Source organism: Pseudomonas resinovorans NBRC 106553, from assembly GCF_000412695.1.
GTDB lineage: Bacteria > Pseudomonadota > Gammaproteobacteria > Pseudomonadales > Pseudomonadaceae > Metapseudomonas > Metapseudomonas resinovorans_A.
The window spans coordinates 1530349-1586486 of record NC_021499.1 but is presented as its reverse complement, the minus strand read 5'-3'; the positions used below and the strand labels follow the sequence as shown (position 1 = coordinate 1586486).

At 66.4% G+C, this 56138-nt stretch carries 52 protein-coding genes (1 of these 52 running past the window's edge); 27 read left to right on the top strand and 25 right to left on the bottom strand.

What is annotated here, in order from left to right:
* Window positions 1-200: 200 nt before the first annotated feature.
* From PCA10_RS07325 to PCA10_RS07295, 7 genes are all read right to left on the bottom strand, one after another.
* Window positions 201-941, bottom strand: a complete 741-nt coding sequence (locus PCA10_RS07325; RefSeq protein ID WP_016491412.1) for an SDR family NAD(P)-dependent oxidoreductase — start codon at window positions 939-941, stop codon at window positions 201-203.
* Window positions 942-951: 10 nt separating this feature from the next.
* Complete coding sequence (locus PCA10_RS07320) at window positions 952-1428, bottom strand: aromatic-ring-hydroxylating dioxygenase subunit beta (RefSeq protein WP_016491411.1); 477 nt, start codon at window positions 1426-1428, stop codon at window positions 952-954.
* A gap of 83 nt (window positions 1429-1511) precedes the next feature.
* The gene (locus PCA10_RS07315) at window positions 1512-2786 is read right to left on the bottom strand and encodes an aromatic ring-hydroxylating oxygenase subunit alpha (RefSeq protein ID WP_016491410.1); all 1275 of its coding nucleotides are present in this window, start codon (window positions 2784-2786) and stop codon (window positions 1512-1514) included.
* A 43-nt stretch (window positions 2787-2829) separates the two neighbouring features.
* On the bottom strand, window positions 2830-3348 hold the full coding sequence (locus PCA10_RS07310) for a nuclear transport factor 2 family protein (protein ID WP_016491409.1): 519 nt from the start codon (window positions 3346-3348) through the stop codon (window positions 2830-2832).
* Between the two features lie 5 nt (window positions 3349-3353).
* Window positions 3354-3716, bottom strand: coding sequence for a hypothetical protein (locus PCA10_RS07305; RefSeq protein ID WP_016491408.1), 363 nt, complete (start codon window positions 3714-3716; stop codon window positions 3354-3356).
* A 28-nt stretch (window positions 3717-3744) separates the two neighbouring features.
* On the bottom strand, window positions 3745-4917 hold the full coding sequence (locus tag PCA10_RS07300) for an acyl-CoA dehydrogenase family protein (RefSeq protein WP_016491407.1): 1173 nt from the start codon (window positions 4915-4917) through the stop codon (window positions 3745-3747).
* A gap of 25 nt (window positions 4918-4942) precedes the next feature.
* Window positions 4943-6055, bottom strand: a complete 1113-nt coding sequence (locus PCA10_RS07295) for an amidase (RefSeq protein WP_041770561.1) — start codon at window positions 6053-6055, stop codon at window positions 4943-4945.
* Window positions 6056-6790: 735 nt separating this feature from the next.
* Here PCA10_RS07295 and PCA10_RS07290 point away from each other — a divergent pair.
* The 6 genes from PCA10_RS07290 to PCA10_RS07265 all read left to right on the top strand — a co-directional run bounded on the left by PCA10_RS07290 (window position 6791) and on the right by PCA10_RS07265 (window position 13904).
* Window positions 6791-7942, top strand: a complete 1152-nt coding sequence (locus PCA10_RS07290; protein WP_016491405.1) for an ABC transporter substrate-binding protein — start codon at window positions 6791-6793, stop codon at window positions 7940-7942.
* Window positions 7943-8082: 140 nt separating this feature from the next.
* Window positions 8083-9120, top strand: coding sequence for a branched-chain amino acid ABC transporter permease (locus tag PCA10_RS07285; RefSeq protein ID WP_016491404.1), 1038 nt, complete (start codon window positions 8083-8085; stop codon window positions 9118-9120).
* Entirely contained in the window at window positions 9117-10916 is a 1800-nt protein-coding gene (locus PCA10_RS07280) for a branched-chain amino acid ABC transporter ATP-binding protein/permease (protein WP_016491403.1), read from the top strand. Before PCA10_RS07285 ends, PCA10_RS07280 begins: the two co-directional genes overlap by 4 nt.
* Window positions 10916-11707: an ABC transporter ATP-binding protein gene (locus PCA10_RS07275; RefSeq protein ID WP_016491402.1), complete on the top strand. Its 792-nt coding sequence runs from the start codon at window positions 10916-10918 to the stop codon at window positions 11705-11707. Before PCA10_RS07280 ends, PCA10_RS07275 begins: the two co-directional genes overlap by 1 nt.
* Before the next feature lie 46 nt (window positions 11708-11753).
* Window positions 11754-13295 carry a methyl-accepting chemotaxis protein gene (locus tag PCA10_RS07270; RefSeq protein WP_016491401.1) on the top strand — a complete coding sequence of 514 codons (1542 nt, stop codon included), beginning with the start codon at window positions 11754-11756 and terminating at the stop codon, window positions 13293-13295.
* Window positions 13296-13427: 132 nt separating this feature from the next.
* Entirely contained in the window at window positions 13428-13904 is a 477-nt protein-coding gene (locus PCA10_RS07265; RefSeq protein ID WP_016491400.1) for a MarR family winged helix-turn-helix transcriptional regulator, read from the top strand.
* A 130-nt stretch (window positions 13905-14034) separates the two neighbouring features.
* Here the strand turns inward: PCA10_RS07265 and PCA10_RS07260 are convergent, their stop codons facing one another.
* From PCA10_RS07260 to zwf, 4 genes are all read right to left on the bottom strand, one after another.
* A complete protein-coding gene (locus tag PCA10_RS07260; RefSeq protein WP_016491399.1) occupies window positions 14035-15660 on the bottom strand; it encodes an NADP-dependent glyceraldehyde-3-phosphate dehydrogenase in 1626 nt (541 codons plus the stop codon).
* Window positions 15661-16009: 349 nt separating this feature from the next.
* Window positions 16010-16699 carry a bifunctional 4-hydroxy-2-oxoglutarate aldolase/2-dehydro-3-deoxy-phosphogluconate aldolase gene (locus tag PCA10_RS07255; protein WP_016491398.1) on the bottom strand — a complete coding sequence of 230 codons (690 nt, stop codon included), beginning with the start codon at window positions 16697-16699 and terminating at the stop codon, window positions 16010-16012.
* A 16-nt stretch (window positions 16700-16715) separates the two neighbouring features.
* Window positions 16716-17429 (bottom strand): 6-phosphogluconolactonase, encoded by a 714-nt coding sequence (pgl, locus tag PCA10_RS07250; RefSeq protein ID WP_016491397.1) that lies wholly within the window; start codon window positions 17427-17429, stop codon window positions 16716-16718.
* Window positions 17416-18888: a glucose-6-phosphate dehydrogenase gene (zwf, locus tag PCA10_RS07245; protein ID WP_016491396.1), complete on the bottom strand. Its 1473-nt coding sequence runs from the start codon at window positions 18886-18888 to the stop codon at window positions 17416-17418. Before zwf ends, pgl begins: the two co-directional genes overlap by 14 nt.
* Window positions 18889-19061: 173 nt before the next feature.
* Here zwf and PCA10_RS07240 point away from each other — a divergent pair, with 173 nt between their 5' ends.
* Complete coding sequence (locus PCA10_RS07240) at window positions 19062-19931, top strand: MurR/RpiR family transcriptional regulator (protein ID WP_016491395.1); 870 nt, start codon at window positions 19062-19064, stop codon at window positions 19929-19931.
* A gap of 165 nt (window positions 19932-20096) precedes the next feature.
* Here the strand turns inward: PCA10_RS07240 and PCA10_RS07235 are convergent, their stop codons facing one another.
* Together PCA10_RS07235 and edd are read right to left on the bottom strand one after the other, a co-directional pair.
* Window positions 20097-21683 carry an alpha/beta hydrolase gene (locus tag PCA10_RS07235; RefSeq protein WP_016491394.1) on the bottom strand — a complete coding sequence of 529 codons (1587 nt, stop codon included), beginning with the start codon at window positions 21681-21683 and terminating at the stop codon, window positions 20097-20099.
* Window positions 21684-21899: 216 nt separating this feature from the next.
* Window positions 21900-23726, bottom strand: a complete 1827-nt coding sequence (gene edd / locus PCA10_RS07230) for a phosphogluconate dehydratase (RefSeq protein WP_016491393.1) — start codon at window positions 23724-23726, stop codon at window positions 21900-21902.
* A 331-nt stretch (window positions 23727-24057) separates the two neighbouring features.
* On the opposite strand from edd, the gene PCA10_RS31090 reads away from it, so the two are divergent.
* Together PCA10_RS31090 and PCA10_RS07225 are read left to right on the top strand one after the other, a co-directional pair.
* Window positions 24058-24189: a hypothetical protein gene (locus tag PCA10_RS31090; protein ID WP_016491392.1), complete on the top strand. Its 132-nt coding sequence runs from the start codon at window positions 24058-24060 to the stop codon at window positions 24187-24189.
* Window positions 24190-24247: 58 nt separating this feature from the next.
* On the top strand, window positions 24248-24673 hold the full coding sequence (locus PCA10_RS07225) for an organic hydroperoxide resistance protein (protein WP_016491391.1): 426 nt from the start codon (window positions 24248-24250) through the stop codon (window positions 24671-24673).
* A gap of 549 nt (window positions 24674-25222) precedes the next feature.
* Here the strand turns inward: PCA10_RS07225 and PCA10_RS07220 are convergent.
* The 3 genes from PCA10_RS07220 to PCA10_RS07210 form a co-directional block, all read right to left on the bottom strand.
* Window positions 25223-26713 carry an MltF family protein gene (locus tag PCA10_RS07220; protein ID WP_016491390.1) on the bottom strand — a complete coding sequence of 497 codons (1491 nt, stop codon included), beginning with the start codon at window positions 26711-26713 and terminating at the stop codon, window positions 25223-25225.
* Between the two features lie 31 nt (window positions 26714-26744).
* Window positions 26745-27569, bottom strand: coding sequence for a polyphosphate kinase 2 (ppk2, locus tag PCA10_RS07215; RefSeq protein WP_016491389.1), 825 nt, complete (start codon window positions 27567-27569; stop codon window positions 26745-26747).
* Between the two features lie 134 nt (window positions 27570-27703).
* Window positions 27704-29101 carry a purine-cytosine permease family protein gene (locus PCA10_RS07210; RefSeq protein WP_016491388.1) on the bottom strand — a complete coding sequence of 466 codons (1398 nt, stop codon included), beginning with the start codon at window positions 29099-29101 and terminating at the stop codon, window positions 27704-27706.
* 347 nt (window positions 29102-29448) lie between these two features.
* Here PCA10_RS07210 and PCA10_RS07205 point away from each other — a divergent pair, with 347 nt between their 5' ends.
* The 5 genes from PCA10_RS07205 (at window position 29449) to PCA10_RS07190 (ending at window position 34132) form a co-directional block, all read left to right on the top strand.
* A complete protein-coding gene (locus tag PCA10_RS07205) occupies window positions 29449-29934 on the top strand; it encodes a flavin reductase family protein (protein ID WP_016491387.1) in 486 nt (161 codons plus the stop codon).
* A gap of 766 nt (window positions 29935-30700) precedes the next feature.
* A complete protein-coding gene (locus tag PCA10_RS07200; protein WP_016491386.1) occupies window positions 30701-31744 on the top strand; it encodes an LLM class flavin-dependent oxidoreductase in 1044 nt (347 codons plus the stop codon).
* A gap of 82 nt (window positions 31745-31826) precedes the next feature.
* Window positions 31827-31967, top strand: coding sequence for a hypothetical protein (locus PCA10_RS30715; protein ID WP_016491385.1), 141 nt, complete (start codon window positions 31827-31829; stop codon window positions 31965-31967).
* 120 nt (window positions 31968-32087) lie between these two features.
* The gene (locus tag PCA10_RS07195; protein ID WP_016491384.1) at window positions 32088-32774 is read left to right on the top strand and encodes a cysteine hydrolase family protein; all 687 of its coding nucleotides are present in this window, start codon (window positions 32088-32090) and stop codon (window positions 32772-32774) included.
* Window positions 32775-32779: 5 nt separating this feature from the next.
* Window positions 32780-34132, top strand: coding sequence for a purine-cytosine permease family protein (locus PCA10_RS07190; protein WP_016491383.1), 1353 nt, complete (start codon window positions 32780-32782; stop codon window positions 34130-34132).
* 393 nt (window positions 34133-34525) lie between these two features.
* Here the strand turns inward: PCA10_RS07190 and PCA10_RS30900 are convergent, their stop codons facing one another.
* The gene (locus tag PCA10_RS30900) at window positions 34526-34738 is read right to left on the bottom strand and encodes a hypothetical protein (protein ID WP_231866621.1); all 213 of its coding nucleotides are present in this window, start codon (window positions 34736-34738) and stop codon (window positions 34526-34528) included.
* Between the two features lie 25 nt (window positions 34739-34763).
* On the opposite strand from PCA10_RS30900, the gene PCA10_RS30895 reads away from it, so the two are divergent.
* Window positions 34764-34904 carry a BRO-N domain-containing protein gene (locus PCA10_RS30895; RefSeq protein WP_231866619.1) on the top strand — a complete coding sequence of 47 codons (141 nt, stop codon included), beginning with the start codon at window positions 34764-34766 and terminating at the stop codon, window positions 34902-34904.
* 161 nt (window positions 34905-35065) lie between these two features.
* Here the strand turns inward: PCA10_RS30895 and PCA10_RS07180 are convergent, their stop codons facing one another.
* Window positions 35066-35731, bottom strand: a complete 666-nt coding sequence (locus PCA10_RS07180) for a LuxR C-terminal-related transcriptional regulator (RefSeq protein ID WP_016491380.1) — start codon at window positions 35729-35731, stop codon at window positions 35066-35068.
* A gap of 167 nt (window positions 35732-35898) precedes the next feature.
* On the opposite strand from PCA10_RS07180, the gene PCA10_RS07175 reads away from it, so the two are divergent.
* The 11 genes from PCA10_RS07175 to PCA10_RS07125 all read left to right on the top strand — a co-directional run bounded on the left by PCA10_RS07175 (window position 35899) and on the right by PCA10_RS07125 (window position 48147).
* Window positions 35899-36426, top strand: a complete 528-nt coding sequence (locus PCA10_RS07175) for a dimethylamine monooxygenase subunit DmmA family protein (RefSeq protein ID WP_016491379.1) — start codon at window positions 35899-35901, stop codon at window positions 36424-36426.
* A complete protein-coding gene (locus tag PCA10_RS07170) occupies window positions 36423-37352 on the top strand; it encodes a PDR/VanB family oxidoreductase (protein WP_016491378.1) in 930 nt (309 codons plus the stop codon). Before PCA10_RS07175 ends, PCA10_RS07170 begins: the two co-directional genes overlap by 4 nt.
* A 15-nt stretch (window positions 37353-37367) precedes the next feature.
* Window positions 37368-38387 carry a heme-dependent oxidative N-demethylase family protein gene (locus PCA10_RS07165; RefSeq protein ID WP_016491377.1) on the top strand — a complete coding sequence of 340 codons (1020 nt, stop codon included), beginning with the start codon at window positions 37368-37370 and terminating at the stop codon, window positions 38385-38387.
* A gap of 32 nt (window positions 38388-38419) precedes the next feature.
* The gene (locus PCA10_RS07160; protein ID WP_016491376.1) at window positions 38420-39550 is read left to right on the top strand and encodes an aminomethyltransferase family protein; all 1131 of its coding nucleotides are present in this window, start codon (window positions 38420-38422) and stop codon (window positions 39548-39550) included.
* Between the two features lie 35 nt (window positions 39551-39585).
* Window positions 39586-40440, top strand: a complete 855-nt coding sequence (gene purU, locus PCA10_RS07155; RefSeq protein WP_016491375.1) for a formyltetrahydrofolate deformylase — start codon at window positions 39586-39588, stop codon at window positions 40438-40440.
* A complete protein-coding gene (gene folD / locus PCA10_RS07150; protein ID WP_016491374.1) occupies window positions 40437-41348 on the top strand; it encodes a bifunctional methylenetetrahydrofolate dehydrogenase/methenyltetrahydrofolate cyclohydrolase FolD in 912 nt (303 codons plus the stop codon). The genes purU and folD overlap by 4 nt, the downstream gene beginning before the upstream one ends.
* On the top strand, window positions 41345-42715 hold the full coding sequence (locus tag PCA10_RS07145) for an NAD(P)-binding domain-containing protein (RefSeq protein WP_016491373.1): 1371 nt from the start codon (window positions 41345-41347) through the stop codon (window positions 42713-42715). Before folD ends, PCA10_RS07145 begins: the two co-directional genes overlap by 4 nt.
* Window positions 42716-42832: 117 nt before the next feature.
* The gene (locus PCA10_RS07140) at window positions 42833-45175 is read left to right on the top strand and encodes a DUF1989 domain-containing protein (RefSeq protein ID WP_016491372.1); all 2343 of its coding nucleotides are present in this window, start codon (window positions 42833-42835) and stop codon (window positions 45173-45175) included.
* Window positions 45176-45236: 61 nt separating this feature from the next.
* The gene (locus PCA10_RS31230; RefSeq protein WP_016491371.1) at window positions 45237-46223 is read left to right on the top strand and encodes a methyl-accepting chemotaxis protein; all 987 of its coding nucleotides are present in this window, start codon (window positions 45237-45239) and stop codon (window positions 46221-46223) included.
* A 351-nt stretch (window positions 46224-46574) separates the two neighbouring features.
* Window positions 46575-47951 carry an ammonium transporter gene (locus PCA10_RS07130; protein ID WP_016491370.1) on the top strand — a complete coding sequence of 459 codons (1377 nt, stop codon included), beginning with the start codon at window positions 46575-46577 and terminating at the stop codon, window positions 47949-47951.
* A gap of 16 nt (window positions 47952-47967) precedes the next feature.
* Entirely contained in the window at window positions 47968-48147 is a 180-nt protein-coding gene (locus tag PCA10_RS07125) for a hypothetical protein (RefSeq protein ID WP_016491369.1), read from the top strand.
* 163 nt (window positions 48148-48310) lie between these two features.
* Here the strand turns inward: PCA10_RS07125 and PCA10_RS07120 are convergent, their stop codons facing one another.
* From PCA10_RS07120 to glnT, 7 genes are all read right to left on the bottom strand, one after another.
* Window positions 48311-48652 carry a DMT family transporter gene (locus PCA10_RS07120; protein ID WP_016491368.1) on the bottom strand — a complete coding sequence of 114 codons (342 nt, stop codon included), beginning with the start codon at window positions 48650-48652 and terminating at the stop codon, window positions 48311-48313.
* A gap of 102 nt (window positions 48653-48754) precedes the next feature.
* Window positions 48755-49093 carry a P-II family nitrogen regulator gene (locus tag PCA10_RS07115; protein WP_016491367.1) on the bottom strand — a complete coding sequence of 113 codons (339 nt, stop codon included), beginning with the start codon at window positions 49091-49093 and terminating at the stop codon, window positions 48755-48757.
* 11 nt (window positions 49094-49104) lie between these two features.
* Window positions 49105-50424, bottom strand: a complete 1320-nt coding sequence (locus PCA10_RS07110; protein ID WP_016491366.1) for an ammonium transporter — start codon at window positions 50422-50424, stop codon at window positions 49105-49107.
* 583 nt (window positions 50425-51007) lie between these two features.
* Window positions 51008-52330 carry an FMN-binding glutamate synthase family protein gene (locus tag PCA10_RS07105; protein WP_016491365.1) on the bottom strand — a complete coding sequence of 441 codons (1323 nt, stop codon included), beginning with the start codon at window positions 52328-52330 and terminating at the stop codon, window positions 51008-51010.
* 29 nt (window positions 52331-52359) lie between these two features.
* Entirely contained in the window at window positions 52360-53034 is a 675-nt protein-coding gene (locus PCA10_RS07100; RefSeq protein WP_016491364.1) for a GltB/FmdC/FwdC-like GXGXG domain-containing protein, read from the bottom strand.
* Between the two features lie 160 nt (window positions 53035-53194).
* Window positions 53195-54094, bottom strand: coding sequence for a class II glutamine amidotransferase (locus tag PCA10_RS07095; protein WP_016491363.1), 900 nt, complete (start codon window positions 54092-54094; stop codon window positions 53195-53197).
* Window positions 54095-54123: 29 nt separating this feature from the next.
* Complete coding sequence (gene glnT, locus PCA10_RS07090) at window positions 54124-55458, bottom strand: type III glutamate--ammonia ligase (protein WP_016491362.1); 1335 nt, start codon at window positions 55456-55458, stop codon at window positions 54124-54126.
* Window positions 55459-55810: 352 nt separating this feature from the next.
* On the opposite strand from glnT, the gene PCA10_RS07085 reads away from it, so the two are divergent.
* On the top strand, window positions 55811-56138 hold the 5' portion of the coding sequence (locus PCA10_RS07085) for a helix-turn-helix domain-containing protein (RefSeq protein WP_016491361.1). Its footprint extends 266 nt past the window's final position; 328 of the gene's 594 nt are visible here — the first part of the coding sequence; the start codon lies at window positions 55811-55813; its stop codon lies off the right edge, out of view.

Here is a 56138-nt window from a genome sequence, read left to right as displayed (position 1 = left end):
GGTGCTGATTGTTCTCGATCGTTGTTACTTGCCGCACTGCACGCACGACATCATTTGGAATCGTCTGATTCAGGGGCTAGCGAGCTAGGTCGAAGCGTGGCGAAAGGGTCTGAGAAAGCGGAATTTACGACTGTAAATGAGCATTTCGAAGGCACTTTCAACGCTGCTTCCCCGACGCGCAGCTGACCCTGGACAGACGATCAGCGCATGAACAGCCCACCGTTCACATCCCAGGTCGCCCCGGTGGTGAAGTAGGCTTCCGGGCGCGCCAGCTGCACCACCAGGTCGCCGAGGAAATCGGCGTCACCCAGGCGCTTGACCGGGATGTTGGCGAGCAGGCCTTCCATGCGCTCCGGCGGAACCGCCGCGCGTACCGCCGGGGATTCGATGGGCCCCGGGGCGATGGCGTTGACGGTGACGCCGCCAGATGCCAGCTCCTTGGCGAATATCTTGGTCAGGGTGACGATGGCGCCCTTGGACGCGGCATAGTGCGCGCCGGTGGCGGTGCCGCCGTTCTGCCCGGCGAGCGACGCCATGTTGACGATGCGCCCGTAGCCGGCCGCCGCCATGTGCGCGCCGAACACCTGGCAGCCGACGAAGACGCTGCGGGTGTTGAGACTGAGGACGCGGTCGAACTCTTCCGGGCTGATCTGCATGACCGGCGTGGTCATGGTCATGGCGGCGTTGTTCACCGCCACGTGCAGGGCGCCGAAGCGTTCCACCACGGCGGCCAGCGCGGCCTCGAAGTCGGCCTTGCTGTCCACGTCCAGTTTCAGCGCCAGGCTGCGCTGGCCACTCGGGTCGAGCCGGTCGGCGGCGGCCTGGGCACGTTCCAGCGAAAGGTCGGTGATGGCCACGGCGTAGCCGGCGGCGAACAACCGGCTGGCGATGGCCAGGCCCAGCCCCTGGGCTGCGCCGGTAACCAGTGCAACTTGGCTCATGGCGCGCCCCTTACAGGATGTAGCCGATACCGGCGAGGGTATCGGTGGAGTTGATGAGCTGGATCAGCTTGCGCTGGATCTTGAAGCACTCGCCTTCGCGCTTGAGCTGGAAGGTGATGTCGGCGGTGTAGTGCTTGAGCACGTCCTTGCGGAATTCCCGCAGGTTCTGCGCGCAGCGCACGGTCACCACGCCGTCTTCCTCGCCCAGCACGCGGAAGCGCGACAGGGCGCGCACGGTGCGGGCACGCGGGCTGGTGGAGATGGACTCGCCGCCGATCAGGCGCTGCACCCGCAGCTTGCGCATGTGGTGGTCGTCGTAGGCGTAGTTCAGGGTGTTCTCGAAATCGGTCTCGTTGGGGTCGATGGGGATGATGTAGGTCCCCTTCTCGGCCCAGAGGGCGAGCCAGGCGTCGAAGTCGCCGTGGTCGAGCATGTCCGCTTCCTGCCAGATGAAGGCGCTGACGTGGTTGAGCAATTCAAGGTTCATGGCTGGTCTCTTTCAGATTCTGCTTAGCGTGGCCGCGTCGCCCTTGCCGTTGGGGAAAGGGCGCGCGCGGCGCCGGATCGGGCTCAGGCCGACATCATCTTTTTCCACTGCTGATAGGCCGCGCGCATGCCGGTCTCGGCGCTCACGTCGCTGATCAGCCCGTCCTCGCTCTCTTTCTCACCGGGCAGGCCACGGTTGAGCATGATCCAGAGGTCGGTGCCCGCCTGGGCGCCCTTCTGTACGCGCTCCCAGGCCTCGGAATCGTCCGGGGTGCCGAAGCCCATGGGGCCCTGGAAGTGTTCGTGCAGACGCAGGCGGTAGCGGTTGGCCACGGCCGGGCCGCCGTCCATGGTGATCACGGCGTGGTGGATCTCGGTCTCGTTCACCGAGACCGGCTGCAGCACGCGGAAGAAGGCCATGGAGCAAGCGACGTTGGGGAACAGGTTGAGGTTGAAGCCCGAGCCGCCGACGGCGCGGACGATGCGGCGCACCTGCTCTTCCTCGATGCCTTCGGCGCGCAGCTCATCGGCCAGGGCCTCGAAGCGCTCGGGGATCGGCAGGTCGAGATTGGCTTCCAGGTCCACCAGGTCGGGGATCATCACCATCACGCTGTGGCCGTTGCCCAGATCCTCGACGTAGCCCGGGCCCTTCACGAAGTCGAAGAGTTCCAGGGTCTGCTCGTCCACCGAGGACAGGAAGGACTTGTGCACCAGCGGGAAGTGGTAGGCGTCGGTGGTGTTTTCCAGCTGGATCTTCCAGTTGCCGGGGAAGCGGAAGCGGTGCTCGCCGGAAACCTTCACGCCGTAGCCGGCGCCCTGCTTCATGAACAGGTCGATCCACTTCTTGGCCGGGCCGAGGAAGTCCACCAGGGGCTCGATGTCGTCCTTGAAGGTGGCGAAGATCATGCCGTTGTACTGCTCGACACGCAGGCTCACCAGGGGCAGTTCGCCCTTGTCCAGGCAGTCGGCGTAGCTTTCCGGGTGCGGCACGCCGCGCAGGCTGCCGTCCAGGGCGTAGCTCCAGCCGTGGTAGGGGCAGACGAAGCTGTTAGTCTTGCCCTTCTTGTGCTCGCAGACGGTGGCGCCACGGTGGCGGCAGCGGTTGAGCAGCACGTGCACGTCCTTCTTGCGGTCGCGTACGACGATCACCGGCTGCTTGCCGATGTAGGTGCTCTTGTAGCTGCCGTTATCGGGAATCTCGCTGGCGTGGGCCACCCAGATCCAGGTGCTGTAGAAGACCTTTTCCAGCTCTTCGTCGAAGAGGCGGGCGTCGGTGTAGAGGGAGGTGTGCACGCGGTCGTGCAGCACCAGGTCGGCCGGCGAGCTGGCCAGGTTCACGGTTTCGATCAGGTTGGTCACGGTCACTCCTCGTCGACGCAATACGCCGACTCACAGAAATAGGTCATTCGCCGCTCTTGCCCGGCACCGGCAGGTGCGCGGAATCGTTCCAGGCATCCACCGGGCGGCTGAACAGGTTCTCGGTCTGGAAATGCGCCATGCGCCAGGCGCCCTCCTCCTCACGGAACTTCACCGTCAGGCGCGCCGCGTTGAGGTGCGAGGCGCCGCTGGCGAAGGTGGAGGTCTGCAACATCACCCAGCTGCCGGAAGCCTGCGCACCTTCGACGCGGATCAGCTCCGAGCAGAGGAAGTGCACGTTCAGGGCGAAGTGCGCCGGCTCCACCATGTAGGTGGCGAACATCGCGCGGATGGCGTCGCGACCCTGGTAGCCGCCGAAGCTCTTGGCGTACTTGGCGCCCTTGCCTTCCCAGACGGCGTCGTTGGTGAACAGGCCAGCCAGCTCATCGAGCGGGGTGCGCGCGTCGAGGGCGTCGCACAGCTCCATGTAGCGGTTCATGCAGGCACGCACCGCGTGTTCGCTTTCCAGTTGGCGCAGGCGCGCTTCGAGGGCTTGGGTCGACATGGCGGTCACGCGCGCTGGATGATCAGTTCGCGGCCGGTACGGGCCTCGACCTTGCAGTAGCGCCACAGCTTGTAGGTGCCCTCGCCCACCGGGGTGGTGCGGAACAGGTTGCAGGCGGCGTGGACGGTCTCGATGTCCGGCACGTCGGCCAGCAGGTAGGTGGTCCAGGGGTAGCCGGTAGATGGGCCGACCATGCTCTGGTCGTCGTCCATATTGCCGAACACTTCCACGCCGGGCAGGTCGTGGATGCCGTTCCACATGGCGCTGAAGGCGGCCCAGACCTGCAGTTGCTCTTCGCGCGGGGCGTCGAAGAAGTTCTGGTTGATCCCCATGCAGAAGAGGACGCGCAGGGCTTTTTTCTCACTCATAACAGTCACCGATCAGTCAGTCGAAAATTCACAGGTAGCCGGGCAGCGGCTTGTTGCCGAAGAAGATCGCGCCGGCGTTCTGGTAGGTCATGTCGCCCATGAAGGCGTGCTGGGTGATCACCAGGGTGTCGTTGACGAAGCGCGACAGCGGGTTGTCCCGGTACACGCCGGTCATGCCCGAGAGCATCTGCGCACTGCGCGCCACTTCGGCGGACACGCGGGTGGCGTGGGTGGAGGACAGGCGCAGCAGGTTGGTCTGCTCGACGCTCACCGGGTTGCCGGCGACCACGCTGGCCCAGGCGCTTTCCATGGCTTCGTAGAACCAGGCGCGGGCGGCGCGCAGTTCGGCTTCGGCCTTGGCCATCTGCATCTGCGCCAGCGGGCGGTCGGACAGTGCCGGAGCGCCGGTGACCGAGAAGCGGCCGGTGGCCATGCCGCAGAGGTAGTCCAGGGCGGCGCGGGCAACGCCCAGGCCAACCACCGAGAGCACCTGGGTGGCGAAAGACAGCGAGGGGTAGCGGAACATCGGCTCGTCGAGGTTGGACGGACCGCCACGGACGAAGGTCCACTCCTCGGGCACCACCACGCCTTCGATCACCACGTCATGGCTGCCGGTGCCGATCAGGCCGACCACATCCCAGGTCTCCTCGATCTTCACCTTTTCGCGCGGCATCACCGCCAGACGCGGCAGGCCCACGGTGTCGCCATTCTTCGGGCTGATGCCGACGCCGATCAGGTTGGCGCCCATGCAGCCGCTGGAGAACTTCCAGCGGCCGTTCACTTCCAGGCCGCCGTCGACGAAGGCGGCCGGTTGCGGCGGGAAGATGCCGCCGGCGAAGACCACGTCCGGGCCGTTGGCGTAGACCTTCTTCAGGGTCTCCAGGGGCAGCGCCGCCAGGTACACCGGGTTCATGCCGAAGCTGGCGACCCAGCCGGCCGAACCGTCGGCGGCGGAGATGTCCTCCACCATCTGGCAGAACTCCATGGGCGAACGCTGGTCGCCGCCGAAGCGAGTAGGCACCAGGGCACGGTAGACGCCGAGCTCCTTGAAGCGCTCGATCACGTCCTGGGAAATGTATTTCTGCCGGTCGAATTCCTCGCTCCGGGCACGCTCGCGGATGTCGGCGAGCAACGCCTGGAATCCTTCACTCGCGGTAATCGGGGCGGGGCTCTGGTAATCCAGTTCGCTTAGCGAAGACATAAGGCTCTCCTGGTGGGCTTCTTGTTTATTGTTCGAGGCGTCGCACGAGCTCACGGGCGACTGCCAGCAGCAGTTCGTCCGCGCCCTTGGCGGCAACGAGTTGCAGGCCCACCGGCAGCTTCGAGGCACCCTCGAAAGGAATGCTCAGCGCAGGGTGACCAGTGAGGTTGAACGGCCGCACGAAGGCGGTCATGCCGATGGCCGCGCGGGTATCGGCGGCGTCCGCCACCAGGGCCGGGTAATCCGGCATGGTCGGCAGGGCGAGGATCGGGCAGCGCGCCAGGGCGGCATCCACTTCGGCGGTGAAGGCGGCGCGGATGGTTTCGGCATCGCGCAGGGCGGCGTCGGTGGTGTTGCCGGCGGCCTGCAGGCGGGAAGCGATATCCGCACCCAGCAGGCCGGTAGCCACCAGGTGGCCGCAGGCATTCCAGGTTTCCCTGTTGATCACGGAGAGGCCGGCATCGTAGGCGGCCTGCATGCCGGGCAGCGGCGCGTCCTGCAGCTCGAAGTCGGAGGCTTCCAGTACGGCTTCCAGGGTGGCGAGCACTTCCGGGTTGGCCTGCACCGGCACGACGCCGATGCGCACGCCGCTGACGGTGGGCAGCGTATCGAAGGACGGGTCGATGGCGGCCATGGCTTCGATCAGCAGGTCGACGCTGGCGGCGAAGGGGCCTACGCAATCCAGGGAAGTTTCGGCGGGCATCACGCCGGCACGGCTGACGCGGCCGAAAGTGGGCTTCATGCCGAACACGCCGCAGCAGCAGGCGGGGACCCGAACCGAGCCACCGGTGTCGGTGCCCAGGGCAAAGTCGCAGAGGTCGGCGGCCACGGCGGCGGCCGAGCCACTGGAGGAACCACCAGGTACGCGGCCGGGGTAGCGCGGGTTTTCCGCGGTGCCGGTCCAGGCATTGAGGCCGGTGGTGCCGAAGGCCAGCTCATGCAGGCTGGTCTTGCCGGTGATACGGCAGCCGGCGTCCAGCAGGGCCTGGACCACGTCGGCATGGCGCGAGGCGTCGGGCGCATCGATCAGCGCACGGCTGGAAGCCCGGGTGGGATGGCCGGCGATATCGATGGTGTCCTTCACCATCACCGTCCTGCCTGAGCCACCCAGCTCGAGCTTCTCGACCACTATCGTCATCTGCATTACCCATTGGCGTTCTTGTTGGTGCTCGACAGCCCTTGCCGGGGTGTCGAATGCGTAAATCCAGAATCGGAAGAATTACGTGAAATGTCAATTGAATTATCACTGGAAAAATAGTGTGTAGATTCGGTGCACTTTCACGTAATTCAGCACCAGTAACGTGCAGAACGGTAACAGCCACAAAATCACAACGGCTTCCAAAACAAGCTATAAAGTTGTTATTTTTCAGTAAGCTACAATTCCGATAAGAATTGTTTTCATTTGACCGAGCGGAAACACCGGCAAATTCACAGCTTTCCAGCTGTGCGTTTATCGAACGCAATATTTGCAATTTATTGCGATTTTTTAGACGCAAAAACAGGGCTTTTTTATCGCAAAAATCATGACTTTTCTGACTGAATATCAGCTCCGGCAAAACCCTGGGAGGCCGATCAGCGCTGGGATGAAAGGTATTTGCGCAAGGGCTCGCCGGGGGCGTCGGCAGCTGCCGCGGGGAGGCTGGAAAGGTTCAGACGAACGGGGCCCCTGCGGCACCGCACCGGCATGGAGCAGGTTTTTCTGGCACGGGAGCTGCAATTTCGCTCCCCGCCGAGCGGGATACCCGCCGGTAGCGCCTCAAGGCGCCAGAACAACAAAAAGGCGGCAAGCCATCCGCGCGCAGGTCTCCCCTGGAGCCCGGCGCGCCCTGCGGATCATTGCCTCTCCAGTAGCCTTGCAACCCCGGAGTACGTCATGCACTTCAAACAAGCCGTGTCCACCCTGCTGCTCAGCGCCATCTGCCTGTCCTCCGCCCAGGCGGACGTGAAGGTCGGCGTCATCACCTCGTCCACCGGCCCCCTGGCCCTGGTCGGGCTGCCCCAGAAAAACTCCACCCCCCTGCTGCCCACCCAGGCCGGCGACCAGAAGGTGACCTACATTCCCCTGGATGACGGCAGCGACCCCACCGCCACCGTGAAAGCGCTGAAGAAGCTGATCAGCGAGGAGAACGTCGACGCCATCATCGGCCCGAGCGGTTCGCCCAACGCCATGGGCGTGATCCAGTTCGTCGCCGAGGCCGGCGTGCCGCTGCTGGCGCCGGTGGGCACCGCCGCCGTGGTGCTGCCGATGAACGAGCAGAAGAAGTGGGTGTTCAAGACCACCCAGAACGACGACCTGATCGCCAAGGCCCTGGTGGGTGACATGACCGCGCGCGGCGTGAAGACCCTGGGCTTCATCGGCACCGCCGATCCCTATGGCGAGAACTGGTCCAAGGTGATCGGCGCCATGGCCGCCGAGCACGGCATCAAGCTGGTGGCCAACGAGCGCTTCCAGCGCCAGGACACCTCGGTGACCGGGCAGAGCCTGAAAGTGCTCTCCGTACGCCCCGACGCCGTGCTGGTGGCGGCACCCGGCAGCGCCGCGGTGCTGCCGCAGACCACCCTGTTCGACCAGGGCTATCGCGGCCAGATGTACCAGACCCACGGCGCCGCCCTGCCGGACTTCCTCAAGCTCGGCGGCAAGAAGGTGGAAGGCACCATCCTCGCCGCCAGCCTGATGCTGGTGCTCGACCAGATGCCCGACAGCCATCCCTCCAAGCAACTCGCCGGCGAGTACGTGGCCGCCTACGAGAAGCTCAACGGCAGCAAGCCGGCCACCTTCGGTGCCAACACCTTCGACGCCGGCCTGCTGCTGCAGAAAGCCATCCCGCTGGCCGCCGCCAAGGCCGCGCCGGGGACTCCGGAGTTCCGCGCAGCCCTGCGCGACGCGCTGGAAGCGAGCCATGAAGTGCCCGCCACCCAGGGCGTCTACAACATGACCCCGGACGACCACAGCGGCTTCGACGAGCGCGGCCGCGAGCTGATCCAGGTGAAGAACGGCACCTGGACCCTGCTGGGCAGCAATTGATCGCAGGGGCTGTTTGTAGGGTGGACGACGCTCTCTTCGTCCACCTTGCGGCGCCCCGGTCAGGCACCAAAGGTGGATGGGTAAAGCGTCATCCACCCTACGCGTGCGGCACCTCCCTACTGCAATAAAGAGTTCCCACCATGAATCTCCAGATAGCCCTGCTGCTCGGCCAGGACGGCATCACCAACGGCGCGATCTACGCGCTGCTGGCGCTTTCGCTCCTGCTGGTCTTCACCGTCACGCGGATCCTGCTGATCCCCCAGGGCGAGTTCGTCACCTACGGCGCGCTGACAATGGCCAGCCTGCAGGCCGGCCAGCCCACCGCGCTGGTCTGGTTGCTGCTCGGCCTGACCCTGGCCGACTGCGCCATGGACCTGTACGACGCCACCCGCTCCAGCCGTGGCTTCCGTTTCCAGAAACGGATAGTCCCCAAGCTCGCCTACGCCCTGCTCCTGCTCGGCCTGCTGCGCAGCCTGCCCCTGGCCGAATTGCCCATGGCCGTGCAAGCGCTGCTCACCCTGGCCCTGGTGGTGCCGCTGGGCCCGCAGCTCTACCGCCTGGTGTTCCAGCCCCTGGCCTCGGCCAGTTCGCTGGTGCTGCTGATCGTCTCCATCGCCGTGCACGTGGCCATGGTGGGCATCGGCCTCTTGATGTTCGGACCGGAAGGTGCCCGCACCGCGCCCTTCTCCGAGGCCGGCCTGACCTTGGGCCCGGTGACCTTCAACGCCCAGACCCTGTGGGTGATAGCCGTGTCCCTGGCGCTGATCGTCGGCCTGTTCCTGTTCTTCGAACGCAGCCTCTACGGCAAGGCCCTGCGCGCCACCGCGGTGAACCGCCTGGGCGCGCGGCTGATGGGCATCTCGCCGACCCTGGCGGGCAAGGCCACCTTCGCCCTGGCCACCTTCATCGGTGCGCTGTCGGGCATCCTCATCGCCCCCATCACCACCCTGTACTTCGACTCGGGCTTCGTCATCAGCCTCAAGGGCTTCGTCGGCGCCATCATCGGCGGCCTGGTGAGCTACCCGGTGGCCGCCCTGGGCGCCCTGGGCGTTGGCCTGATCGAGGCCTTCTCGATGTTCTGGGCCAGTACCTACAAGGAGATCATCGTCTTCACCCTGATCATCCCCTTCCTGCTCTGGCGCTCCCTCACCAGCCGTCACGTGGAGGACGATGAATGAAACCGCGCTACCTGATCCTCTCCCTGGTGGCCGTGCTCGGCATCGCGCCCATGGTGCTGCCGCCCTACTACGTCACCCTCCTGAACTACATCGGGCTCTACACCCTGGTGGTCCTCGGCCTGGTGCTGCTCACCGGGGTCGGCGGCATGACCAGCTTCGGCCAGGCGGCGTTCGTTGGCCTGGGCGCCTACACCAGCGCCTACCTCACCACGGTGCAGGACCTGCCGGGCTGGCTGGCCTGGGCCAGCGCCTCGCCCTGGCTGACCCTGCTGGTGGGGCTGGTGCTCACCGGCGCGGTGGCCCTGCTGCTGGGGGCCATGACCCTCAAGCTCTCCGGCCACTACCTGCCACTGGGGACCATCGCCTGGGGCCTGTCGCTGTACTACCTGTTCGGTACCCTGGAATCCCTCGGCGGCCATACCGGCGTCAGCGGCCTGCCCTCCATCTCGCTGCTCGGCTGGGAGATGAACAAGGGCGAGGAGATCTACTACCTGATCTGGGCCGTGCTGCTGTGCGCCATGCTGATCACCCAGAACCTCCTGGACTCCCGCGAAGGCCGGGCCATCCGCGCACTCAAGGGCGGCCAGCTGATGGCCGAATCCATGGGGGTGAACACTTTCCGCTCCAAGCTGGTGATCTTCCTCATCTCCGCCCTGTTCGCCGCCGTTTCCGGTTGGCTCTACGCCCACACCCAGCGCTTCGTGAACCCCACGCCCTTCGGCCTGCACATGGGCATCGACTACCTGTTCATGGCGCTGATCGGCGGCGTGGCCAGCGTCTGGGGCGCACTGCTGGGCGCCGGCATGCTGACCATGCTCAAGCAGTGGCTGCAGGACCTCCTGCCGCAACTCTTCGGCACCACCGGCAACTACGAGGTGATCGTCTTCGGCCTGATCATCATCCTGCTCATGCAACGCGCACCGGGCGGCCTCTGGCCCCTGCTGCTGCGCCTGGTGCCGGACGCCTGGAAGCCGCGCAAGGCCGCCAAGGCGCTGGCGAGCGCCACCGAACTGCCGCGCCGCGAACTGCCGACCGCCGGCGAGGTGCTGCTGGAAGCGCGTAATGTCACCCGTCGTTTCGGCGGCCTGGTGGCCAACAACGACATGAACCTGGAAGTGCGCGCCGGCGAGATCCTCGCGCTGATCGGCCCCAATGGCGCCGGCAAGAGCACCCTGTTCAACCAGCTCTCGGGCGTGGACACCCCCACCTCGGGCGACGTGCTGTTCCGTGGCCAGCGGATCAACGGCATGCCCTCCCGCGAGATCGCCCGCATGGGCATGAGCCGCACCTTCCAGCATGTGAAGCTGCTGGCGGAGATGAGCGTGCTGGAGAACGTCGCCATCGGCGCCCACCTGCGCGGCAACAAGGGCGTGCTGTCCGCCGCCCTGCGCCTGGACCGCGCCGAGGAAGCCGAGCTGCTCGCCGAAGCGCGCTACCAGCTGGAACGCGTGGGCCTGGGTGACTACCTCGATGCCGAAGCCGGCAGCCTGGCCCTGGGTCAGCAGCGCATCCTCGAGATCGCCCGCGCCCTGTGCGCCAACCCCTGCCTGCTGCTGCTCGACGAGCCCGCCGCCGGCCTGCGCCACAAGGAGAAGGAAGCCTTGGGGCTCCTCCTCAGCCGCCTGCGCAGCGAAGGCATGGCGATCCTCCTGGTGGAGCACGACATGGACTTCGTCATGGGCCTGGTGGACCGCGTGGTGGTGATGGAATTCGGCCAGCGCATCGCCCACGGGCTGCCGGCCGAGGTGCAGAAGGACCCGGCGGTGCTGGAAGCCTATCTCGGAGGAGCCGAGTGATGAACATGCCGATTCAAGACCTGAAGCAACCCGAAAACCTCGTCGCCAACCCGGTGCTGGAGGTCAGCGACCTATCCGTCGCCTACGGAAAGGTGGAAGCCCTCTCCAGCGCCAACCTGCGGGTAGGCCAGGGGCAGATCGTCACCGTGATCGGGCCCAACGGCGCCGGCAAGACCACCCTGCTCTCGGCCATCATGGGGGTGCTCGGCTCCCGTGGCCGGGTGGCCTTCGACGGCAGCCTGGAAGCGGTGCCCGAAGTGGAGGTGATGGTGTCCCGCGGCCTGGGCCTGGTGCCGGAGAAGCGCGAGCTGTTCGGCAGCATGACGGTCGCCGACAACCTGCTGCTGGGCGCCTTCCAGCGCCATCGCAGCGGCAAGCGCGACCACGCCGCCACCCTCAAGGAGGTCTATGAGCTGTTCCCGCGCCTGTGGGAACGCCGCGACCAGTTGGCCGCCACCCTCTCCGGCGGCGAGCGGCAGATGCTCGCCGTGGGCCGCGCGCTGATGGCCAAGCCCAAGCTGCTGATGCTCGACGAACCGAGCCTGGGCCTGGCGCCGCTGATCACCCGGGAGATCTTCCGCATCATCAGCACCCTGCGCCAGCAGGGGGTGTCCATCCTGCTGGTGGAGCAGAACGCCCGCGCCGCCCTGCGCGTGGCCGACTACGCCTACGTGCTGGAGACCGGCCAGATCGCCATGCAGGGCCCCGCCGCCCAGCTGGCCGACGACCCGCGCGTGATCGAGGCCTACCTGGGCCTGGCCAGCAAGCACCAGGAGATGCTCGCCGGCTGAGCCCTCGGCCCGGCCGCGAGGCCGGGCCCCATCCATGGAGGACCCCATGAACGCACAGGCCTTCGCTGAGCCACCGATTTCCCGCCTCGACCCGGAAGGCCGGGTACTGCATTGCAACGACGCCTACCTGGAGCTGTGCGGCTACCCGCGCGAGGCGCTGTTGAACCAACCATTCCAGCAGATCAACCACCCCGGCATGCCGGCGCGGGTGATCGAGCGCATGTGGCAGACCCTGCGTGCCGGCGTGCCCTGGAACGGCCCGCTGATGGGCCGCCACGTCGAAGGCGGCGTGTTCTGGAGCGACCTCTACGTGGTGCCGCTGTTCGACAACGGCCAACTGGTGGCCCTGGGCACCGTCTACCACCCCATGGGGCGCGAGGCCTGCCTGCGCGCCGAGGCCCTCTACGCACGCCTGCGCCAGGGCAAGCCCGCCGAGTCACTGGCGGCGCGCGCACTGCGCCTGTCCGGCGAGTACAGCCTCGCCGCCCTCGCCGCCCTGCTGCTGGCCGGCGCCACCCTGGCCGGGCAACTGGATGCCAGCCTTGGCCTGGCCCTGCTCGGCGGCCTGGGCGCCATCGGCCTGCAGGCCGTCCACGCACGGCGACGCGGCGTGAGCGCCGGCCTGGCGAGTTATCCACAGGTGTACAGCGACCCCTTGCTGGCGCCGGCCTACAGCCGGCGGGGTGGTGCCGACGCCCTGCTGGACATGGCCATGGGCAACCTGCAATTGCGCCTGCGCACGGTGATGGCGCGCATCCATATCAACGGCGACATCCTGCGTCACCGCGCCGGGGAATCCTCCGCGCTGGTGGCCAGCGAGGCCGGCCAGCTGGAACGCCAGCTGGAGGAAACCGAGCAGTCGGCGGCGGCCGTGCAGCAGATGAGCTGCACCATCCAGGAGTTGTCGCGCAACCTGCAGGACAGCGCCCAGGCCACCCAGGCGGTGGACCAGTTGGCGCGGGACGGCGATCGCCTCGCCGGCCAGAGCCAGGCCTCGATGCAGACCCTGCGCGGCTCGGTGGAGGACATAGGCGCGGCGGTCGGCCAGCTCGCCGAGTCCATCGAGTCCATCAGCGGCATCGCCGAGGTGATCCAGAGCATCGCCGAGCAGACCAACCTGCTGGCGCTGAACGCGGCCATCGAAGCGGCGCGCGCCGGCGAGTCCGGCCGGGGCTTCGCGGTGGTGGCCGACGAGGTGCGCACCCTGGCCTCGCGTACCCGCGATTCCACCGGGCAGATCCAGCAGTCCATCGAACGCCTGCGCAACGGCAGCGCCCAGGCCCTGGCCACCGCCCAGCGCGGCGAGCAGGCCGCGCGGCAATCGAGCGCGGATGTCGAGCAGGTACGCGAGGCCCTGCGGCGCATCAGCGGCGAAGTGGGCCAGGTCAGCGGCATGAGCCTGCAGATGGCCACCGCCATCGAAGAACAGGGCCAGGTGGCCGAGGAGATCAGCCGGCAGATCGAACGCATCGCCGGCCTCGCCGAACAGAGCGCCGGCCAGGCCCAGCGCAGTACCCAGATCGGCCAGGAGTTGCACCAGCTGGCGCACTCCCAGCTGGACCTGGCCCAGCGCTTCCTGCACGGCTGAGCGACACCGGTTGCCCCATGGGGTGGCCGGTGAATGCTGACCCGGATCAAGACGGGCCCAGATGGCTGTCGACAGCGTCCGCGCAACCCCCTATAACTCTCCCCCTGTCAGCATGAACCTTGCCCCACTCGCATGAGCACCCCGAAAAAGCGCCTCAACCGCTACAACCCCGCCAGCGACGACTTCAAGAAGGAGGAATTCCCCTTCTACTGGATCGCCCGCGTCTATGGCCGCTACAACATGGCCATGGAAAAGACCCTGAAGAAGATCGACCTGGACATCCCGCGCTGGCGAATCCTGTTCATCCTCAAGGAGAACGGCCAGTCGAGCATCTCGGAGATCTCCGAGCACGCCATCGCCAAGCTTTCCACCGTCACCAAGATCGTCTACCGCATGAAGGACGACGGCCTGGTGGACACCGCCCCCTGCGCCAACGACGGCCGCGTCACCCAGGTGACCATCACCGACAAGGGCCGGCACATGGTGGAAGAGATCCAGGTGAACACCGCGCACATCTTCACCAACAGCTTCCAGGGCCTCAGCGAGGCACAGATCGCCAAGCTCAACGGCACCCTGGAAAAGATCTACGCCAACCTGCCGGAAGACTGATCGCCCGGCAGGTCCTGCACAAAAGCCATTTGTAGGATGGGTAGAGCGGAGCGAAACCCATCGATGGCCGAGCACCGCGGTTGATGGGTTTCGCAGGCTCTACCCATCCTACAGACGCGCCAGATCCCCCTCAGAAAATGTAATCCGTAGTCAGGAAATTCGATGCGCGGGCGCGGATGATCTCGCTCACCAGCGCCTTGTTTCGCTCATCGAACTTCGTGGCCACCAGCGTCCGGATCGAGAACACCCGCAGCGCGTCATGCACCGAGAGGGTCCCCTCAGCGGAGTTCTTGCGCCCATTGAAGGGGAAGGTGTCCGGGCCGCGCTGGCACTGGGCGTTGATGTTGATGCGCCCCACCTGGTTGGCGAAGGCATCCACCAGGCGACCCACTTGCGCCGGATCATTCCCGAACAGGCTGAGCTGCTGGCCGTAGTCCGAGTGCAGCACGTAGTCGATCACCTCCTCCAGCTCGCGGTAGGGCACCACCGGGATCAGCGGGCCGAACTGTTCCTCCTGGTAGAGGCGCATGTCCGGGGTCACCGGGCTCAGCACCGCCGGGTAGAAGAAGCTCCGGCGGTGGCAGCCGCCGCCTGGGTTGACCACCCTGGCGCCCTTGGCCACGGCGTCCTCCAGCAGTCCGCTGAGGTAGGCCACCTTGCCCGGCTCGGGCAGCGGGGTCAGGGCTACGCCCTCAAGCCAGGGCATGCCCGGCTTGAGGGCGGCCAGCTTCGCGCAGAACCTGTCGAGGAAGGGCTCGAGCACGTCCTGGTGGACGAAGAGGATCTTCAGCGCGGTGCAACGCTGGCCGTTGAACGACAGCGCGCCGGTGATGGCCTCGCTCACCGCGTTGTCCAGGTCCACCTGGGGCAGGACGATGCCGGGGTTCTTCGCGTCCAGGCCGAGGGCCGCGCGCAGGCGGTGGGGCCGTGGGTGCAGCTTCTTCAGGTCGGCGGCGCCGGAGTGGGTGCCGATGAAGGCGAACACGTCCACCTTGCCGCTGGCCATGATGGCGCTGACGGTTTCCCGGCCTCGGCCGTAGATGATGTTGATGACGCCCGGCGGGAAGCTGTCGCGGAAGGCCTCCAGCAGCGGACGGATCAGCAGCACGCCGAACTTGGCCGGCTTGAACACCACGGTGTTGCCCATGATCAGCGCCGGGATCAGGGTGGTGAAGGTCTCGTTCAGCGGGTAGTTGTAGGGCCCCATGCACAGGGCCACGCCCAGGGGCACGCGGCGGATCTGGCCGAGGGTGCCCTGCTCCAGCTCGAAGCGGCTGGAGCGGCGGTCCAGCTCCTTGAGCGCCTCGATGGTGTCGACGATGTAGTCGCAGGTGCGGTCGAACTCCTTCTCGGAATCCTTGAGGTTCTTGCCGATCTCCCACATCAGCAAGCGCACCACCGCCTCGCGCTGCTCGCGCATGCGGGTGAGGAACTTCTCCACATGACTGATGCGCTCGGCGACCCGCAGGTTCGGCCAGAGACCCTGGCCGTGGTCGTAGGCGGCAACGGCCGCGTCCAGCGCGGCGAGGGCGGCCTCGGCATCCAGCAGCGGCGTACTGCCCAGCACCACCTGCTGGTCGCCCTGCTCGCTGGCCAGGAAAATCGGGCTGCGCACCGCCGCCAGGGGGCCGTCCCAGCGCAGCAGCTCACCGCCCACCAGGTATTCGCGCTGCTCGATGGCGGCACCGGGGCGGTAGCGTTCGGGGATCTGCTCGGCAGTGGGGAACAGGGCGTCGAGGTTGTTGTTGTCGGTCATTGCGCTTTCCTCTGGATCGAAACCACTGGAGTCGGTTTTAACGCGGTTTTTCCATTAGGTAAATCGTTTCAGCAAACCGTTTGGCGGAATCCCTCACAGGGGAAGGCACAGATCAGGGGAAGGGAACCGTAGGAGCGAATTCATTCGCGAAGCAGGTCGAAGGCCTGCCCATCACATGCTGAGGGCAGCTGCGCTGCCCGATCGCGAATGAATTCGCTCCTACAACGGCAATTCGCCGCGCGAAGCCCCAGCACCGTAGGATGGGTCGAGCGAAGCGATACCCATCACATCGGCCGATGGGTATCGCAGGCTCAACGGAACGCCGCCCGACCCATCCTACGAGCAGCCCTCAGACCAGCAGCGCCAGCGCCTCGGCGGTGACATCCTGGATGCGCTGCCAATCGCCGCGCCGGACCCAGTCCTTGTCCATCATCCAGCTGCCGCCCACGCACATCACGTTGGGCTGGGCCATGTAGTCGCGGAGGTTGTCGGGTTTGACGCCGCCGGTGGGGCAGAAGCGGATGCCCGGGAAGGGCCCGGCGAAGGCCTGGATGGCCCTGACGCCGCCGCAGAGCTCCGCCGGGAACAGCTTGAAGCGCCGGTAGCCCAGGGCGTGGCCGAGCATGATTTCAGACGCGCTGGCGATGCCGGGCAGCAGCGGCAGCGGGCTGTAGACGCCGGCACGCAGCAACTCGGCGGTGCAGCCGGGGGTGACGATGAACTGCGAGCCGGCGGCCTCGGCCTCGGCCAGCATCCACTCGTCCAGCACGGTGCCGGCGCCGACACAGAGCTCCGGACGCTCTTCGCGCAGGGTGCGGATGGCGGACAGCCCATGCTCCGAGCGCAGGGTGATTTCCAGGGTATGCAGGCCCCCGGCGGCCAGGGCGTCGGCCAGGGGCAGGACATCCTGCTCGCGCTCGATGGTGATCACCGGAAGGATGCGCGCCGCGCCGCAGAGGACGTCGATCAGGGCAGCCTTGTCCGCCATGCTCGGCACGGCTTCGCGACTATTGGCCCGATGGGTGGGGAGACTGGTCATGGGCGTTCCTTCGGGCTCAAGGGCACCAGTGGATTTCCAGTGGACGGCGCAGGAAGGCGCGGATCGGCATGGCCGCCACGTCATCCCCCGCCAGGGCGTCTTCCAGGGTGGCCAACTTGGCCTGGCCCTGCAGCGCCAGCAGCGTCAGGTGCGCGCTGGCCAGCAGCGGCAGGGTCAGGGACAGGCGCTGGCGCGGCACGCCGGGTGCCTGCATGGGCAGGCAGCGCTGCCGGCAGCCGGGGCTCAGCGCCAGCTCCAGGTTCGGGCTGGCGGGGAACAGCGAGGCGGTATGGCCATCTTCCCCCATGCCCAGCACCAGCACGTCGATGCGCCCCAGTTCGGCCAGGGCCGCGTCGGCCAGGCGAGCGGCTTCCTCCAGGCTCGGCGCGGCGTGGTAGAGGCCCAGCAGCCGCGCCTTGGCGGCCGGCCCCTGCAACAGGTGGCGGCGCACCAGTCCTTCATTGCTATCGGGGTGGCCGACCGGCACGAAGCGTTCGTCGGCCAGGCTGACGGTGACCTTCGACCAATCCAGTTCCTGGCCACGCAGGCGCTCGAAGAAGGCCACCGGGCTGCGCCCGCCGGACACCACCAGCACGGCCGAACCATGGCTGTCGATGGCGTCGCGCAGGGCGTTGGCCACGGTGATGGCCAGTTCACCGGCCAATTGTTCGGGGCTGCCGAGGCTGAGCCCGGTGACCTGCGTCGGCAGGTCGAGATTACAGATCGCCATACCAGCTCCTGCCATCACGGGTGATCAATGCAATGGAGGCCGTCGGCCCCCAGGTTCCCGCCGCATATGGCCTGGGCGCGTCGCCCTGCTGCCGCCAGCCGGCGATCAACTGGTCGCACCACTTCCAGGCGTGCTCGATTTCGTCCTTGCGCACGAAGAGGTTCTGCTTGCCCCTCATCACTTCCAGCAGCAGACGCTCGTAGGCATCCGGAATCCGCGCGCTGCGGTAGGTATTGGAGAAGCTCAGCTGCAACGGGTCGCTGCGCAGCTGCATACCCTTGTCCAGGCCCTGCTCCTTGGTCATCACCTGCAGGGAAATACCCTCGTCCGGCTGCAGGCGGATCACCAGCCGGTTGTTGATCAGCGGCCGCTGCTCGGGAGCGAAGATATGGTGCGGCGGTTCCTTGAAGTGTAAGACGATCTGCGAAAGCTTCTGCGGCATGCGCTTGCCGGTACGCAGGTAGAAGGGCACGCCGGACCAGCGCCAGTTGCGGATTTCCGCGCGCAGGGCGACGAAGGTCTCGGTGTCGCTGTGGGTATTGGCGTTGTCCTCTTCCAGGTAGCCGGGCACCGGCTGGCCGAGGATGCTGCCCGCCACGTACTGGCCGCGTACCACCTGCTGGCCGAGCTGCTCCGGGGCGATCGGCGCCAGGGCCTTGAGGACCTTCACCTTCTCGTCGCGGATGCTGTCGGCGGAGAGGTCGCTGGGAGGGTCCATGGCGATCAGGCAGAGCAGCTGCAGCAGGTGGTTCTGGATCATGTCGCGCAGCTGGCCGGCCTGGTCGAAGTAGCCCCAGCGCCCCTCGATGCCCACCTGCTCGGCCACGGTGATCTCCACGTGGGAGATGTGGTGCTGGTTCCACTGGGTCTCGAACAGGCTGTTGGCGAAGCGCAGGGCGATCAGGTTCTGCACCGTTTCCTTGCCCAGGTAGTGGTCGATCCGGTAGGTGCGGTTCTCCGGGAAGTGCGCGGCGACCGCGTCGTTCACCGCGTGGGAGGACTCCAGGTCGGCGCCTATGGGTTTTTCCAGCACCACCCGGGTGCGTTCGTCGGCCAGGCCGTTGGCGGCCAGGCCCGCGCAGATGGCGCCATATACGGAAGCGGGCGTGGCGAAGTAGGCGATCAGCCGCATCAGGGGGCCGAGCTTGTCGGCCAGGGCCGGGTAGGCCTCGGGCTCGAGGAAGTCCATGGCCAGGTAGTCGAGCCGCGCCAGGAAGCGCTGCACGGCGCCCTCCTCCAGCTCACCGGCCGGCACATGGCGGCGCAGGTGCGCACCGATGGCGGCGACGCGTCCGGCGGCGTCGCCCGTCTCGCGGCCCAGGGCCAGGATGCGCGTATCGGAGGGCAGCAGGCCGGCGCGGTCCAGCTGATAGAGCGCGGGAAACAGCTTGCGCAGCGCCAGGTCGCCGAGGCCGCCGAACAGCGCCAGGGTGCAGGGTTCGACAGGATGTGAGGCCATGATATTTGTTCTTCTAGCAAACACGGCCCTATGAATACACCCGCCCCAGGCTCGCAGCAAGACAAAATGTAGTAATAAAACTACATTTACCCTGACGCTAGATTGCGGTGGCTGCGCCTGGGTGCGCTCAGTAGGATAAGCCACCGATTGCCGGCCCCTTTCCAGGAATCCAGATGGACCGCGTGCACAACCTGCTGGAACAGATCCAGAACCGCCTCGGCGAACTGAACAAGGCCGAGCGCAAGGTGGCCGAAGTCATCCTGCGCGACCCGCAGCAGGCCACCCGCTTCAGCATCGCCGCCCTGGCCCAGGCGGCGCAGGTCAGCGAGCCGACGGTGAACCGCTTCTGCCGCTCCTTCAGCGTCAACGGCTACCCGGAACTGAAGATGCAGCTGGCCCAGAGCCTGGCCAGCGGCGCCGCCTACGTGAGCCGCGCGGTGGAAGCCGACGACGGCCCCGAGGCCTACACGCGGAAGATCTTCGGCAGTGCCATCGCCTCCCTCGACAGCGCCTGCCAGAGCCTCGACCCGCAGGTGATCAGCCGCGCCGTGGACCTGATGATCCAGGCCCGGCAGATCCACTTCTTCGGCCTCGGCGCCTCGGCCTCGGTGGCCCTGGACGCCCAGCACAAGTTCTTCCGCTTCAACCTCGCGGTGTCCGCCCACTCCGACGTGCTGATGCAGCGCATGCTGGCGTCGGTGGCCCACACGGGGGATCTGTTCGTGATCATTTCCTACACCGGGCGCACCCGCGAACTGGTGGAGGTGGCGCGCCTGGCACGGCAGAACGGTGCCTCGGTGCTCGGCCTCACCGCCGCCGGCTCGCCGCTGGCCAGGGCCAGCACCCTGAGCCTGGACATTCCCCTGCCGGAGGACACCGACATCTACATGCCGATGACCTCGCGGATCATCCAGCTCACCGTGCTCGATGTGCTCGCCACCGGCATGACCCTGCGCCGCGGCGTGGACTTCCAGCCGCACCTGCGCAAGATCAAGGAAAGCCTGAACGCCAGTCGCTACCCCAACGACGAAGAACCGAGCTAGGGCGCGGGTTCGAGTTCTCTACAGAGTCGTAGGATGGGTCGGGCGGCGTTCCGTTGAGCTGAGCGATAGCCATCGGTCGGTGTGATGGGTATCGCTCCGCTCAACCCATCCTACGGAACTGGCCCGGATTCCATCCGGGCCAGCGGGCTGTTGCAGGTTGGGACGTCAGAACGGCTGGCTGTCGTAGTCCTCGGTCGACTCGTTGAGGAACTTCTCGATATCGGCCTCGTAGGTCGCCGGCGGGGTCGGCTCCGGCACCGTGCTGCGTGGCGCCAGGCCGGCATGCTGGGGCTTCGGATCGCGGATCGCCCCATCGATGCGCTGCATCTGGTAGGGGAAGAAGGGGTTGGAGGTGGTGCGGAACAGTGAATCCAGCTGGACGATCAGCGCGCCCCGCTCGCCCCTCGCCGCCAGGGTTCCCAGGTTGACCCCGTACTCGGCATCGGAGCCGGGGGCCGGGCGCATGCCGTACAAGGGATCGTCCATCGGGAAAGGCACCGCGACGTGGGACAGCGAGAAGATGTCCTTCGGGTACTCGATGTGCAGGTCCTCCACTTGCTCCTCCCGTCCACCCGCCACCGTGGTGCGGGCCACCGTGTCGGTGGAGTTGGGCGCGGCGTTGCCCACTACCGTGATGCCGTACTTGTGCGGCAACGGCGGCAGGATGCGCGACAGGGCCACCTCGGAAGCCGAGCGCATCAGCGGGCCGAATACCGAGGCACGGTTGACGTCGTAGAGCACCAGCTCGCTGCCGTTCTGCGGCAGGTGCTCATAGAGCGCGTAGAGAATGGCCGAGGTACTCACGGTGTAATCCATCACCGACTGGAAGGTCAGTATCGGTGGCAACTCGTTGAACACCTCCAGGCGGGCCAGGCGCGTCACCTGCTGCTGCAGGGTGGTAGTCAGGCGGTGGGTCTGGCGCGCGCCGTTGACCGGGAAGGAGTTGTACTTGAAGGGGTTGAACTCCGGCACGATGCCGAGCCAGGCGGACTTGGCGAATGGCGGGAAGAAGGCCGGTACCGAAGCCAGGCCGGCGAAGCGGGCGAAACGGGTGATGCCGATCATCGGCGAGAGCAGGATCAGCCGGTCGGCGCGAGCCAGGGCCGGGTCCTCCAGGCTGTCCATGGCGTACTTCAAGGCCAGCGCGCCGCCGTTGGAGAAGCCCACCAGGTGCAGCGGCATGTCCGGCTGGATGCGCCGCTTGGCCTCGCGCACCGCAAGTCGGGTGCCGGCCATCCAGTCTTCCCAGGTGACGCTGGTGAGCGCCGCCGGCACCGTGCCGTGGGCCGGAATGCGCAGGCCGATGGCGACGAAGCCCTGCTCGGCGTAGAGCTGGGCGACATGGCGCAGGCTGAAGGGCGTGTCGGTCAGGCCATGGAGCAGCACCACGGCGCCGCGCACGGGACCCCGGGGCTCCATCACGTAGGAACGGTTCCAGTCATTGGCGAGGCTCGGCGGGTAGACCCGCGCGCCCGGGTAGTAGCGATTACTCGGGGTCTTCGCCTCGTCCGGGAGCTTGTCGCTCACCTGGCTGCGCACATCGGCGAAGAGCTGCGCTTCGCGGTCCAGGTACTGGGTCCAGTTGGAGCGGTCCATTTCTTCCACTGTCAGCTCCTTGGGCACGAAGGTGTGCCAGAGCTGCGGTGGTGGTGAACGCCATGCCGTGTAGGCACGTACCCCCCAGAAGGTCAGTAGAGCGACGGCAACGATCAACAGCAGGAGATGTCCGGTGGTTACCGCGAATTTTCTCATGGATATCCTTAACCTTGTCGTACTTGGGCTACGCCAGCCCGGTGCCCGGAGTGTAGTCCGCCGACGACACCCGGGAAAAAACACCGGAAACCTCCTACCGAAGATTGTGAAACTCACCTGCGGACAGCCACAGGTGCCGGGGGGCACCGCCTAGGCTGCCCACTGCCAGGCCGAGGTCGGCGAGCTAGCGGCCGAGGTCGCCGACCAGCGCCAGCTTCACGTCAGGCTTGCCAGGTTGCGGGTGAAGGCGCTGGCGCCCTCTTCCGCCGAACTGAACGACTCGCGCATGAAGGCGAAGAGTTCCCGGCCGGTGCCGACGTTGGGTTGCAGGTCCCAGCGGGCCGGTTCGCGGGCGGCGAACTCGGCGGCGTCCAGCCGTACTTCCAGGGTGCCGGTGACGCCGTCCACGCGAATCAGGTCGCCGTCGCGCAGCCGCGCCAACGGGCCGCCGTCGAAGGCTTCCGGGCAGACATGGATGGCCGCCGGAATCTTGCCCGAGGCGCCGGACATGCGCCCGTCGGTGACCAGCGCCACCTTGAAGCCGCGATCCTGCAACACACCCAGGAAAGGGGTCAGCTTGTGCAGCTCGGGCATGCCGTTGCTGCGCGGGCCCTGGAAGCGCAGCACCGCCACCAGGTCGCGATCCAGCTCGCCGGCCTGGAAGGCATCGGCCAGGGCCTGCTGGTCGTGGAAGATCCGCGCCGGCGCCTCCACCACCTGGTGTTCCGGGGCGACGGCGGACACCTTCATCACGCCGCGACCGAGGTTGCCCGTCATCACCCGCAGGCCACCCTCCGGCGAGAAGGGTCGCGCGGCCGGCCGCAGGATGCTCTCGTCGAGGCTGGTCGCCGGGCCTTCGCGCCAGACCAGCGCGCCGTCCTCAAGGAACGGCTCGCGGGTGTAGTGGCGCAGGCCACGCCCCATCACGGTGTTGACGTCCTCATGGAGCAGACCGGCGTCGAGCAGCTCGCGCACCAGGAAGGCCACGCCGCCGGCGGCCTGGAAGTGATTGATGTCGGCCTTGCCGTTGGGATAGACGTGGGCCAGGGTCGGCACCACTTCCGAGAGGTCGGCCATGTCCTGCCAGGTGAGCTGGACCCCCGCCGCCTGGGCGATGGCCGGCAGGTGCAGGGTGTGGTTGGTGGAGCCGCCGGTGGCGTGCAGGGCCACCACCGCATTGATCAGCACGCGCTCGTCGACGATCTCGCCGATGGGCAGGAACTGCCCGCCCTGGCGGGTCAGGCGGGTGACCTGGCGCGCGGTTTCCACGGTCAGCGCCTCGCGCAGGGGCGTATCCGGATTGACGAACGAAGCACCCGGCAGGTGCAGGCCCATCACCTCCATGAGCATCTGGTTGGTGTTGGCGGTGCCATAGAAGGTGCAGGTGCCGGGGCTGTGGTAGGCCTTCATCTCCGACTCCAGCAGCTCGTCGCGGCTGGCCTTGCCCTCGGCGTAGCGCTGGCGCACTTCGGCCTTTTCCTTGTTGGACAGGCCGGAGGGCATGGGCCCGGCGGGCACGAAGATCGACGGCAGGTGGCCGAAGCGCAGCGCCCCCATCATCAGGCCGGGGACGATCTTGTCGCAGATGCCGAGGAACAGCGCCGCATCGAACATGTTGTGGGACAACGCCACGGCGGTGGACATGGCGATCACCTCGCGGCTGGCGATGCCCAGCTCCATGCCCGGCTCGCCCTGGGTGACGCCATCGCACATGGCCGGCACGCCACCGGCCACCTGCCCCACCGAACCGATGTCGCGCAGGGCCTGGCGGATCTTCCGGGGGTAGTCCTCGTAGGGCTGGTGGGCCGAGAGCATGTCGTTGTAGGCGGTGACTATCGCCACGTTGGCCGACTCCATCAGGCGCAGGCGCTGCTTGTCGTCGCCGCCGCAACCGGCCACGCCGTGGGCGAAGTTGGCGCACTGCAGCTTGCCGCGCAGGGGCCCGTCGCTGGCCGCCTTGTGGATCATTGCCAGATAGCGCTCGCGGGTTGCGCGGCTGCGCGCCACCAGTCGCTCGGTTACCTCAAGTACGCGGGGATGCATGGACTCGACTCCAGATAGCGGGAGGATGTGTCGCTCATGGAAACCACAATACTTCCATCGGCCGGCCGAACCCACCCGGGCAAGGCAAAAACTTTTGTTATTACAACAACAAAGGCGCCACAGCCCGCGCCCGTTCCTATAGACCACCGCGGCACGGGCTTCGTGGCCAGCCAAGGTGCATTCCAGAGCCTTATGCCCATTTAGCAAAGCCGTTAGCACTAAATGCTCTAATAAATATATTGCGCGCAAAATAACTCAGCGGTAATTTCTGCCTCACCAAGTTACTTAGCGCACAAAACATTAACGAACAAACCAACCCTGGAGACTCGCCATGAAAGCCCTGATCACCTTCACCGCCGTCCTCGCGTTTTCCTCCGCCAGCTTCGCTGACGCCCCGCCGGAAAACAGCCGCAGTGGCAAAGGCGCGCTGTACCCGGAATGGCTGATCAACCACGACGGCTGATCCGTTCCACCCAATCACCCAAGCACACCACGCATCCCCTACCGAAAAGGACACCATCATGAGCATCGAAAACGTTCTCTACCGCGCCTCCGCAGAAGCCACCGGCGGCCGTGACGGCCGCGCCATCTCCTCCGACGGCGTACTCGACATCAGCCTGACCACCCCCCGCGAACTGGGCGGTGCCGGCGGCGAAGGCACCAACCCCGAGCAACTGTTCGCGGCCGGATATTCGGCCTGCTTCCTCGGCGCCCTGAAGTTCGTCGCCGCCCGCGACAAGCACAAGCTGCCGGCCGACACCTCCATCGAAGGCATCGTAGGCATCGGCGCCATCCCCACCGGCTTCGGCATCGAGGTGGAACTTCGCATCGACCTCCCCGGCCTGGACCGCGAGGAAGCCCGCGCCATCGTCGACAAGGCCCACATCGTGTGCCCCTACTCCAACGCCACCCGCGGCAACATCGACGTGACCCTGACCCTGGTCTGAGTCGCGACGAAAAAGGCGGGCATCCCGGGAGGGGTGCCCGCTTTTTTTCTTCGCGGAGGATGTTCACGCTGGATTGGCATTCTGTTGCTCAGCTGATTTCCGAGCGTGCTTCGGGTTTCCGTTTCGCCTTCCCGGGCGACTTCCTTTGGCAGTCGTCGGAATGCCGCACCACCCAAAGGAAGCAAAGGGCTCGCCCCGACATCCGGGTTTGGCTGCGCCAAACTCCCCTCGCTGCATCGTCGCTCCGGGGGCACGGCGCGAAGGGCCATCCATGGCCCTGCGCGCCTCTCGCGGCATCCATGCCGCTCGTCCCCCTCCACAACGATTCCGCTCGGCCTCCTGAAGGGGTGTTTGGCGCGGCTTCAACTCTCTGCCCGATATCAGGTCGGTTTGGGCATCAGTTTGTGCTCGTAACTCGTAGGATGGGTTGAGCGGAGCGATACCCATGCTGTTCGTGGGAGAGGATGGGTATCGCTGCACTCGGAGTCGTAGCCCGGATGAAATCCGGGGAGGCGGTGGGTTCTTCCCGGATTGCATCCGCGCTACCCGCTACGGAGTCACCGCGTTGACATTGCGGGCCTTCGCCATCTCCTTGTCGCGAGACAGCTTGTAGGCCACGTAGTACTTGTAGATGTTGCCCACGTAGTCCACCGTCTCGCGCCCCACCACCCGTGCGGCGGCATGCTCGACGTTGCCGAACCAGACGTTCTTGTCCAGCCCCGACTTCTCCGCCAGGCGGCGGAACTTGCGCAGGTTGCCGGGCCCGGCGTTGTAGGCGGCGAAGGTCATCAGGGTGCGGTTCATCGGCGTCAGGCCGGGGTCGTTCAGGTACTTGTCGGCCAACAGCCGCATGTACTTGCTGCCCGCCTCGATATTGCGGTCGGCGCTCTTGTCGATCTCGGCGATGCCCACGCTGGGGTCGGCGGCGGTGCTGGGCATCAGTTGCATCACACCCACCGCGCCGCGATGGCTGCGGGCCTTCTGGTCCAGCTGGGATTCCTGGAAGCCCTGGGCCATCAGCATCAGGTAGTCGAAGTCGTAGGTACCGGCGTGCTTCTCGAACAGCCCCACCAGCTCGGCGAAGCGCTTGAGCTCCTCCTCATCGGTGGCGTCGTAGAGTGCCTTGCTGTTCTTCACGTACTTGTTGCGCAGGCTGTTGCCGAAGGTGGTGCCCAGCTTGTGGGTCTTGACGAAACCATCCAGCGCCTTGAGCAACTGCGGGCTGTCCTTGCGCACGGCCCAGGCCAGCTGGACATCGTCGCGCACCGGCATGTCCACGTGGATCACCAGGTTCTTGAGCATCGAGTTCCAGGAGTCGGCGATATAGCGGTCGACCACTATGGCGTTGACCAGGCCGGCGTTGACCATCTCCAGCAGGTCCTCGGACTCCAGGTTCTCGTCGGCCGGTTTGATCACGATGGGCTCGAGCCCCCGCTCACGGAAGCTGGCGTTGAGCTCGATGAGGTGTTCGTAATAGCTGCTGGAAGGCCGCACCATCACCTCCTTGCCGGCCAGGTCGTCCAGCTTCTCGATCTTGTCGCTCTTCGGCCCGGTCACCACCACTTCACGCACGCCACTGGCAAAGGGCGTGGAGAAGTCCACCGATTGCTGGCGCTTGTCGGTGATCGCCAGGCCACCGGCGGCGATGTCCCCCTCCCCCGCCACCAGCTTGTCGAGCAGTTCGCCGCGGTCGACCGGGAAGAACGCCACGCGCCACTGCAACGACTTGTTCTTGTACGGGTGGTTCTTGTTCAGCCAGCCTTCCAGCGCCCTGCCGATCTCGTAGGCGATGCCTCGCTGGCGTCCGCGGTCGACGGCATAGAAGGTCTTGCTGTAGGGCACCAGGATGCGCACCAGGCGACGCTCGCGCATACCCTCGAAGTCGCCCTTCCAGGCGGCGGGCACTGGCAGCACCATGGACTCGACCTCGGCTTCCTCCGAGGCGCTCAGCTCGACGCTGGGCAGGTCCTCCGCCCAGACGCAACGACCCACCAGCAGCGTCAACGACAGCAGCCAGGCCAGGGTTTTCAGGGATTTCATGGAACCACCTCCGCCGCCGATAGCGGCGCTGTCAGAAGATCTCCTTGACCACCTTGAATGGATAGGGGACCGACTTGTACTTGCCGAGCTTGCCGCGCTTGGGCAGTTCCACCTTGAACTGGTTGCTCAGGTCCTTGTAGGGAATCTGCTTGAGCAGGTGGCTGATGATGTTCAGCCGCACACGCCGCTTGTCCTCGGAATGGGCCATGTACCAGGGCGCCCAGGTGGAGTCGGTGGCGGCGAACATCTCGTCGCGGGCGCGGGTGTACTCATCCCAGCGGGTGTAGGACTTGAGGTCCATGGGCGAGAGTTTCCAGATCTTGCGCCCGTCGTCGATGCGGTCCTTGAGGCGGCGGGTCTGTTCCTCGGCGCTCACTTCCAGCCAGTACTTGATGATGATGATCCCGGAATCGATCATCAGCTTCTCGAACGCCGGGGTCACCATGAGGAACTTGCGCGCCTGCTCTTCGGTGCAGAACCCCATGACCCGCTCGACGCCGGCGCGGTTGTACCAGCTGCGGTCGAAGATCACCACTTCGCCGGCCGCCGGCATGTGCTTCATGTAGCGCTGGCCATACATCTGGCTCTTTTCCCGCTCGGTAGGGGCCGGCAAGGCCACGACACGGAACACCCGTGGGCTGACCCGCTCTGTGATGGCCTTGATGGTCCCGCCCTTGCCGGCGCCATCGCGGCCCTCGAAGACAATGCAGACCTTGAGCCCCTTCTCCTGCACCCACAGCTGCAACTTCACCAGCTCCACATGCAGCTTCTTGAGTTCCTTCTCGTACTCCTTGCGCCCCAGCGCTTCACGCTCTGCCGCTGCGCCGCCGTCCGCTTTCTTCTTGCCCTTTGCCATGATCGGCTCCTGTGTGTGGAATTCGATCATTACAAGCTAGCTGACTGCCGCCACCTTGCATGGGAGCACGCGCAAACGCACGACGCCCCGGCCTGCGGGAGCGGACCGGGGCGTCGTGGGGACGGGACGACGGCTTATTCCGCCAGGCTCAACTCGCCCGCCGACTCCGTGCGGCCACGGGTGGCCAGGCAGTAGTACAGCGGTGCAGTGACCAGCAGGCCGGCCAGCCAGGACAGGTCCACGCCCTCGATCCAGTTGGCGTAGGGGCCGACGAAGAGCGCAGTGTTGGCGAACGGCAACTGCACCAGGATGCCGAGGAAGTAGGCGGTGATGGCATGGGGGTTGAAGCGCCCGTAGATGCCACCGTCGGCCGCGAAGATCGAGGCGATGTCGTAGCGGCCGCGCTTGATCAGGTAGAAGTCCACCAGGTTGATGGTGGCCCAGGGCACCAGCACCAGGAGCAGCGCCAGGATCAGCCCGATGAAATGGGAGATGAAGTTGGCCGAGGCCCCCAGGGCCATCAGGCAGCAGCCGGCCAGCACCACGGCCGACAGCGCCACCCGCACACGGATGCTCGGCGTCCAGCTGCCGGCGAAGGTCTGGATCGAGGTGACGATGGACAGTACCGCGCCGTACAGGTTGAGGGCGTTGTGGCTGATGATGTTCAGCAGGAACAGCACCATCAGCACCGGGCCGAGCACGCCGGTGGCCTGCTTCACCGCCGCCATGGCCTCGGTGCCCTCGGGAGTCGCCAGCACCGCCACCGCGCCGAAGCTGAAGGACAGGATGGTGCCCAGGCAGGCGCCGAAATAAGTGGCCCAGAACGGTTTGCCGATGCCGATGGAGGCCGGCAGGTAGCGCGAGTAGTCCGACACGTAGGGCGAGAAGCTCAGCTGCCAGATGATCCCCAGGCAGATGGTGGCGAGGAAGCCCGACAGGTTGTAGCCACCCCGGCTGAAGAAGTCCGCCGGCAGCTCGCCGCCGAAGATGGCGATGAAGCCGGCCAGCAGCGCGCCGCCCATCACCCAGGTGCCGATGCGGTTCAGGGTGTGGATGAAGCGGTAACCGATCACGCCGATGGCGGTGGCGCTGAGGGCGCCGATGATGATCGCGGCCGGCAGCGGCACGGCGGGCGCGATACCGTGGATCGACTCGCCCGCCAGGACGATGTTGGAAATGAAGAAGCCCACATAGATGACCGCGGCGAACAACACGATCAGCAGCGCGCCGTAGCGGCCGAACTGGCCCCGGCTCTGGACCATCTGCGGGATGCCCATCTGCGGGCCCTGGGCGGACGCCAGGGCAATGAAGACCCCGCCGATCATATGCCCGAGCACGATGGCCAGCAGGCCCCAGAGCAGGTCGAGGTGAAACACCTGGACCACCATGGCCCCGGTCACGATCGGCAGCGGTGCAATGTTGGTGCTGAACCACAGCGTGAACAGGTCGCGGGCCTTGCCATGGCGTTCGGCAGGCGGCACATAGTCGACGGTATGGTTCTCGATCAGCGTCTGCTGGGAATTCTCGGACATCGTCTTGCCTTGCTTATTGTCTTTGTAGAGGCGCCCCAAGGGCGTGCGGCTTCGGGGACCGACGATGCAGTCGGCCTCGGCTTGCGAACACCATATTATGGTATTCCAAGACTCAGACAAGGCCTTTTTGGCTGCCAAACTGTACTGAAAAGGGCCATTCGAGCCGCTGAAACGATCAAGCACATTCCAGCAATCCCCCGTGGTTGTTGGCTTTCAAGACGCTTCAGAACGTTCGTCGGGACGACGCCAGTCCCGGAAAAATACCACTTGCAATGAAAGTATTACGGTATACCATCAGACACAAACGAGCTGCCGGTCGCAGCCGCTTGCACTGACAGGTACCCAAAATGATCGACACCACTGTCTACAAACACGTCATGGGCTCCTTCCCCTCCGGCGTCACCGTGATCACCACCCTGGACGACGACGGCCAGATGGTCGGGCTGACCGCCAGTGCCTTCAGCTCCCTGTCCATGGACCCGGCCCTGGTGTTGTTCTGCCCCAACTACAGCTCCGACTCCTACCCGGTGCTGATCAAGAGCAAGCGCTTCGCCATTCACCTGCTGTCCGGCGAGCAACAGGGCGAGGCCTACGCCTTCGCCAGGAAGGGCAAGGACAAGGCCCAGGGCATCGACTGGAGCCTGAGCGAGCTGGGCAACCCGATCCTGGCCAACGCCACCGCCATCATCGAATGCGAGCTGTGGCGCGAATACGAAGGCGGCGACCACGCCATCCTGGTGGGCGCCGTGAAGAACCTGATCGTTCCCGAGCAGGAAGTGGTCCCGATGATCTACTGCCGGGGCAAGATGGGGGCCCTGCAGGCCTTCGCCTGAATCCATGCAACCGTGCTTTGTTTTACAGCCCCCTTTATTGGGGGCTTTTTTTTGGTTCCAGCTAGCTGACGTTCGTGTCTGGCTCATTGCCGAGCGGGCCGAAATCCATCGACGTAGGATGGGTTGAGCTTGCGATACCCATCAGCCTTGTCCGCATGGGTATCGCTTCGCTCAACCCATCCTACGAGTTGCGAATCGATGCCCACACCGACCTGAAACGAAGCAGAAAAGATGACGCCGCGCAAAGCGCCCCTTCAGGAGGCCGAATGGAATCGCTGTGGAAGGGGACGAGCGGCATGGATGCCGCGAGAGGCGCGCGGGGCCATGGATGGCCCCTCGCGCCGTGCCCCTGGAACAACGATGGAATGAGGGGAGTTTGGCGAAGCCAAACCCGGATGCAGGGGCAAGCGTTTTGCTTCCTTTGGGTGGTGCGGCATTCCGACGACTGCCAAAGGGAGTCGCCCGGGAGGGCGAAACAAAACCCACAGCCCACGAGGCAATGAGCCGAACCCCAGACTCACAGCCGACTCTCCCGGATTCCATCCGGGCTACGAACTACTGATCCCCACTCCCTGTTCAGCCAAGGCACCCATCGGAAAGACTTGCAGACATCCCATAATATGGTATACCAATATCCAACGATCCGCCCCGCCTTGCGAGACGCGTCTGCCGACGCAGCGGAATCCGAGAGATATCGAGGCGCAGTGCACGCTTCGCCGAACCGGCCAGCCCAGGGCCGAACAGACACAGGTTTGAGGAACGCATCATGAAATTTTCGTTGTTCGTGCATATGGAGCGGTATGACGAGCAGATCAGCCATCGCCAGCTGTTCGAAGACCTCACCGAGCTGACGCTGCTGGCCGAGGCCGGTGGCTTCAGCACCGTGTGGATCGGCGAGCACCACGCCATGGAATACACCATCTCCCCCAGCCCCATGCCCCTGCTGGCCTACCTGGCGGCCCGCACCAGCACCATCCGCCTGGGCGCCGGCACCATCATCGCGCCCTTCTGGCACCCCATCCGCGTGGCCGGTGAATGCGCCCTGCTGGACGTGATCAGCAACGGCCGCATGGAAGTGGGCCTGGCCCGTGGCGCCTACCAGTACGAGTTCGACCGCATGGCGGGTGGCATGCCCGCCACCTCCGGCGGCCAGGCCCTGCGCGAGATGGTCCCGGTGGTCAAGGCCCTGTGGCAGGGCGATGTCGCCCACGAAGGCGAGATCTGGAAGTTCCCCACCTCCACCTCCTCGCCGCGCCCGATCCAGCAGCCCGCCCCGCCGATCTGGATCGCCGCCCGCGACCCGGACTCCCACAACTTCGCCGTGGCCAACGGCTGCAACGTGATGGTCACCCCGCTGATGAAGGGTGACGAGGAAGTGGTGGACCTGAAGAACAAGTTCGAGGCCGCCCTGGCCAACAACCCCGGCGTGCCGCGCCCGCAACTGATGGTGCTGCGCCACACCCACGTGTACAGCCCGGACGACGCCGACGGCTGGAAGGTGGGCGCCGCGGCCATCTCCAAGTTCTACCGCACCTTCGACGCCTGGTTCGGCAACAAGCAGACCCCGGTCAACGGCCTGCTGCCGCCGAGCCCGGAAGAAAAGTTCAAGGACCGCCCGGAGTTCGAGCTGGAGAACATCCGCAAGAACACCATGATCGGCACCCCGGAAGAAGTCATCGCGCGCATCCGCCACTACCAGGAACTGGGCGTGGACGAGTTCAGCTTCTGGGCCGACAACAGCCTGTCCCATGCCGAGAAGAAGAAGTCCCTGGAACTCTTCATCGAACACGTGGTGCCGGCGTTCAAATAAGCTTCACCCCATGGGGCGCGCCCGGCGCGTCCCATGGGCAGCCCCGAAGGGGCCTCTCCAACCCCACAGACGGTCGATAACAATGACAGCCAACGACCTCGCCTTCCCCCCGCGCCCGCAACAGGGAGCCGCCCTGGCCTACCTGCGTGGCCGCGTCCTCCTCAAGCGCCTGCGCGCCTGCGTCTCCGCCAAGCAGAACGGCTTCTGGCAGATAGTCCGCTGAACGACTCCCCCCGCTGAACACCGCCCGCGTCCGACACATCGTGCGCCTGGCGCCTCCGTGCGCCCGGCCCCGACGGCGTGTCGATGCGTACCCGTGGTCCAACAAAAACAAGAGTTGCTCATGAACGCAGACAAAGCCTGCCTGGTCATCGACATGCAGCAGGAGGATGGTTTCCCCTTGCATGGCTTCGACCGGGTCATCCACAACAACGCCCGCCTGCTGGACGCCCTGCGCCAGGCCGGCATCCCCATCCTCTATACCCGTCACGTCAACGACGCGGACGGCGCCGACCTGCCCCTGGGCGAGCCGCGCGACGCCGAAGGCAGGCCGCAGAGCTACCGCGCCGGCACCCGCCAGGTGGAAATCCTCGAAGCCCTGGCGCCGCGACCAGGCGATGCGGTGATCGACAAGCCGCGCTACAGCGCCTTCCACCGCACCGACCTGGACCTGCGGCTGCGCCAACGGGGCATCCGCACCCTGGTGGTCACCGGGGTGCTCACCGATGCCTGCGTGCTGGCGACGGTGCAGGACGCCTTCGCCCTCGGCTACCGCGTGGAGCTGATCGCCGACGCCTGCACCACCACCACCGAGGCCGCGCACCAGGCAGCCCTGCTGATCCTGGCGAACTGGGTGTACTGCCTGGAGCTGTTCGCCACCGAGCAGTACCTGCGCCGCCTCGCCGGGCAGCCCTGGCGCTCCGTGCCCTGCAGCGAGCCGGACGCCTTCGCCCATCGCCCCGAGCAGTTCGTCGCCACCATCAGCCGCCTTCAAGACGCCCTGGGACTGCCCGGGCGCGAACAGGAGTGATCGCCATGCACGTCGAGAAAAGAAGCATCGATTTCATCCCCGAGAACGAGCGCCACGGCAAGCCGGCCTCGCTGTTCTACATCTGGTTCGGCGCCAACATGAACATCACCACCATCGCCTCCGGCGTACTGCCGGTGGTGATCGGCCTCAACCTGTTCTGGAGCGCCCTGGCGATCATCCTCGGCTCGCTGATCGGCGCCATCTTCATGGCCTCCCACTCGGCCCAGGGGCCGAAGCTGGGCATTCCGCAGATGATCCAGAGCCGCGCCCAGTTCGGCGTCATCGGCGCCGTGCTGCCGCTGCTGTTCGTCATGCTCATTTACCTCGGCTTCTTCGTCAGCAACACCTTGCTGGCGGCCCAGGCCATCGAGTCGGTGAGCCCGCTGCCGGCCGGCGGCAACATCTACCTGATCAGCGCCCTGTGCTTCGTGGTGGCGCTGTACGGCTACCGGCTGATCCACCGCCTGCAGAAGCTCCTCTCGCTGCTGTCGATCCTGGTGTTCAGCATCGCCACCCTGCTCGCCCTCGGCCTGCCGATCGCCGAAGGCCAATGGGCGCCGGTGGACTTCTCCCTGCCGAAATTCCTCGCCGCCCTCGGCATCGCCGTGACCTGGCAGCTGTCCTACGCGCCCTACGTGGCCGACTACTCGCGCTACCTGCCCAGCACCACCCCGGCGGCGCGGGTGTTCTGGTCCAGCTACCTGGGCACGGTCACCGGCGGCGCCTGGATGATGATCCTCGGCGCCATCCTCGCCGTGGGCATCCCTGACTTCTCGGCCAATGTCGGCGGCCACCTGGCCGGGCTGTTCGGCGCGGGAGCGGTGCTGTTGTTCGTGTTCATCGTCTACGGCCAGGTGGCCATCAACGTGTTCAACCTCTACGGCGCCTTCATGTCCACGGTCACGGTGATCGAACCCTTCGCGAGGCTCCGCGTGACGCCACGGGTACGCGGGCTGTTCATGGCCGCCATCAGCGTGCTGGCGACCCTGCTCTGCACCCTGGGGCAGGACAACTTCATCGCCTTCTTCCTCAACTTCATCTTCTTCATGAGCTACTTCCTCATCCCCTGGACCGCCATCAACCTGGTGGACTTCTACTGGCTGAGGAAAGGCGACTACTGCGTGGCCGATATCTTCGACCTCGACGGCCGCTACGGGCGGGTGAACGGCATCGCCTGCGGCAGCTTCGTCCTGGCGATCCTGCTGCAGGTGCCCTTCATTAACACCAGCCTCTACGTCGGCCCCATCGCCAGCGCCCTGGACGGCATCGACCTGGCCTGGGTGGTGGGGCTGGTGGTGCCGGCGCTCACCTACTACGGGGCGATGCGCCGCAGCCTGGCGCGGCAGTGCGCGGCCTAGAGCCGCGGACCGTAGGATGTGGTTGAGCGAAGCGATACCCATCAAACCCGACCGCATGGGTATCGCAAGCTCAACCCATCCTACGAACTGCGCTCGCGGTACGCGGCCCGACGCGACCTACAGGACCGTCTTGAGAAACCGCCTACACGGCAACCGCATTGCCGGCCTACAAGGCGCTTGGATAGGGTCTGCGGCGTTGTGCCCCTCTGGGCGCAACCGGGTGTGGAAGCCCGTACATTGATCGTTCACCTCGCCATAGCGACGCCTCGTGCGTCGGCAGTCTATGGCGGACCGTGCGAGCGGGCCTCGAGCCCGACCGGTTCTGGTGAACGATCCCGGTACTTCCACACTCGCACGGTCCGCCACCCTTTGATGGATTGCGGTGGCGGCTCCCTACCCTATGGATGGAGTCCCGTCATGCACCTTACCGAGATCACCCCGCGCACCTTCCTCCGCCACCGCCGCCAGTTGCGCGCCTTCCTCGTCGGCCATGAAGCCTGGTTTTCCAGCCGCGACCTGCGCCGCCTGCTCAATGCCGACCTCAACCCGCGCCTGCTCGGCCAGCTCTGCGACGACCAGCGCCGGCAGGTGAGCCTGCACCGCCAATGGCTGGTTCGAGGAGGAAACCGTGGTGAGCGAATCCGGCCTGCACGCCCTGCTCTGCACCTACTGCTACCACCCGGAGAACCGCGTGCTGCGGCGCTGGGTCAACCAGGAAGTGCTGCCAGGGCTGTGGACGAACGCCCACTCCGCACCAGCTTTCAGGATCTAGAGAACTGTAGGAGCGAGCTCCGCCATCGACCTGTCCGGCACCGTAAGGTGGATCACGCTTCACCGATCCACCATCGCCGCCAGGGCGAGCGCCGAATGGTGGAAATAAAAAGCGATTTCCACCCTACACAAGCGCCATAGCCCGGATGCAATCCGGGAATGTCACGGCCGCCGTTCGAAGATGGCGCCCTCGATGCCCAGCACCTCGCCGCTGCTGGAGTAGACGCCCACGCCGGTTTCCCAGACGTCCTTGATGCGTCCGTCGGCGCAGCGGATGCGGTAGCTCAGCTGGTAGGGCTCGCGTTTCAGCAGCGCGCACTGCACGCAGTACCAGATGTAGTCGGCGTACTCGTCGAGGATCAGCGAACCGAAGCTGTGCTCGGGGTCGCGGGTCAGGTATTCGGCGGTGTAGCCGGTGAGGGAGAGGCAGCCGGCGCTGACGTACTCCATGTACCAGGTGCGGTCGTTGTCGCCGCGATAGATCAGCCCCGGCAGGTCGTCGAGCAGCCCCCGGGCGGGCGGAATCGGTGCGGCCGGGACCGGGGCTGCACTGTCCGGGGGCAACGGCGGTTCCTCGGTAGTGCGCCAGGAAGCGCCGCTGCGATGGACCCGCGTGGCCAGTTCCAGGCGCGAATGCAGGCGGAACTTGCGCAGCAGGTTGCGCACGTAGATTTTCACCGTGCCGTCGCTGATGCCCAGTTCACGGGCGATCTGCTTGTTGCTGAGGCCCGCGCCGATGAGCGAGAGGGTCTGGCCCTCGCGCTCGGTCAGCTCATCCCAGGCCGGGGCAACTGGCACGGCGGTCAGTGACAAGCTGGCGTTGTGCATCGTTCTCCTCCTCCGGCGCGGGGTTGGCGGGTATCCTGTCGCAGCAACTTCCATGCCTTCCCTCCACCACTACCCCTTTAGGCGTATCTCCTCCTGCGGATTGAGCGCGGATTCCCTTCGAGAAAATATTTTCTCCACGAGGAAACAGGCGAATCCGCGAGGACAGCATGAGCAGCGCCCCCACCGACCATCCCTTCAGCGTTCCGCGTTACCCCAGTGGCCAGCCCTGCCCGGAGGCTCCCGAACACCTGCTGGTGACCCAGGGCACGGAAGCCGCCCTGCGCGGCACCCTGGCCGCGCAACTCGGCGCCGTGCCGGTCAGCCATCTGGCCCTGCCGGACTTCCCCCACCAGGCCGCGCTGCAAGCCGCCCTGCGGGCCAGGCTGGACGCCGCCCCCGCCGGCCTGCGCCTGGAATTGCACGGCGACGAAGCCTTCATCTGGCCACTGCACGCCCTGGCCCGCCAGGCCGGCCTGCAGGCCGACGAGATCCTCCTGCACTGCGACGCCTCCGGCAGCCGCCGGGTGTTCTGCGTGCACTGCGCCAATTGCCAGCCGGCGGGCGCCTCTGCGCACCTGACCTGCGCCCACTGCGGCGTGGTGCTGGAGGTGCGCCGCCACTTCTCCCAGCGCCTGGGGGCCTACCTCGGGGTCTGCGCCGATGCCGACCAGCCCTATCAGGAGATCCAGCCATGAGCGCCCTGCTCGATGTCCGCGTCGCCGCCATCCGCGAACTCACCCCGGTGATACGCGAGTACCGCCTGGAAGCCCTCGGCGGCGCCCTGCCCGGCTTCTCCGCCGGCAGTCACGTGCAGCTGCACCTGCCCAATGGACGGCGCAACGCCTACTCGCTGCTAGGGGACCCCGCCGACACCCGCCAGTACCGCATCGCCGTGCGCCAGCAGGAGGCCTCCCGTGGCGGCTCGCGCTACCTGCACCAGCAGCTCAGGGCCGGCGACGTGCTGCGCCTGTCGGCGCCGGCCAACCTGTTCCCGCTGCACAGCGAGGCGCGCAAGCACCTGCTGGTGGCCGCCGGCATCGGCATCACCCCCTTCCTCGCCCATAGTCGGGAGCTACTGCGCCAGGGCGCCGACTTCGAACTGCACTACGCCTACCGCGCCGGGGTCAGCGACGCCTACCTGGCCGAGCTGCGCCAGCTGCTGGGCCCGCGCCTTGCCGAATACCCCGCCGGCCAGCGCCGCCTCGACCCGGCCGCCCTGCTGCGCGGGCGCCCCCTGGGCAGCCACGTCTACGCCTGCGGCCCGCAGTCCCTGCTGCTGGACCTCAAGGAGCAGGCCGCCGCCCAGGGCTGGAGCGACCGCCGCGTGCACTGGGAGGCCTTCGCCGCACCGGAGCCCGGCCAGCCCTTCCGCGTCGAGCTGGCGCGCAGCGGCCGGCAGCTGGAAGTGGGCGCCGACCAAAGCCTGCTGGAGGCCCTGGAGGCCAACGGGGTGGAAATCCCCAACCTGTGCCGGGGCGGGGTCTGTGGCCAGTGCCAGACGCCCTACCTGAAGGGTGACGTGGAGCACCGCGACCACTTCCTCGCCGCCGCCGAGCGCAGCAACAGCCTGATGCCCTGCGTCTCGCGCGGCTGCGGCAGCCCGATCCTGCTGGACATCTGACCCGGAGAGCACCCCATGACCACCCTGACCTTCAAGCCGCTGGAGACCTACCGGGACGACTTCAGCTTCCGCAACAGCCCGGAGGCCATCGCTCGCTTCCCCTTCCCCTTCCCGGAAGACCAGTACATGTACTCGGTGAACCTGGAACCGGCGGTGTCCCGCGACCCCGGCTCGGTGTTCGAGCACCTGTTCGACGTGGACGAGCACTACGTGTCCGAGATGGCCGAGCGCGCCCGCGTGCTGGAGCGCGACCCCGAGCGCTGCCTGGTGATGCCGCACATGGCCCCGGCCGCCTGGGACACCCTGGCGCTGCTGATGGAGAACCTGTCGCGGGATTATCCACAGCACTTCCGCCTGGACCGCGAGGGCGACGCCTGGCACTGGCACAACCTCGCCCTGGGCATCGACCAGCGCTTCACCTTCGGCGACCCGGCGACCCTGCCCTGCGAGCCGCTGGAGTACATCACCCGGCAGATGCAGGGCGACTTCGCGGTGCTCGACCAGCGTGACGGCGACCTGTTCATGGACGCCGGCATGGTCACCTGCCCGGCCGACTGGTCCCTGCGCTTCGACGCCGGCATGAGCTTCAAGCAGTGGCACTCTCCGGTGCCCATGGCCCACCAGATCGGGGTGTTCGACCGCGCCCTGAAGTACCTGCTGAACATCCAGGTGGGCGCGCCGGTGCGTCGGCTGAACTGGACCCTGACCATCAACCCGCGCCTGGACACCTCCCCCGAGACCTACCACGAGTGGGGCAACGACCGCGGCAAGGTCACCCCGGACAACGTCGGCCGCCTGGTGCACCTGCGCGTCGAGTTGCAGCTGATGGTCCGCCTGCCGCGCTCCAACGCCCTGCTGTTCGGCATCCGCACCTACCTGATCAGCCTCGACGAGCTGGTCAGCAACCCGGCCTGGGCGCGGCGCATGCACCGCGTGATGCGCGACCTGCCCGCGCCCATCGCCGACTACAAGGGCATCACCCGCTACCGCCAGACGCTGGTCGACTGGCTGCGCCGCTTCGACCCCGAAGCCTGACATCACCCCACCGACAACAAGAGGACATTCCCATGGCCAACTCATGGCGCATCAGTGCGCTCCGCGAACGCCACCTGGCACTCGGCTCGAACCTGGAAGACTGGAACGGCATGGGCACCGCCTGGACCTATGCCAGCGATCTCGCCGACCACCACGAGGCCATCCGCACCCGCGCCGGCCTGATGGATGTGTCGGGCCTGAAGAAGGTGCACTACGTCGGCCCCCACGCCGAAAGCCTGCTGCAGTACGCCACTACCCGCGACATCGCCAAGCTCTACCCGGGCAAGTCGGTGTACGCCTGCATGCTGGATGAAGACGGCACCTTCGCCGACGACTGCATCGTCTACCGCACCGGCCCCAACGCCTTCATGGTGGTGCACGGCGCGGGCATCGGCCACGAGATGCTCATCCGCTCGGCCCAGGGCCGCCAGGTGGCGGTGCTGTTCGACGACGACCTGCACGACCTGTCCCTGCAGGGCCCCAAGGCGGTGGACTTCCTCGCCGAGCACGTGCCCGGCATCCGCGACCTGCCCTACTTCCACCACCTGCAGACCAAGCTCTTCGAGCGCCCGGTGATGATCTCCCGCACCGGCTACACCGGCGAGCGCGGCTACGAGATCTTCTGCAAGGCCGCCGACGCCCCGGCCATCTGGGACGGCATCCTGGAGAAGGGCACGGACCTCGGCATCATCCCCTGCGCCTTCACGGCTCTCGACTGGCTGCGGGTGGAGAGCTACCTGCTGTTCTACCCCTACGACAACTCGCAGATGTACCCCTTCGCCGACCAGAAGGCCGGCGACACCCTCTGGGAACTGGGCCTGGACTTCACCGTGTCCCCCGGCAAGCAGGACTTCCGTGGCGCCGGCGAGCACTACCGCCGCCAGGGCCAGGAGCGCTTCAGGATCTTCGGGGTGCTGCTCGACGGCCAGGTCGCCGCGCAGAACGGCGACACCCTCTGGCATGAGGGCCGCGAGGTCGGCGTGATCACCTGCGCCATGTACTCGCGCCTCACCGATCGCTCCATGGCCATTGCCCGCGTCGAGCCCGACATCGCCGAACAGGGCGTGCCCCTGGAGGTGCGCGGCAGCCTCAGCGTGAAGGCCATCGCCCACAACCTGCCGTTCGACGACCCCGAGAAGAAGAAGCGCACCGCCAAGGGCTGAGCGCACCCGACCTTGCCTGCACGAGACCGACAACCATGAGTCACTACATCCTCAAGATCAGCTGCCCGGCCACCTCCGGAATCGTCGCGGCGGTCACCACCTACCTGGCCGGGCGCCAGTGCTACCTGAGCGAACTCGCCCAGTTCGACGACGAGATCACCGGGCGCTTCTTCATGCGCGCGGTGTTCCGCTTCAACACCGGCGCCAAGGCCGATATCGAGGCCCTGCGCCAGGGCTTCGACGACGTCGCGGTGCCCTTCGCCATGGACTGGGAACTGTTCGACGGCGACCGGCCCATGCGCGTGCTACTGATGGTGAGCAAGTACGACCATTGCCTCTCCGACCTGCTCTACCGCCACCAGAAGGGCGAGATGGACATGCAGGTCACCGCCATCATCTCCAACCACCTGGACCTGCGGCCCATGGCCGAGCGCGAGGGCATCCGCTTCATCTACCTGCCGGTAACCCGCGACACCAAGGCCCAGCAGGAAGCGGCCCTGCTGCAGATAGTCGAGGAGACCGGCACCGAGCTGGTGGTGCTCGCCCGCTACATGCAGATCCTCTCCGATGACCTGTGCAAGCAGCTGTCCGGCCGCGCCATCAACATCCACCACTCGTTCCTGCCCGGATTCAAGGGCGCCAAGCCTTACCACCAGGCCTACGAGCGCGGGGTGAAGCTGATCGGCGCCACCGCCCACTACGTAACCAGCGACCTCGACGAAGGCCCGATCATCGAGCAGGAAGTGCAGCGCGTGGACCACGCCTACCTGCCCGACGACCTGGTCGCCATCGGCCGCGACACAGAAACCGTGGCCCTGTCCAAGGCACTGAAGTACCACCTGGAGCACCGGGTCCTGCTCAACGGCGACAAGACGGTGATCTTCCGATGAGCGCCGCCTCCACTCCCCTGCTCATCGACGGCAAGGCAGCGGCGGCGCGGGTGCTGGCCGAGGTTGGCCGCGAGGTTATCGCCCTCAAGGATGCGGGCCTCGCCCCGGCGCTCGCCGTGGTGCTGGTGGGCCAGGACCCGGCCAGCCAGGTCTATGTGCGCAACAAGGTTCTGCGGGCCGAGGAATGCGGCATCCGTTCGCTCGAACACAAGCTGCCGGCGGACACCGCCGAGGCCGACTTGCTGGCACTTATCCACACGCTCAACGGCGACGACAGCGTCCACGGCATCCTCGTCCAGCTGCCGCTGCCGGGGCATATCGACGAGAGCCGCGTGCTCCAGGCCGTGAGTCCGCTGAAGGATGTGGACGGTTTCCATGCCGAAAACGTCGGCGGCCTCAGCCAGGGCCGCGACGTGCTCACTCCCTGCACCCCGGCCGGTTGCCTGCGTCTGCTGCAGGACACCTGTGGCAACCTCACCGGCAAGCACGCGGTGGTGATCGGCCGCTCGAATATCGTCGGCAAGCCCATGGCCGCCCTGCTGCTGAAAGCCCACTGCACGGTGACCGTGGTGCATTCCAGAAGCGCCAACCTGAAAGAGCTGTGCCGCCAGGCCGACATCGTGGTCGCCGCCGTGGGCCGCCCGCGTCTGGTGGATGCCGAGTGGCTGAAGCCCGGCGCCGTGGTCATCGATGTGGGCATCAACCGCATTGAAGAAGACGGCCGTTCGAAACTGGTGGGTGACGTGGACTTCGACTCCGCCCTCGCCCACGCCGCCGCCATCACCCCGGTGCCCGGCGGCGTCGGGCCCATGACCATCGCCTTCCTGATGAAGAACACCCTGGCCGCGGCGCGCCTCCAGCACCCGGCCGCCGGCCTGCCCCAACCTTCCATGGAGAACCCAGCATGAAACAACGAGTCGCCATCATCGGCGCCGGCCCCTGCGGCCTCGCCCAGTTGCGTGCCTTCCAGTCGGCCAGGGCGGGCGGCGCGGAGATCCCCGAACTGGTCTGCTTCGAGAAGCAGTCCGACTGGGGCGGCATGTGGAACTACACCTGGCGCACCGGTCTCGACGAGCACGGCGAGGCGGTGCACGGCAGCATGTACCGCTACCTCTGGTCCAACGGGCCGAAGGAGTGCCTGGAGTTCGCCGACTACAGCTTCGACGAGCACTTCGGCCGCCCCATGGGGTCCTACCCGCCCCGCGAGGTGCTCTGGGACTACATCAAGGGCCGCGTGGAAAAGGCCGGCGTGCGCCCCTGGATCCGCTTCAACACCACCGTGCGCGGGGTGGCCTTCGACGCCGAAAGCCAGACCTTCGAAGTCACCGCCCACAGCTACGAGCAGGACCTGACCTACAGCGAGACCTTCGACTACGTGGTGGTCGCCAGCGGCCACTTCTCCACCCCCAACGTGCCCTACTTCCCGGGTTTCGAGAGCTTCGCCGGGCGCGTGCTGCATGCCCACGACTTCCGCGACGCCCTGGAATTCAAGGGCAAGGACGTGCTCATCGTCGGCGGCAGCTACTCGGCCGAGGACATCGGCTCGCAATGCTTCAAGTACGGCGCCCGCTCCATCACCAGCTGCTACCGCAGCGCGCCCATGGGCTACAAGTGGCCGGAGAACTGGGAAGAGAAACCCCTGCTCACCCATGTGAAGGGCAGCACCGCCTTCTTCGCCGACGGCAGCAGCCGGCACATCGACGCCATCATCCTGTGCACCGGCTACAAGCATCACTTCCCCTTCCTGCCGGAAGAACTGCGGCTGAAGACCGGCAACCGCCTCTGGCCGCTGAACCTCTACAAGGGCGTGTTCTGGGAGCAGAACCCGAAGCTGATCTACCTCGGCATGCAGGACCAGTGGTACAGCTTCAACATGTTCGACGCCCAGGCCTGGTATGCCCGCGACGTGATCCTCGGGCGCATCGCCCTGCCCGACTTCGAGCGCATGCAGGCCGAGGACCTGGCCTGGCGCCGCGAGGAAGAAACCCTGGAAACCGCCCAGCAGATGTTCGAGTTCCAGGGCGAGTACATCCGCCAGCTGATCGAGGCCACCGACTACCCGAGCTTCGACATAGCCGAGGTGAACCGGACCTTCCTGGAGTGGAAGCACGACAAGTACGAAAACATCATGGGCTACCGCGACAAGTGCCACCGCTCGCTCATCACCGGGACCATGGCCACGCCCCACCACACCCCCTGGCTGCAAGCCCTCGACGACTCCCTGGGTGCCTACCTGGCCGATAGCCCGGAGCCTTCCATGAAGGCGACGGGTTGATCTCAGACGAACGATGACGAACCCGTGAACGGTGCGCACGGCGCACCCTACCGCCCGTAGGGTGCGCCATGCGCACCGATGAACCGCCACGGAGCAACGTCACTGCAGGAGCCTTGCATGCAACCACCCGTGATTTCCCGGCCGCTGGAGCCGGCCCTGTTCGCCCGCAGCCCGGGCCTGGAACGCCACCGCGTCGCCCCCGGCGGCCTCACGGTGGTGGCCCTGGAGCCGGGTGACCGGCTACAGGTGATCGACCTCGAAGGCGACCAGGCCGCCGAGCTGCTGGCCTTCGCCGGCAACCGCCCGGCGCTGTCCGCCCTCGGCCTCGAACCGAGCCCCGGCGCCGCCTTCATCGGCCACCTGCTGCACGACGGCAGCGCGGAGGCCGCCCATGTCGGCGCCGGCCTCGCCCGGAGCGGCATCGATAGCCGCCACCTGCCGGCCGCCGCGCAGCTCTGGCCCGCCGGCACCCCGGCCGGGTTCAGCCGCAGCTTCAGCGCCGCCGAGGCCCTGCTGGTGCTGGTAGCCGCCCCAGGTGGCGCCACACCGGTGGACAGCCAGCTGCGCGCCAGCGAATTGCGCCTGCTGATCCAGCGCGCCAACCCCCGCAGCAGCCTGGCCCCGCCGTTGCCGGCGCCCCTGGGCGAGCTGGTGGACGAATTCACCATCAGCCCCGGCACCGCGCGGGACTATGTGGTGAGCGCGGGCCAGACCATCCAGGTGATCGACGTGGCCGGGCGCCAGTGCTCGGACTTCGTCGCCTTCGACCGCCGGGGCCTGGATGCCGGCCGCGAGATCGACCTCGACCCCACCGTCACCCGCACCCTGAACGGCAACGCCTACCCCGGCCCCGGCCTGTTCAGCCGCTTCTACGACCGTGATATGCAGCCGATGCTGGAGGTGGTGCGCGACACCGTGGGCCGCCACGACACCTTCGCCCTGGCCTGCACCGCGCGCTACTACGAAGCCCAGGGCTACTTCGGCCACGCCAACTGCAGCGACAACATCAGCCGCGCCGTGGCGAAGCATGGCGTGCAGGGCCGCCCCGGCTGGCCGGCGATCAACTTCTTCTTCAACACCGGGGTGGACGCGCACCAGCACCTCACCCTCGACGAGCCCTGGTCGCGCCCCGGCGACTACGTGCTGCTGCGCGCCATGACCGACCTGGTCTGCGCCAGCAGTTCCTGCCCGGACGACATCGATCCGGCCAACGGCTGGCAGCCCACCGACATCCATATCCGCGTGTATTCCGACAAGGAGCGCTTCAGTATCGCCATGGCCAATCGCAAGACGCCCGACGCCGACCCGGTGCTGACCCGCGAAAGCGGCTTCCACCCCGGCACCTCCGCCCTCACCCGCCAGTTCGTCGACTACCGCGGCTTCTGGACGCCGACCCAGTTCGACGGCCACGGCACCATCGAGGAGTACCACGGCTGCCGCGAGAAGGTGGCGGTGATGGACCTCTCCGCCCTGCGCAAGTTCGAGGTGCTCGGCCCCGACGCCGAGGCCCTGCTGGACCACTGCCTGACCCGCGACGTGCGCAAGCTCGCCGTCGGCCAGGTGGTGTATTCGGCCCTGTGCTATGAGCACGGCGGCATGCTCGACGACGGCACCCTGCTGCGCCTTGGCGCCGACGCATTCCGCTGGATCGGCGGCGAGGACCATGCCGGTATCTGGCTGCGCGAGCAGGCCGAGAAGCTCGGCATGAAGGTGTGGATCAAGAGCGCCTCGGAGCAGATCCACAACATCGCCGTGCAGGGGCCGCTGGCCCGCGAACTGCTCAAGCAGATGATCTGGACCCCGGGCACCCAGCCCAAGCTGGAGGAGCTGGGCTGGTTCCGCTTCCTCAATGGCCGCCTGGACGACTACAACGGCGCGCCGCTGATGGTTTCGCGCACCGGCTACACCGGCGAGCTGGGCTTTGAAATCTGGTGCCACCCCGACGACGCCATGGCGGTGTGGAACCGCCTGTGGGAGCTGGGCCGGCCGCTGGGCCTGGTGCCGCTGGGGCTACATGCGCTCGACATGCTGCGCATCGAGGCCGGGCTGATCTTCGCCGGCTACGAATTCTGCGACCAGACCGACCCCTTCGAGGCCGGCATCGGCTTCTGCGTGCCGCTGAAGACCAAGCAGGCCGACTTCATCGGCAAGGACGCCCTGCTGCGCCGCAGCGCCCACCCGCAGCAGCGCCTGGTGGGCCTGGAGCTGGAAGGCAACGAGCCGGCCGCCCATGGCGATTGCGTGCGCGTCGGCCGCGCCCAGGTGGGCGTCATCACCAGCGCCACCCGCTCGCCGGTGCTGGGCAAGAACATCGCCCTGTGCCGCCTCGATATCGGCTACTGCGAGCCGGGCACGGAACTGGAGGTGGGCAAGCTGGACGGCCAGCAGAAGCGCATCCGCGCCAAGGTGGCCGCAGGCACCGTGGCCTATGACCCGGACAAGTCCCGCGTACGGGCCTGAGGGGAACTGGAAGAAGAATTGCTAGGGAAGCCTTCATCCCATAGCCAAGGAGAATCGGCCGATGTGGTTCAGCAATGCCGCCAGCAACCTGGCCAACGAGCTCAGCCAGTGGCTCGACCAGCTGTCCAGCGCACGGGACGGGACGCTCGCCCCGCCGCGCCTGCAACGCCAGCCCCAACTGCTCGGCAGCCTGGAACGGCTGCAACGGGACTGGGCCGAGCTGCAAGGCATCCGCCAGCATGCCGAGCGCCAGGCTCCGCCGCCGTGCAGCGCCGAGGAGTACGCGGCGTTGCAGCGACGCTTGGCCGAAGCCGAAGCACGCAACGCGCAATTGCATGCCGAGCTGGACGACGGCGAGCAGCGGCTCCAGGCGCTGGAAGCCGAGCGCGAACGCTGGGACGCAGACCGCCAGGTGCGGGAGCTGACCAAGCGCACCCTCACCGAGGGCTGCTGGGCGATGAACGTGGTCAACGGCGACCCCGACCACCCGCAGAACCTGATCCGCTGGTCCGAGCAGTTCCGCGAGCTGATCGGCTACAGCCACGCGGAATTCCCCGATGGCTGGGACAGCTACTTCGGCGTGGTCAACGCCGATGATTTGAAGGGCGTGATGAAGGCCTTCAACGCGTCGATGGTGGATGCCAGCGGCGACGGCTTCTACGCGGTGGAGTACCGCATGCGCCACAAGACCCGTGGCGAGGTGTGGTTCCGCGAGCGCGGCCGTTGCCTGCGCGACGCCCGTGGCCGGCTGCTCTACGTCACCGGCGCGGTGCGCGAGATCAGCGACGAGAAGACCGCCGCCAGCCTGCACGAGCGCGAGCAGGCCAGCATCCAGACCACCTACGGACAGATAGCCCAGGTGGCCGGGGTGATCCGTGGCATCGCCGAACAGACCAACCTGCTGGCCCTCAACGCGGCCATCGAGGCGGCCCGCGCCGGCGAGCAGGGACGGGGCTTCGCGGTGGTGGCCGACGAGGTGCGCAACCTGGCCCGGCGCACCCAGGAATCGGTGCAGCAGATCCAGGCGATGCTGCAGCAGCAACGCTGAGAAAACGCCCCGATTTCAGGCGCGCTACCAGGCGGATGAGTGCAAACGGGGCATTTCCCGGCGGTGCGCACGGCGCACCCTACGCCCCTGGTTGGCACAAACCGTAGGATGGGTTGAGCCTGCGATACCCATCGATACGGACCGCATGGGTATCGCTCCGCTCAACCCATCCTACGCCCCACCCCGTCGCGCGCACCGCGTGATAGCTCCGTGCCATGGACTGGCACAAGGTTTGCCTTTCCCACTACGCACTTTTCTTGCGTGGAAATAAAAACAACAAGCCCCAGGCGTGTGTTCGCTTCGATCTGCCCACCAACGCTATTCCAACGAATTCGCATCGAGGATTGAGTGATGGAAGAACAGAAGACACCGACCCTGGAGGAATTGCAGAGCCTGATCGAGATGACCAACACCCTGAATATGGAAATATTCTACTGGTGGTGCATCGCCCTGATGATCATGATCCACGCCGGCTTCCTCTCCTACGAGATAGGCGCCTCGCGACTGAAGAACGCCCTGGCCGCGGGAGTCAAGAACATCCTCGCCTTCGGCTTCATCGTGCCCACCTTCTTCCTCTTCGGCTGGGCCATCTACAACGCCTTCCCCGACGGCCTGGTGCCGCGCATGGACGCCCTGATGAACGCCATGCCCTGGAGCCAGGCCATGGGCCCGAACATCAAGGACAACGCCACCGGCATCTTCTGGGGCGCCTTCGCCCTGTTCGCCGCCACCACCGGCTCGATCCTCTCCGGCGCCATCATCGAGCGTGCGCGGATGAGTGCCTTCATCGTCATGACCATCCTCCTCGGCTCGGTGCTCTGGCTGTTCGGCGCCGCCTGGGGCTGGCACCCGGAAGGCTGGCTGACCGTGCAGTGGGGCTACCATGACGTCGGCGCCGCCGGCGTGGTGCACATGATCGCCGGCTTCTTCGCCCTGGCCGTGGTGATCAACCTCGGCGCGCGCATCGGCCGCTTCAACCCCGACGGCAGCGCCAACGCCATCGTCGGCCACAGCATGCCGATGAGCGTGGTGGGTCTGATGATGATCATCGTCGGCTTCTTCGGCTTCCTCGGCGGCTGCATCATCTACAGCTCCGGCGCCCAGTGGATCAACATCTACGGCGCGCCCACCACCCTCTCGGCCTTCGCCTTCAACACCCTGATGGGCTTCGCCGGCGGCCTGATCGGCGCCTACCTGACCACCCGCGAGCCCTACTGGATGATGTCCGGCGGCCTGGTGGGGATCATCTCCGTGGCCCCGGGCCTGGACCTCTACCACCCCGGCCTGGCCTACCTGATCGGCATGGGCGTGGCGGCCATGGCGCCGCTGGTGAACAACCTGCTGCTGAAGTTCCGCCTCGACGACGCCGTGGGCGCCTTCGCCGTGCACGGCTTCGGCGGCTTCGCCGGCCTGGTGGTCAGCGGGGTGTTCCTCGCGGGCTACCCGAACGTCAACGGCATGCCCGAGATCAGCTTCCTCGGCCAACTGGGCGGTGCCCTGGTGATGGCCTCCCTGGGCTTCATCCCCGGCTACCTGATCTCCTACGCGCTGAAGAAAGCCGGCGTGCTGCGCGTCCCGGCCCACGCGGAAGAACGCGGCCTCGACCTCACCGAAGTACCGGCCCAGGCCTACCCGGAATGGACCGCCATCTACGGCGAGACCGTGAAGCCCAACGGCAGCGTGGAAGCCACCCTGGTGGTGGACAGCAAGCCCGCCTCGGCCCAATGACTGCAGGAGTATCCCTATGAGCATCAGCACCTACGAAGGCGCCAGCGCCGTGTTCACCTTCGCCGACAACCCCACCGTGCTCGGCGTCATCACCGTGGTGGTGATCGCCGCCACCCTATACGCCCTGGTGGCCACCTTCATCCACGAGAAGCACAGCTACGACCTGCCGGACGAGAAGTTGCCGAAGTTGAAATAACCCGCCCTTCCCTCGTAGCCCGGATGCAATCCGGGCTACGGTCTATTTGGCCGGCACAGACAGATCCGTAGGATGGGTAGAGCCCGCGAAACCCATCACTCCGCAGCGATGGGTTTCGCTACGCTCTACCCATCCTACAAATGAGCTCGCTCCTACGCCCTTCTCACGCCACCTGCGCCTCGCTCACCAGCTTCAGCCCAACTATCCCGCCGATGATCATCACCAGGCACAGACCCTTCAGCACCCCCAGCTGCTCACCGAGGAACAGGGTGCCGTAGGCCACGGTGCCGAGGGTGCCGATGCCCACCCAGACGGCATAGGCCAGCCCGAGCGGCAGCACCCGCACCGACAGGCTCAGCAGGTAGATGCTGAGCAGCAGGAAGAACCCGCAGTAGAGGCTCGGCCAGAGCCGGGTGAAGCCTTCCGTGCGCGGGATGATCGACGCGTACAAGATCTCGCAGAACCCCGCCAGCAGCAGGAATCCCCATCCGTTCAACCATGCCATCGTTCACCTCTCCTTCTCTTCAATCCTGAACCGTGCGCAGCGCTTTTCCGTTACCAAAGAAAGCGCCGACGCAAGGCGTCGGCGCGGGGAACTGCGGATGGATCAAATGGCGTCTTCGCCCAGCTCGCCGGTGCGGATGCGCACCACGCTTTCCAGGTCCATGACGAACAATTTTCCGTCGCCGATCTTGCCGGTGTACGCCGCCTTGAGGATGGCGTCGGTGGCGGCCTGGCACAGGGTGTCGGCCACCACCACTTCCAGCTTGATCTTGGGCAGCAGCTCCACCACGTACTCGGCGCCCCGGTAGATTTCCGAATGGCCCTTCTGTCGGCCGTAGCCCTTGACCTCGGTGACGGTCACGCCGTTCACCCCGGCCTCGGTCAGCGCCTCGCGGACGTCGTCCAGGCGGAAGGGTTTGATCACTGCGGTGATGAGTTTCATGGCCGCGTCCTTCAGTTCGAGTACTTGTAGCCGACTTCGCCGTGGGCGGAGAGGTCCAGGCCATCCACCTCGGCTTCCTCGTCCACGCGCAGACCGCCGCACAGCGCCGCCGCCACCTTGAAGGCGATCAGGCTGGTGATGGCCGAGAAGAGGATGCTGAAGAGGATGGCGCCGCCGTTCACCAGCAACTGGTCGAACAGGGTGCGGCCCTCGGGGAAGCCCTGGCCGCCGATGGCGGTGAGGGCGAACACCGGGGTCAGCAGGCCGCCGAGGATGCCGGCCACGCCATGCACGCCGAACACGTCGAAGGCGTCGTCCAGGCCGATCATGGGTTTCAGCTTGTCCACCGACCACACGCACACCGGGCCGGCGATCAGGCCCAGCAGGATGGCGCCCATGGGGCCGACGTAGCCGCAGGCCGGGGTGATGGCGACCAGGCCGGCAATGGCGCCGGAGACCGCACCGAACAGGCTCGGCCGACCACGGTGTTGCCACTCGACGAGCATCCAGCCCAGGGCGCCGGCGCAGCTGGCGAGCATGGTGTTGACCATCACCAGCATGGCGAAGCCGCTGGCGGCCAGGGCGCAGCCACCGCAGAAGCCCAGCCAGCCCACCCACAGCAGCGAGCCGCCGGTGAGGGTCATGGTCATGTTGTGGGGCGCCAGGGTCGGGGTGCCGAAACCGCGACGGCGGCCCAGCAACCAGGCGCCCACCAGGGCGGCGATGCCGACGTTGAGGTGCACCACGTTGCCGCCGGCGAAGTCCTGCACACCGAGGTTGAAGACCCAACCGCCACCCCAGGCCATGTGCGCCATGGGGATGTAGTTGATGGTCAGCCACACCGTCATGAACACCAGCACGGCGGCGAACTTCATGCGCTCGGCGAAGGCGCCGACGATGATCGCCGGGGTGATGGCGGCGAACAGCAGCATGAACAGGAAGTACAGGTATTCGGGGATGGTGCCCACCACCGAGTCCTTGGTGATGCCGACCATGAACAGCTTGTCGAGGCCACCGATCACCGACTGCAGCGAACCGCCGTCGGTGAAGGTCAGGCTGTAGCCGTAGATGGCGAAGAGCACCGACATCAGCGAGGCGGTGCAGAACACCTGCATGAGGATCGACAGCACGTTCTTGGTCCGCGCCATGCCGCCGTAGAACAGCGCCAGGCCCGGCAGGGTCATCAGCAGCACCACCAGCGAGCAGAGCGCCACGAAGGCGGTGTCGCCACTGTTGATCGCGGGCACGGCTTCGTCCGCCGAAGCGGCGACGCTGCCCACCAGAAGGGAAAGGCCCAACATACCGCGGCCCACATGTGAAAACCGGATCATTGCCTGTTGCCTCCAACCGACGGGGATTCGGCAGGGCCGCTGTCGGCGTGCGGCCCGCCGTCTGTACGCCCCAGGAGGGAAAGGCCGGGCCTGCACCTTGAACTTCCTGTAGGGCAATTTAGTTTCCCTACAGGCATAGCAATTGGCCTGCCAAGGTCGCAGCACCTGCTTACATTTCTGCTAAGTCGTTGAATGGGATTGGGTTTGTCGGAGAGGACAGGAGTCAGGTGGGTTGCAGCGGCGGTGTCGGGCGCATTTTCTTGGTGCGAATTTGAATTTCCTGCCAATTAAGAATGCGCAGAACGCAGGGTGGATCACGCTCCACCGATCCACCATTGGCGCGCGCAATGGGCACCGCCGGTGGACGTGAAAAGCGACGTCCTCCCTTGCTCACGGACAGACCGTAGGATGGGTAGAGCCTGCGAAACCCATCGTGGCCGAGCGCCGCAGCATGGGTTTCGCTCCGCTCTCCCCATCCTACCGGGTGCCCGGTAGGCGTACCGCGCCAGCAGCCAACATGTGCCGCAAAGAAAAAGGCCGGCGATTTCTCGCCGGCCTTTTCTGCCGTGGATAACCCGCCGGATCAGTAACCCTGCCCCGGAATCCAGCTGGTGCCGGCCAGCGGCACGCGGGCCATGGCGGCGGCTTCCACGGTCAGGGCCACCAGGTCCTCGGGGTCGAGGTTGTGCAGGTGGGACTTGCCGCAGGCCCGTGCCATGGTCTGGGCTTCCAGCACCAGCACCCGCAGGTAGTTGGCCAGGCGGCGGCCGGCTTCCACCGGGTCGAGGCGCTTGGACAGCTCCGGGTCCTGGGTGGTGATGCCGGCCGGGTCGCGGCCGTTCTGCCAGTCGTCGTAGTAGCCGGCGGCGGAGCCGATCTTCTTCAGTTCGTCGTCCAGGCGCGGATGGTTGTCGCCCAGGGCCACCAGGGCGGCAGTGCCGATGGCCACCGCGTCGGCGCCCAGGGCCATGGCCTTGGCCACGTCGGCGCCATTGCGGATGCCGCCGGAGACGATCAGCTGCACCTTGCGGTGCATGCCCATCTCCTGCAGGGCCTGCACGGCTTGCGGGATGGCCGGGAGGATCGGGATGCCCACGTGCTCGATGAACACTTCCTGGGTGGCCGCGGTGCCGCCCTGCATGCCGTCGAGGACGATCACGTCGGCGCCGGCCTTCACCGCCAGCTTGACGTCGTAGTAGGGGCGGCTGGCGCCGATCTTCACGTAGATGGGTTTTTCCCAGTCGGTGATCTCGCGCAGCTCGGCGATCTTGATCGCCAGGTCGTCCGGGCCGGTCCAGTCGGGGTGACGGCAGGCGCTGCGCTGGTCGACGCCCACCGGCAGGGTGCGCATGCCGGCGACGCGCTCGGTGACCTTCATGCCCAGCAGCATGCCGCCGCCGCCCGGCTTGGCGCCCTGGCCGAGGACGATCTCGATGGCGTCGGCCTTGCGCAGATCGTCGGGGTTCATGCCGTAACGCGACGGCAGGTACTGGTACACCAGGTGCTGGGACTGGCCGCGCTCTTCCGGGGTCATGCCGCCGTCGCCGGTGGTGGTGCTGGTGCCGGCGATGCTGGCGCCACGGCCGAGGGCTTCCTTGGCGTTGGCCGACAGCGCGCCGAAGCTCATGCCGGCGATGGTCACGGGGATCTTCAGGTGGATCGGCTTCTTGGCGAAGCGGGTGCCGAGCACGACGTCGGTGCCGCACTTCTCGCGGTAGCCTTCCAGCGGGTAGCGGGAGACCGAGGCGCCGAGCAGCAGCAGGTCGTCGAAGTGCGGCAGCTTGCGCTTGGTGCCGCCGCCACGGATGTCATAGATGCCGGTCTCGGCGGCACGCTGGATTTCCTGGATGGTCAGGCGGTCGAAGGTGGCGGACTCGCGCAGCACCGGAGTGTGTTTTTCGCTCATTTGCAATTCCTCGTCGGGGCGGTGCTGGATCAGTAGGCGGATGCGTTATCGACCTTGAAGTTGTACAGGGTGCGCGCCGAGCCGTAGCGCTTGAAGCTGGCCGGGTCGGCGTCGAAGCCGGCGCGGTTGAGCAGCTCCTGGAGCTCTTCCAGGTGCTCGGCGCGCATCTCTTTCTCGATGCAGTCCGAACCCAGGGACTTCACCTCGCCGCGGACGTAGATGCGGGTCTCGTAGAGCGAGTCGCCGAGGGCGTCGCCGGCATCGCCGCAGACCACCAGGCGCCCGGCCTGGGCCATGAAGCAGCTCATGTGGCCGATGCTGCCGCCGACCACGATGTCGACGCCCTTCATGGAGATGCCGCAACGGGCACCGGCGTCGCCCTCGATCACCAGCAGCCCGCCATGGGCGGTGGCGCCGGCGGCCTGGGAGGCGCTGCCCTTCACCCGTACGGTGCCGGACATCATGTTCTCGGCCACGCCGACACCGACGTTGCCGTGCACGGTGACGCTGGCCTTCTGGTTCATGCCGGCGCAGTAGTAGCCGGCGTGGCCGTTGATATCGATGCTCACGGCCTGGTTCACGCCCACGGCCAGGTTGTGCTTGCCGGCCGGGTGGGTGACCACCCATTCGCGGTCCTGCACGTCGCCGTGCAGGGCCTGGTTCAGATCACGCACCGAGGCGCTGGAAAGGTCGATGGTCTTCATTAGGAAATCTCCAAAAAGTGTCGAGTCGAAGTCAGGCCGTCGCGAGCGCGCCGAGTGCAAGGAAGGCCCGGAGTGATCCGCGAGACAGTACGAGTAGTACGGCGAGCGGATCGCGAGGACCTGACGCGGCAATCGGTGCGCGCAGCAGGCATGGGTCGACTCATGCTCTTTCCCAGATGTACATGGTGGCTGGTTCGGGTTCCCAGACTTTTGCGTTTTCGATTCCCGGCAGGCTGGCCAGGGCCTGGTACTCCGAGGCCATGGCCACGTAGTCGTCGGTCTCGGCGAGGATGGCCGGCTTGCAGGCGATGGGGTCGCGGATCACCGCGAAACCGTTGCGGGTGCCGATGGCGAAGGTGAAGAAGCCGTCCAGGTCCTCCAGGGACTTGTCCAGGGCTTCCTTCAGGCTGTCGCCCTGCTGCAGGCGCCAGGTCAGGTAGCCGGCGGCCACCTCGGTGTCGTTCTCGGTTTCGAAGCTGATGCCCTGGCGCTTGAGTTCCTGGCGCAGGCGGAAGTGGTTGGACAGCGAGCCGTTGTGCACCAGGCAGAGGTCGGCGCCGGTGGAGAACGGGTGGCTGCCTTCCATGGTCACCGCGCTTTCGGTGGCCATGCGGGTGTGGCCGATGATGTGGCTGCCCTTCATCTTGCCGAGGCCGAAGCGCTCGGAGATTTCCTTCGGCAGGCCCATGCCCTTGAGGATCTCGATGCTCTGGCCGGCGCTCATGATGCGCACTTCAGGGGCCAGGTCGGCGAGGGCGGCGCGCGCGCGCTCTTCCTCGCAGTTGACCTTGAGCACAGCGGCGCTGGCGTTCTGGAACCAGTCCAGGGAGCAGCCAAGGCGGCCTTCCAGGGCACCCATCAGGTGCTTCCAGCCGTAGTCGGCCTCGATGGCCTGCAGGGTCAGCTTGACCCAGCCATCGGCCACTTCATCGCCGTAGATGGCGAAGCCGGCGCTGTCCGGACCGCGATCGGTCATGGCCTCGAGCATGGGTTCGAACAGTTTGCCGAGCTGGCCTTCCAGCTCGGGCTTTTTCAGGTAAAGACCTACGATTCCGCACATGGCGTGTCTCCTCGGGGCAGGTAAAGGGATCAGAAAAATTCGGTGTAGCGCTGGATCTCCCAGTCGGAGACGTGGCGGCTGTACTCCACCCACTCCATGCGCTTCTGCTTGATGAATTCGTCGACGATCTCGGGGCCGAGCACCTCGTGGAACAGCGGGTCGGCTTCCAGGGCGTCGCAGGCTTCCTTGAGCGACTGGGGCAGGGTCTTGATGCCGCGCGCGGCGATCTCTTCCAGGCTCAGGTTGTAGAGGTTCTCGTTGCACACGGTGTCCGGTTCCAGCTGGCGGTCGATGCCGTCGAGGCCGGCGGCGATGATCGCGGCGGTCACCAGGTAGGGGTTGCAGCCGGCGTCTGGCAGGCGGAATTCCAGGCGGCCGTAGGGCACGCGGACCATGGCCGAGCGGTTGTTGGCGCCGAAGGCGATGAAGGCCGGGGCCCAGGTCGCCCCCGAGAGGGAGCGGCCCACCACCAGGCGCTTGTAGGAGTTCACCGTGGGCGCGGCGAAGGCGCACAGGGCCGGGCCGTGGGCCAGCAGGCCGGCGGCGAAGTGGTAGGCCAGCTTCGACAGGCCCATGCCGCTGGGGTCGCTCGGGTCGTGGAAGAGGTTCTTGTTGCTGGCGCTGCCGATGGACAGGTGGAAGTGCATGCCGTTGCCGGCGCGCTTGGGATCGGGCTTGGGCATGAAGGAGCAGATCATGCCCATGTCGTTGGCGATCTCGCCGGCGGCCATGCGGAAGAAGGTGAAACGGTCCGCCGATTCCATGGCGTCGCTGTAGGTGTAGTTGATCTCGAACTGGCCGTTCGCGTCCTCGTGGTCGATCTGGTAGATGTCGAAGCCCACCGGCTGCAGGGCCTCGGTCAGGCGCTCGAGGAACTCGCGGGAGCGGGACAGGCCCTTGTAGTCGTAGCAGGGCTTGTCGAGGTTGTCGGAGGCATCCACCAGCTGCAGCTTGCCGTCGGCGCCACGGCGGAACAGGCTGAATTCCGGCTCCAGGCCGGTGTTCAGGGTCCAGCCCTTGTCGGTCAGGCGTTGGACCTGTTGTTGCAGGACATAGCGGGTGTCGTAGGCCCAGGGCTTGCCTTCCACATGGCCGATGCACACCACCCGGCCGTAGCCCGGCTGCCAGGGCACCGGGATCAGCGTGGAGAGGTCGCCACGGGCCATGAAGTCCGGGCCGTGGGGTTCCATGCCCATGCCGCAGATGGCGAAGCCGGCGAACCCGGCGCCCTCCTCCGCTACCGCCTTGAGGCCGGACACCGGCACGGATTTGGTTTTCGCGGCGCCATGGATATCGACGAACTGGGCCAGCACGTACTTGATGCCGTGCTGTTCGATGATGCGCTGCGTTTCGGTTGGCAACATGAGTCTTCACTCCTGGAATAGGGCAAGGCGGTCAATGGAAGGCAGGCAATGGGGAAGGCTGTGGCGCGCCAGCGTCGGGGTCCGGCGGGTCGGATCGGGCAGTTGGCGGCCTGGCTGTGACATCGAATTCCACTCAGGAAACTTAGTTTCCCATCAGGAATGCAAGCAGCTTGCCAATCTGGAAATCGCGGAGGGAGGGCACTCGGTTTTGCACCGAGCTACTGTTTATATGGGAAAATCGTTTTCACTGTGGGAAAGTTCCTGAGCCTGATCCAACCCGGATATTCCGGATTGCACTTTCCCAGTGCGAAAAAATAATTCTTGAACCGAAACCGTGCAGGACTCGCCGCCGATGACCACCGAAACCCCACCTCGCCTCCGCCTGGAGCAGTACCTGGGTATGCAGATCAAGCGCCAGCGCCAGGCGCAGGAGCTGAAGCTGGCGGACGTGGCGCGTATCGCCGGGATCAGCCAGGGCATGCTCAGCAAGATCGAGAACGCCCAGGTCTCCACCAGCCTGGACACCCTGAGCCGCCTCTGCGACGTGCTCGGCATGCCCATGTCCAAGCTGTTCAGCCAGTACGACCAGCCCGACGGAAACGCCATCCTGGTGAAGGCCGGCGACGGCATGGAAGTGGTCCGCCGCGGCACCGAGAAGGGCCACACCTACCACCTGCTCA

Coding starts and splice junctions, on each gene's coding strand:
- PCA10_RS07325 (WP_016491412.1), bottom strand. CDS start 941: ATGAGCCAAGTTGCACTGGTTACCGGCGCAGCCCAGGGGCTGGGCCTG.
- PCA10_RS07320 (WP_016491411.1), bottom strand. CDS start 1,428: ATGAACCTTGAATTGCTCAACCACGTCAGCGCCTTCATCTGGCAGGAA.
- PCA10_RS07310 (WP_016491409.1), bottom strand. CDS start 3,348: ATGTCGACCCAAGCCCTCGAAGCGCGCCTGCGCCAACTGGAAAGCGAA.
- PCA10_RS07305 (WP_016491408.1), bottom strand. CDS start 3,716: ATGAGTGAGAAAAAAGCCCTGCGCGTCCTCTTCTGCATGGGGATCAAC.
- PCA10_RS07300 (WP_016491407.1), bottom strand. CDS start 4,917: ATGTCTTCGCTAAGCGAACTGGATTACCAGAGCCCCGCCCCGATTACC.
- PCA10_RS07295 (WP_041770561.1), bottom strand. CDS start 6,055: ATGACGATAGTGGTCGAGAAGCTCGAGCTGGGTGGCTCAGGCAGGACG.
- PCA10_RS07290 (WP_016491405.1), top strand. CDS start 6,791: ATGCACTTCAAACAAGCCGTGTCCACCCTGCTGCTCAGCGCCATCTGC.
- PCA10_RS07285 (WP_016491404.1), top strand. CDS start 8,083: ATGAATCTCCAGATAGCCCTGCTGCTCGGCCAGGACGGCATCACCAAC.
- PCA10_RS07280 (WP_016491403.1), top strand. CDS start 9,117: ATGAAACCGCGCTACCTGATCCTCTCCCTGGTGGCCGTGCTCGGCATC.
- PCA10_RS07275 (WP_016491402.1), top strand. CDS start 10,916: ATGAACATGCCGATTCAAGACCTGAAGCAACCCGAAAACCTCGTCGCC.
- PCA10_RS07270 (WP_016491401.1), top strand. CDS start 11,754: ATGAACGCACAGGCCTTCGCTGAGCCACCGATTTCCCGCCTCGACCCG.
- PCA10_RS07265 (WP_016491400.1), top strand. CDS start 13,428: ATGAGCACCCCGAAAAAGCGCCTCAACCGCTACAACCCCGCCAGCGAC.
- PCA10_RS07260 (WP_016491399.1), bottom strand. CDS start 15,660: ATGACCGACAACAACAACCTCGACGCCCTGTTCCCCACTGCCGAGCAG.
- PCA10_RS07255 (WP_016491398.1), bottom strand. CDS start 16,699: ATGACCAGTCTCCCCACCCATCGGGCCAATAGTCGCGAAGCCGTGCCG.
- pgl (WP_016491397.1), bottom strand. CDS start 17,429: ATGGCGATCTGTAATCTCGACCTGCCGACGCAGGTCACCGGGCTCAGC.
- zwf (WP_016491396.1), bottom strand. CDS start 18,888: ATGGCCTCACATCCTGTCGAACCCTGCACCCTGGCGCTGTTCGGCGGC.
- PCA10_RS07240 (WP_016491395.1), top strand. CDS start 19,062: ATGGACCGCGTGCACAACCTGCTGGAACAGATCCAGAACCGCCTCGGC.
- PCA10_RS07235 (WP_016491394.1), bottom strand. CDS start 21,683: ATGAGAAAATTCGCGGTAACCACCGGACATCTCCTGCTGTTGATCGTT.
- edd (WP_016491393.1), bottom strand. CDS start 23,726: ATGCATCCCCGCGTACTTGAGGTAACCGAGCGACTGGTGGCGCGCAGC.
- PCA10_RS31090 (WP_016491392.1), top strand. CDS start 24,058: ATGAAAGCCCTGATCACCTTCACCGCCGTCCTCGCGTTTTCCTCCGCC.
- PCA10_RS07225 (WP_016491391.1), top strand. CDS start 24,248: ATGAGCATCGAAAACGTTCTCTACCGCGCCTCCGCAGAAGCCACCGGC.
- PCA10_RS07220 (WP_016491390.1), bottom strand. CDS start 26,713: ATGAAATCCCTGAAAACCCTGGCCTGGCTGCTGTCGTTGACGCTGCTG.
- ppk2 (WP_016491389.1), bottom strand. CDS start 27,569: ATGGCAAAGGGCAAGAAGAAAGCGGACGGCGGCGCAGCGGCAGAGCGT.
- PCA10_RS07210 (WP_016491388.1), bottom strand. CDS start 29,101: ATGTCCGAGAATTCCCAGCAGACGCTGATCGAGAACCATACCGTCGAC.
- PCA10_RS07205 (WP_016491387.1), top strand. CDS start 29,449: ATGATCGACACCACTGTCTACAAACACGTCATGGGCTCCTTCCCCTCC.
- PCA10_RS07200 (WP_016491386.1), top strand. CDS start 30,701: ATGAAATTTTCGTTGTTCGTGCATATGGAGCGGTATGACGAGCAGATC.
- PCA10_RS30715 (WP_016491385.1), top strand. CDS start 31,827: ATGACAGCCAACGACCTCGCCTTCCCCCCGCGCCCGCAACAGGGAGCC.
- PCA10_RS07195 (WP_016491384.1), top strand. CDS start 32,088: ATGAACGCAGACAAAGCCTGCCTGGTCATCGACATGCAGCAGGAGGAT.
- PCA10_RS07190 (WP_016491383.1), top strand. CDS start 32,780: ATGCACGTCGAGAAAAGAAGCATCGATTTCATCCCCGAGAACGAGCGC.
- PCA10_RS07180 (WP_016491380.1), bottom strand. CDS start 35,731: ATGCACAACGCCAGCTTGTCACTGACCGCCGTGCCAGTTGCCCCGGCC.
- PCA10_RS07175 (WP_016491379.1), top strand. CDS start 35,899: ATGAGCAGCGCCCCCACCGACCATCCCTTCAGCGTTCCGCGTTACCCC.
- PCA10_RS07170 (WP_016491378.1), top strand. CDS start 36,423: ATGAGCGCCCTGCTCGATGTCCGCGTCGCCGCCATCCGCGAACTCACC.
- PCA10_RS07165 (WP_016491377.1), top strand. CDS start 37,368: ATGACCACCCTGACCTTCAAGCCGCTGGAGACCTACCGGGACGACTTC.
- PCA10_RS07160 (WP_016491376.1), top strand. CDS start 38,420: ATGGCCAACTCATGGCGCATCAGTGCGCTCCGCGAACGCCACCTGGCA.
- purU (WP_016491375.1), top strand. CDS start 39,586: ATGAGTCACTACATCCTCAAGATCAGCTGCCCGGCCACCTCCGGAATC.
- folD (WP_016491374.1), top strand. CDS start 40,437: ATGAGCGCCGCCTCCACTCCCCTGCTCATCGACGGCAAGGCAGCGGCG.
- PCA10_RS07145 (WP_016491373.1), top strand. CDS start 41,345: ATGAAACAACGAGTCGCCATCATCGGCGCCGGCCCCTGCGGCCTCGCC.
- PCA10_RS07140 (WP_016491372.1), top strand. CDS start 42,833: ATGCAACCACCCGTGATTTCCCGGCCGCTGGAGCCGGCCCTGTTCGCC.
- PCA10_RS31230 (WP_016491371.1), top strand. CDS start 45,237: ATGTGGTTCAGCAATGCCGCCAGCAACCTGGCCAACGAGCTCAGCCAG.
- PCA10_RS07130 (WP_016491370.1), top strand. CDS start 46,575: ATGGAAGAACAGAAGACACCGACCCTGGAGGAATTGCAGAGCCTGATC.
- PCA10_RS07125 (WP_016491369.1), top strand. CDS start 47,968: ATGAGCATCAGCACCTACGAAGGCGCCAGCGCCGTGTTCACCTTCGCC.
- PCA10_RS07120 (WP_016491368.1), bottom strand. CDS start 48,652: ATGGCATGGTTGAACGGATGGGGATTCCTGCTGCTGGCGGGGTTCTGC.
- PCA10_RS07115 (WP_016491367.1), bottom strand. CDS start 49,093: ATGAAACTCATCACCGCAGTGATCAAACCCTTCCGCCTGGACGACGTC.
- PCA10_RS07110 (WP_016491366.1), bottom strand. CDS start 50,424: ATGATCCGGTTTTCACATGTGGGCCGCGGTATGTTGGGCCTTTCCCTT.
- PCA10_RS07105 (WP_016491365.1), bottom strand. CDS start 52,330: ATGAGCGAAAAACACACTCCGGTGCTGCGCGAGTCCGCCACCTTCGAC.
- PCA10_RS07100 (WP_016491364.1), bottom strand. CDS start 53,034: ATGAAGACCATCGACCTTTCCAGCGCCTCGGTGCGTGATCTGAACCAG.
- PCA10_RS07095 (WP_016491363.1), bottom strand. CDS start 54,094: ATGTGCGGAATCGTAGGTCTTTACCTGAAAAAGCCCGAGCTGGAAGGC.
- glnT (WP_016491362.1), bottom strand. CDS start 55,458: ATGTTGCCAACCGAAACGCAGCGCATCATCGAACAGCACGGCATCAAG.